The following is a 57,671-nucleotide window of genomic DNA, read 5'->3' on the forward strand; positions in this document are numbered from 1 at the left end:
GGCGTCCTGCACGTGGGCGACGACGGCATCGAACTGGGCACGGGTGGCCAGCGAGCCGACGTCCACGGAGTAGTCGAACGACTGACCGAGTCCGAGTGCCTCGGTGCCGGCGACCAGTGCGTCACGGAACTCGTCGAAGACGTCCTCGTGCACGATCACCCGCTCGACGTGGATGCACATCTGGCCGGTGTTGCCGAACGCCGCGGCGATGGTGCCTGCGGCCGCCTTCGCCACGTCGGCATCGGCCCGCACGATCAGCGGGTTCTTGCCACCGAGCTCCAGCGAGGCGGCGATCAACCGTTGGCCGGCGCGGGTGCCGACCGAGCGGCCGGTCTTCGTCGAGCCGGTGAAGCAGATGTGGTCGACCTCGTCGATCAGCGCGTCGCCGAGCACGCGCCCCGGACCGACCACGATCTGCCACAGGTCGGTGGGCAGGCCGGCCTCGGCGAACAGTCGCCGGGTCCAGAGCAGGGTCAGGGCGGTCTGCGAGTCGGCCTTGCTGACCACGCCGTTGCCAGCCAGCAGCGCCGGGATCACGTCGCCCACGGCGAGGTAGAGCGGATAGTTCCACGGCGAGATCATCCCGATCACGCCCTTGGGCACCCGCACCTCCTGCACCTTGGTCAGCCCCGGGACGGCACCGCGCACCCGGTTCGGCGCGAGGTAGCGGCGTCCGTGACGGGCATAGTGACGGGCGATGGTCGCCACCTGCAGGATCTCCTGCCAGGCGCTGAACCTGGCCTTGCCCATCTCCCACTGGATCAGGTCGAGCACCTCGGACTGACGCTCGACGAGCAGGTCGTGGAAGCGGAGCACCACGTCGGCACGACTGCTCCACGGCACGCTGTCCCAGGTGCGCTGGGCGCGCCGGGCCGCCGCGACTGCAGCCTTCACATCGGCACTGGTGCTGGCCGGGACGGTCGCGGTGAGCGACTCGTCGTATGGCGCGAACGCCTCGATGCTCTCGGTGCCCTCGGGGTCGCGCGCGATCACGTCGAACCAGGAACCCAGCAGCTCGTCGGTGACCCAGGCGGGCCGCACGGTCGTGGTGTCCGTGGTGGGTGCATCGGTGATGGTCGTGGTCATTCCGCTCACCCGCCGTAGAGGGCGTCGAGCACGTCGGAGTACTTCGTGTGCACCACGCGGCGCTTGAGCTTGAGGGTCGGGGTGAGCTCCTCGGACTCCGCGGTCCACTCGGCCGGCAGCAGCTCCCAGGTCTTGACCTGCTCGGGGCGCGAGAGCCGGGCGTTGGCGGCCTCGACGGCCTGGCCGACCATGGCGAGGATCTGCGGGTCCTGGGCCAGCTCGGCCAGCCCCTTGCCCTCGATGCCGAACTTGGCGGCGACCAGCGGAGCGATCTCCGGGTCCAGGGTCAGCACGGCCACGACGTAGGGCCGGCCCTCGCCGTAGACCAGCGCGTGCCCGACCAGCGGGCTCTCCTTGAGGTAGTTCTCGATGTTGGAGGGCGCGATGTTCTTGCCCGAGGAGGTGATGATCATTTCCTTCTTGCGATCCACCACCTTGAGGAAGCCGTCCTCGTCGAGCTCGCCGATGTCACCGGTGTGGACCCAGCCGTCGGAGTCGATGAGCTCGCGAGTGGCGTCGTCCTGGCGGTGGTAGCCGGTCATGGTCACCGGGCCGCGGGAGAGGATCTCGCCGTCCTCGGCGAGCTTGACCTCGATGCCCGCGAGCGGCCGGCCCACGGTGCCGAGGCGGAACGCGTCCGGACCGCAGGCGGTGATCGCCGACGAGGTCTCGGTCATCCCGTAGACGTCATAGATGCGCATGCCGAGACCGGCGAAGAAGCGGGCCACGTCCTCGGGCATCGGGGCAGCGGCACTGGCCGCCCACTCGACCCGGTCCAGGCCGAGCAGCGCGCGGAGCAGGCCGAGCACGGCACCGTCCATCGCCTCGAACTTCGCGGTCAGCTCGGGGGAGGGGGTGTTGCCGAACTGGAGTGCCTCGACATATTCGAGCCCGACCGCCATCGCCTGCTCGATGCCGGCGCGCTTGGCCTCGTCAGGCTCGGCGGCCAGGCGGGCGGAGACACCGGTGCGGATCTTCTCCCACACCCGCGGGACTCCGAAGAAGCGCGTGGGACGCACGTCGGCCAGCGCCCCGACCAGCAGGGACGGGTCGGAGATCAGGTGGACGTGGCCGCTCATGAACTGCGGGACGTACATGCCGAGGATGCGCTCGGCGATGTGCGCGAACGGCAGGTAGGAGATGGTGATCCCCGGCGTTTCGGTGCCGGCCGTCGTGGTCGAGCTGGCTGCCTCGTAGAGCACGTTGGCGTGACTGAGCACGACGCCCTTGGGGTTGCCGGTGGTGCCGGAGGTGTAGAGGATCGTGACCGGCTGGTTGGGGGAGATCCCCTGCCAGCGGGCGTCGACCTCGACGGCGTTGGCCGAGCGGTACGCCGCGCCCGCGCTCGCCAGTGCCGACCAGGACCCGAACAGCTCGCCCTCGGGGGTGGCCGCGTCGTGGATGACGATGACCTTCTTGATGTTGTGCGCGCCGCCGGCGAGCACGCTCTCCCAGCGAGCGAGCTGGTCGGCGCCCTCGAGCACCACCACAGCCGGGTCGGCGTGGCCCACGACGTACTCGATCTGGGTGGGAGAGAGGGTCGCATAGATCGACATCGGGGTCGCGCCGGCATGCACGGCCGCGAGGTCGGCGAGCACGTGCTCGGTCCGGCTCGAGGCCATCAGTGCCACGGTGTCGCCGGGCTCCACCCCCAGCTCGACCAGGCCAGCGGCCAGGTCGAGGGACGACTCGCGGACCTCACGCCAGGTGATCGTGCGCCACCCGGAGCCGTCCTCGCTGGTGATGCCGACCTTGTCGGAGTAGGCCGGCTGGTCGCCGAATGCCTCGGCGGTCCTCTGCAGGGCGGTGGCCAGGGTGAGGCCGGCGATCGATTCCTCGATCGCGTTGCGGGCGGTGATCACGTCGGTCATGGCGGTTGCATCTCCTGGTGTGCGACGAGTCGGGCGGGGTTGGGTGGGTCAGTAGCTCTTCGGCAGTCCGAGCATCTGGGTGCCGATGTGGGCGAGCACTAGCTGTTCCGAGACCGGGATGTTCTTGCCGATCCGGGCGTCACGGAACATCCGCTCGATCGGATATTCCTTGGAGTAGGCCATCCCGCCCAGCGTCTGGAACGCCTGGTCGGCTGCTTCCCACGCCACCTGGGCGCCGGTCAGCTTGGCGACGTTGGCCTCGTTGCCGCACGGCTTGCCCTGGTCGAAGAGCCAGGCCGCCTTGTAGGTCATCAGACGACCGAGCTCGGCCTTGGCCTTGATCTGCGCGAGCGGGAACTGGAGCCCCTGGTTCGCGCCGATCTGGCGGCCGAAGACCTCTCGCTCCTTGGCATAGGCGACGGCCACGTCGAGGGCTGCCTCGGCCGAGCCGACACCACCGGACGCGGCCAGGATGCGCTCGGGGTTGAGCACGTCCCAGAGCACCCCGAACCCGGCGTCGACCTCGCCGATGACGTTGCGCGCCGGGACCCGCACGTCGTCGAAGAAGACCTGGCTGGACTTGAGGATGTTGCTGCCCATCTTCGGGATCGGCGTGTAGGAGAGGGTCCCTGCGGCCAGGGCCTCCTTGACGTCGATCAGGAAGAGCGTGAAGCCGTTGGTGCGTGGCTTCGCGTCGGCTGCCGGGATGGTGCGGGTGACCGCAACCATCCAGTCGGCGTTCTCCACGTTGGAGATCCAGATCTTCTGGCCCTTGATCAACCAGTCGTCACCGTCGCGTCGGGCTGCCGTCGAGATCGCGATGGCGTTGGAGCCGGCGTCCGGCTCGGTCAGCGCCAGGCAGAACTGGGTGCGACCGGCGGCGAGGCCCGGCAGGATCTCCTGCTTCTGCTCCTCGGTGCCGTGACGGGTCAGCGTCATCGCACCGAAGCCCGGCGTGGTGATGTAGAAGAACGTGCCCGCGGTTCCGCCCGAGGCGCACAGCGTCTCGTTGGCCACCGCAAGCTCGAGGAGGCCCTGGCCACCGCCGCCGTACTCCTCGGGCACCGAGATGCCGAACCAGCCTCCGTCGGCGAGGTCGGTGAAGACCTCGGTGGGGAAGCGGTGTTCCTCCTCGCACTTCGACCAGTAGGCGTTGTCGTACTTCTTCGCGACGGCGGCGACGCCGTCGCGGACCGCCAGCGCGGTCTCGGGGAGCTCAAAGTCCATGGCAGTGGTCCAGGTCCTCGTCGTCGGGTCAGAGACCGAGCGAGCGACCGATGATCTCCTTCTGGATCTCGGTCGTTCCGCCGTAGATGGTGGAGATGCGGGAGTCCAGGTAGGCCTTGGCGACCGGGTATTCCATCATGTAGCCGTAGCCACCGTGGAGCTGGACGGCCTGGTTGACCAGCTTGTTCTGCAGCTCGGTCGCCCAGTACTTCGCCATCGAGGCGCCGGTGGCGTCGAGCTCGCCCTTGATGTGCCTGGAGATGCAGTCGTCCAGGAAGACGCGGGTGATCCGAGCCTCGGTGGCCATCTCGGCAACCAGGAAGCGGGTGTTCTGGAACTTGCCGATCGGCTTGCCGAACGCCTCACGGGTCTTGGCGTAGTCCAGGCAGATCTCGACCATGTAGTCACAGGCGGCAGCGGCCTGGGCGGCGATGATCAGTCGCTCCTGGGGCAGGTTCATCATCAGCGAGATGAAGCCGGAGCCCTCCTCGCCGAGCAGGTTCTCCTTGGGCACGATGACGTCGCTGAAGGAGAGCTCGGCGGTGTCCTGGGCGTGCAGGCCGATCTTGTCGAGGTTGCGACCGCGCTCGAAGCCCTCCATACCGCGCTCGACGACGAGCAGGCTGATGCCCTGGTGGCCGGCATCGGGGTTGGTGCGGGCGACGACGATGACCAGGTCGGCGTTGATGCCGTTGGAGATGAAGGTCTTGGAGCCGTTGAGGACGTAGTGGTCGCCCTTGTCGACTGCCGAGGTGCGGATGCCCTGCAGGTCGCTGCCTGCGCCCGGCTCGGTCATCGCGATGGCGGTGATCGTCTCACCGGTCACGCAACCGGGGAGCCAGCGCTTCTTCTGCTCCTCGTTGGCCAGGCTGGACAGGTAGGGAACGATGATGTCGGTGTGCACCGAGAAGCCGGGCCCGCTGGTGCCTGCGCGGGTCTGCTCCTCGGAGAGGATCACGTTGTAGCGGAAGTCGTCGACGCCCGGGCCGCCGAACTCCTCGGCGACGTCGAAGCAGAGCAGACCGGCCTCGCCGGCCTTGAGCCACAGGTCGCGCGGCACGATGCCGTCCTTCTCCCACTGGTCGTGGTGCGGGGCGACCTCCTTCTCGAAGAAGGTGCGTGCGCTCTGGCGGAAGGCTTCGTGCTCGGCGTCGAAGATCTCGCGGGTGGTGCTCATTGCTGGTGGCTCCTCAGGGTTTTCATGGGTAACAGCTCAACCGTGACAGTATCACTGTCAGTATGCAAGAGGCTGGCTCTGATTGCTCAGGGGATGGGCACGTTCTGCGCCCCGCGCTGGCCCACCTTCGGATTCGTCGAGCTGCACTTCGCGGTCGAGTCCGGGGTGCGACGGGTGGTCACGTGCGGATCCCTGCGGTCGATGCCGTAGTCACAGTTCTTCAGGACCTTCGGCACCAGGAGCACCCGGCCGGTGCCGCCACGGGTGCTGCCAGCCATCGCATCGAGCTGCCCGGGCAGCCAGAGCAGCCAGTGCCGCAGGCCTTTGACCCTGGAGGCGGACATCTTGGCGAGCGGGCCTGCGGTGGAAAGCAGGTCGGTCAGGACCGGCTCGGTCTCCTTCCACAGCTCGTGCACGTCGGCCACGACGGGCCCGGCGGTGGCGATCAGGTGGCCGACCACCGGGGTCGCCCGCTTGATCTCGGCACTGATCGCGCGGAGGTTCCGCGCGGTGGTGCGCAGCTCGCCGGCGCGCTCCTTCACGGTGCTCAGCGGCACCTTCGCCGCCTTCAGCGTGCGCACCATGTCCGGCTCGATCGTCAGCATCAGGTCGACGGCCTGCTCCATCTCGATCGTCAACGAGCGCAGGTCCGCGGCTCCGTCACCGAATGCCGCGTCGGCCTCGGTGGCGATCGTCTCGATGTCCTCGATGTCGATGCGCTTCATCAGTGACTGGGCGTCGGCGAGCACCTGCGGCATCGGCATCGGCAGCGTGGTCCGATCGCGGGCCACCGTGCTGCCGTCGTCGAGGTAGGGGCCCTTGTCGGTGTTCGGCTCGATGTTGATGTATTGCTCACCGACGGCGGACAGGTTGCGGACGTTGAACGTGCTGTCCATCGGCACCTTGATGCCTTCGTCGATCTCGATCTCGGCCACCACCCCGTCGGGGCTGAGCCGGACCTCCTTCACCTGGCCGACCTGCTGGCCGCGGTAGTTCACCGTGGACTGGCCGTGCAGCCCGCCGGCGCCCTCGAGCTCGACGGTGACCCGGTAGGGCGAGCTGAACAGCCCGCCGCCGACGACGATGTCGGTGACATAGAAGGTGCCGGACACCACGATGGCGAGGAGCAGGATCTGGGCGATGCGCACCCGCCTGCGGACTTCGGCGTACCCCATCTCAGCGCCCTCCCGTCGCGAGGCCCTGCAACGAGCTGAGCAAGTCGTCCAGGCTGGGCAGGCCGAGGTCCGGAAGGTTCAGGTCGGGCAGTCCCGGCGGATCCTCGGTGTCGGGCACGTCGGGGTCCTTCGGGGTGGTCTGTCCGGGCAGCGGGTTGAGCGCGTCCGGGTCGAGCAGGAAGGTCAGGTCGAAGTTGGAGAAGTCGCCGGGCGAGGCGGCATCGGTCTTCGAGCCGAACGCGATCAGGCCACGGAAGCTTCTGGTCAGCGTGTCCTGGCTGCGCACCAGCACGTCCAGCACGGGTCCTGCATCCTGCAGCGCCTTGACCAGGTCGGTCTTGGTGGACGTGAGCAGCTCGGCGCTGCTCTTCGCCAGCGGGCCGACGGACTTCAGCAGAGCGAGGAGCTCCTTGCGTTGACCGGAGATGGCGGTGACCGCCGGGGTGAGTACGTCGACCGCATCCACCAGGCCGGGGGTGTCCTCGGCCAGCTGTTGGCTCACGGTGTCGATCCGGTCGAGGCTGCTCTCGAAGAGCTCGGTGTGGTCGTTGAGTCCGGTGACCACGCTGTTGAGGCGCCCCATCAGCTCGCGTACGTCACCGGTGTTCTGGTCGAGGGCGATGTTGACCTCGTCGATGATGGTCTTGATGTCGGCGAAGCTGCCACCGGTGACGACCACCGAGAGGCTCGCGAGCAGGTCCGCGACGTCGGGTGACTTCGTGGTGTTGGCCAACGGGATCACCGAGCCCTCGGGGAGGTTCTCGCCCTTGCCGTCGATGAGCTCGACGAAGGCGGTGCCCATCGGCGAGGTCAGCCGGATCTCCGCCCGACCTCCAGCCCGCAGCGGTTGGTCCTCGATGATCTTCATCTTCACGTGTGCCGCGTAGTCCTCCACCCTCACCGAGGTCACCTGGCCGACGGTGGCGCCGTCCATCTTCACGGGCGAGTCGACGGGCAGGTTGAGGGCACTCTCGAAGACCGCCTCGACCTCATAGGTCGGCCCGCTGACGAGCGAGGGGAGGGGGACGTCCTGCAGGCTCAAGGAGCAGCCCCCGCCGGCCATGACCAGGCAGAGCGCCGCCGCTGTGGCGATCCGGCGGATCATGGGATGTCCCCGGGGATGACTCCGGCGATGAGATCGAACAGCGGGTCCAGTGCCCCGGTGCCGTCCTCGTTGAGCAGGAGGTCGCAGGCAGGCAGGTTGAGCTGCTTGCAGAAGTAGTTGCGGAACGACGGGGAGAGCGGACCGGTGTCGGTGTTGAACTGGACCCGCAGGCGTCCGGTGCGCTGGTCGTAGGCGCGGGTCAGGTTCTCGGCCAGGGTGGGGGCGGTGTCGAAGGCCTCGGTGAGGGAGTCCTGTCGCTTGCGGATCACCTTGGTGATCTCCAGCGACTTGGCCAGGTCCTTGCCGATGACCTTGCGGTTCTTGGACACGAACGTGTCCACGACGGAGGTGAGCGAGTCCAGGGCCCGGATCGTCGAGGTGATGCTCTTGCGCTGCTTGGCGACCACCGTGCTGGTGGTCGAGACGTCGCTCGAGAAGGCCCGGATCGTCTTGTCGCGCGCCTTGATCGCCTCGGTCAGGGTGGCCAGGTTGCTCGACACCCGGGTGAGGTCGTCGCCGTTGTTGTTGATCGTCCGCAGTGCCTTCTCGCCGGCCACCATCGCGTCGCGGGTGCGGGCGCCGTTGCCGTCCATCGTGCGGGCGGCGACCGAGAGCAGGTCGCCGACGTCCTTGCCTCCGGGAGTGGTGGAGTTCAGCGCATTGACCAGGTCGTCGATGGAGGCGACCACCTGGTCCATGTTGGCGGGACTGCGGGTGTGCGTGGCCTCGATGTGGGCCCCGCTCGCCAGTTGCGGACCGCCGGTGTAGGCCGGGCCGAGCTCGATGTAGCGGTCGGTCACCAGGGACGACTGGAGCACGGTGGCGCCCGCCTCGGCGGGGATCTCGGAGTCGGGGGCGATCTCGATGGTCACCTCCATCGTGGTGCCGCCCGGCTCGATCGACGTCACCTCACCGATCGGGACGCCGAGGTAGACCACCTCGTTGCCGACGTAGAGCCCGGTGGTGTCCTTGAAGTCGGCGGTGATGACGATCGGCTCATCGGCTGAGGTCCGCCACCAGGCGAGGGCGGCGACCAGGGTCACGAGGACGACAGCCACGGCCACTCTGGGCAGGGTCACTCTGGGCAGGGTCAGCTTGGGCAGGGTCATCTGCCGCAGGGGTCTTTTCAGGGCGGACAGCCGGTCGCGCATCAGGAACATCCCTTCGGCGTCACGGTGCAGTAGAAGTCGTCGGGCAGCACGAAGTACGGCGCGTTGACGCCGAGCCACGGCCCGTCACCGGCACCGTTGGTGTAGACCCGCATCGTCGGGCCGGCCAGGCGGATCACCTCGTCGAGGTCCTTCTTCTGCTCGGTCAACGTCGTGGTGACCGTGTCCAGGTCGACCAGCAGGGAGTCGAGGTCGGCCTGGGTCGAGACGGCCAGCTCCTTGATGCCCTTGGCCAACGTGCTGGCGTCCTTGAGCAGCGCATCGAGGACGTCCTGTCGCTCACGGACCATGGCCATCACGGTGCCGGCGTCGGTCATCAGGGTGTCCAGCTCGTCCTGCTGGTCCAGGACGGTGGAAGTGAGCTGCTGGGTGGAGGACAGCAGCCGGCCGATCTGCTGGTCGCGGTCGGTCACGATCGTGGACAGCGCGGTCATCCCGTCCAGGGCGGCCCGGACATCGCGTGGTGCGCTGGCCAGGTCGGTGCTGAGGACGTCGATCGCCTTCTCCACGGTGTCCAGGTCGAGCGCCTCGATGTTTGGCGTCGCGTCGAGCGTGAACTCCTCGATCGTGTAGGAGTCGCGCGACATCGACTTGTCGATGGTGCCGCCGTGGTCGAGCTCGCTGCCCGAGCCCGGCTCGAGCGAGAGGTAACGCTCACCGAGCAGCGAGGCGAGCTTCACCGACGTGGCGGTGTCGCGGGTCAGCCGTGCATCGCGATCCAGGGAGAAGTCGACATGGACCGTGGTGCCGCGTGCGCTGACGGAGTCCACGGTGCCGACGTCGAGCCCGGCGACCCGGACCTTGTCGCCGGCCCGCAGACCGTTGGCGTGGGCGAGCTCGGCGCTGTAGCCGACCGAACCTGTGGCGCTCCTCGCGAGCAGGATGACGCCGGCGAGCAGGACCAGCATCACCAGCGGGACGACACTGCGCCTCAGGGTCCCCGAGCCCAACCGGGTCAGGGTCGACGTACGTGCGTGGGCGCTCACTTGCATCGCTCCGAGTGCTTGGTGCTGGGCGTCGAGTCGACCTTGGGGGTGCCGACTGCCTGGAGGTAGAGGCGGCAGACATAGACGTTGAGGTGGCTGCCATAGCCCAGGGTGCGGATGTAGGTGCTGAACTGCTTCGGGGTGTGCGCCAGGGTCTTGCCCACGAGCTCGTCCTGACCGGCGAGGTAGTCGGCCAGCTGGCGCAGCGAGTGCACGTCACGGCGGATCGGGTCCGCGGTGGCCAGCAGCAGCTCGGATCCGGTGGTGGACAGGTCGCTGATGTCGTCGAGGGAAGCCGCGATCACCTCACGGTCCTCGGCCAGGCCCTTGGTCAGGGTGCCGAGCTCCTTGATCAGCCCGACGATCTCGGTGCGGTGACTGTTGGCGGTCTCGGAGACCATGGTCAGGTTGTCCAGGACCCGGCCGATCGTCTCGTCGCGTTCGGCGATGGTCGTGGTCAGCTCGGCGGTCTGTCGGGTGAGCGACTGCAGCGTTCCACCCTGTCCCTGCAGGACGGCGACGATGTTCTCGGCGAGCTCGTTGACGTCGGCCGGGCGCAGGGTCTCGAAGAGCGGCTTGAAGGCGTTGAACATCGCGGTCAGGTCGAGCGCGCCGCGGGTCTGTGCCACCGGGATGGTGTCGCCCTCGGAGAGGTCGGCAGCGTCCTCACGTGGGGCGCCGGGCTCCAGCGTGATGTAGCGCTGTCCCATCAGGTTGAGGTAGTCGATGCCGGCCAGGGTGGCCTGGGTGACCGGCTGCCGCTCGTCGATGTCGAAGGTCACCACCGCCAGGTCGCCGCGCAGCTCGGTGCCCACCACCCGGCCCACCTTCACCCCTGCCATCCGTACGTCGTCGCCGACGGCCACACCGGTCGCGTCGCGGAACTCGGCACTCAGCCGCACCGTGTTGCCCGGGGTGGTGTTGGACAGGGTGCCGGCGACCATTCCGGTCAGGACCAGGGAGACGACGGCGAAGGCGATCACGCCCAGCAGTGCGCCGCCGTGTCGTCGCAGGAGCCTCATTCGCAGTTCCTCCCCTCGAGGTCGCCATAGCGCGGGCAGTCGGCGGAGGTGTAGGGCTCGGCGAACTGGAGCCCGATCACCGCCTCCATCTGGATCGCGTTGCCCTTGATCGCGTTGGCGCCGTTCTCGAGCACGCTGGGCAGCGCACCCAGCGAGACCTCGAAGCGGCGCTCGGCGTCGCTCATCACCTCGAGCACGGCCGCGACGTTGGTCAGGATCGCCGGGAGCGACATCTTCTGTGCGTTGAGGAAGCCGTCCAGGGAACTGGTCAGTCGGGCGGTGTCGCGCAGCAGGCTGCGGGTGGTCTTCTTCTCCTTCGCGATCACCCTGGCGATGGGTAGCGAGTCGTGGACCGCGTCGACCAGCTGTGGCTCGATCTCCTCGAGGAGACCGAGATTGTCGTGGAGCAACTCGAGGTCCTCGTAGAACAGCTCCTCGTTCTCGGAGAAGGTGCCGAGCAGGTGGTTGGCGTCGTCGAAGAAGGCGGCCAGGTCGGCGCCCCGGCCGTCCAGGGCCTGGGCCAGCTGCGAGATCGCGGTGTCCATGCTGGCCGGGTCGAGGGCGACGAGCAGGCGCTGGGCCGAGGACAGGGTGTCCATCAGGCGCAGGGTCTCGACCGAGGTGTCGGCCTTGATCACAGAGTTCGCTTCGATCGGTTCGATCGACTCGAGGTCCTTCGACTCGCTGACCAGATCGACGTACTCGTTGCCGAACAGGGTGCCGGGCAGGACGCGGGCGACCACGTCGGAGGGGATCATCTCGGCGTGCTCCTCCATCAGCACGATCCGGGCGCTCGGTCGGGTGCCGGTGCGGACCTCGAGCACGCGCCCGACCCGCATCCCGCGGAACTTGACGTCCGAGTTCACCCCCAAGGAGTCGCCGGTGGTGGTCAGCTGCGCCTCGACGCGGGTGTCGCTGGTGATGATCCCGAGATAGCCGCCGCCGAGCCAGGTGATCAGGCCGAGCAGGAGGATGCCGGCGGCCGCACCGATTGCCGCGACCCGGATGCGCAGCATCCGCGGTGAGAGCCGCGTGTGCGGGAAGAGGATGGAGGACATCGCCGTCACCCGCTGATCTGGACCTGCTGGTCCGGTCCCCACAGGACCAGGGTCAGCACGATGTCGAGGAGGGTGATGGCGATGATGCTGGAGCGGATGGCCATGCCGGTCGCCCGGCCGACGCCTTCGGGACCGCCGGTCGCGGTGAATCCGTAGTAGCAGTGGATCAGGGTGACGACCAGGGTCAGCACGATCACCTTGAGTCCGGCATAGACCACGTCGATCGGTGCCACGAAGGTGGAGAAGTAGTGGTCGTAGGTGCCCGAGGACTGACCGAAGAACGTGGTCACCATGAAGTCGGTGGCGAGGTAGGTCCCGACCAGGCCGATCAGGAAGAGCGGCATCATCACGATCAGCGACGCCACAACCCGGGTGCTGATCAGATAGGGGATCGGCCGGATCGCCATCGACTCGAGGGCGTCGATCTCCTCGCTGATCCGCATGGCGCCGATGCGTGAGGTGAAGCCGCACCCGATCCTGGCTGCGAACCCGAGGGAGGCGACGATCGGTGCCAGCTCCCGGGTGTTGGCATAGCCGGAGATGAAGCCGGTCAGTGGTGCCAGCCCGATCACGTCGAGCCCGTTGTAGCCCTCGAGGCCGACCTCGGTCCCGGTCAGGGTGGAGAGCAGCAGGACCACGCCCACCACGCCGCCACCCACGACGAAGATGCCGGATCCCAGGGTCACCTCGGCCAGCACCCGGCCGACCTCGCCGCGATAGCGGGTGATGGCGAGCGGGATGCCGCGCAGGGCGCGCCAGGACAGCACCACGAGCTCGCCCATGGCGACTGCTGGGCCGAGGACCTTGTCGACGCCGCCACCGATCATCGTGCTCATCCGAGTGGTCCTCCGACGATCTGGGTGTGCACCTGGGAGATCAGGAAGTTGGCGGCGAAGAGCAGGATGAAGTTCATCACCACGGCGCTGGTCACCGAGTCGCCGACACCGGTCGGTCCGCTGCTGGTGTTGATCCCCTTCCACGCGGCGACCACGGTGCACATCACGCCGAAGATCGCGGCCTTGGCCAGCGAGAGCCACAGGTCGCCCACCGTGGCCAGGGTGGTCACCGAGGCCAGGTAGGCGCCGGGCGGAAGGTCCTGGAGCACGACGCTGACCAACAGTGTCGTCATGATCGTGAAGAACATGACCACGCCGTTAAGCAGCACGGCGACCACGACGGTGGCCAGCATCCGGGGGACCAGGAGCCGGTCGACGATCGAGATGCCCATCACCTCGAGGGCGTCGAGCTCCTCGCGGATCTTGCGTGCGCCGAGGTCCGCACAGATGGCCGAGCCGGCGACGCCGGCCAGCATCAGCGCGGTGATCATCGGGGAGGCCTGACGCACCACTGCCAAGGTGTTGCCGGCCCCGGTGAACGAGACCGCGCCCACCTCCTGGGCAAGGACGCCCACCTGCAGGGCGAGGATGATGCCGAAGGGCATCGAGACGGCCAGCGCGGGGAGGGTGCAGACCCGGATCGTGTACCAGGTCTGGACGATGAACTCCTCGAACGCGAAGTTCTTGGTGAGGATGGTCCGGACGGTGGCGGTGAGCATCTGGACGCCCAGACGGAGCAGGGAGACGAAGGCGGCGAGTGGTTTCCAGGTCTCCCGGATCCGCTTCGTGCCGCTGCCGAAGCCGTCCTTGAAGCCCTCGAGAAGGGTCTCTTCGGCCGAGTTCCGTGGCACGCGCGTGGGTGCGGCGGGAACCGGCATGACTCTCCTTCCCGACAATGACAGTAAAACTGTTACAGCGGAAGCGTCACACCAGCGCCGCTGCGCGTCAAGGGTTGGCGGCAAGTTTTGCCAAGGTGGTGTGACAGCAATACTGTTACAGTCATGAGCGAATCTGAGGCCTCGGAGCTCGATGAGCTGATGACCATCGACGAGTTGGCGATGTCGGTCGGGATGACCGTGCGCACGACCCGTTACTACGCGACACTCGGGTTGATGCCTGCTCCGATCCGCCGCGGCCGGATCGCCTACTACGACGAGTCGCACAAGTCGCGCCTCGAGATGGTGCGCGCACTCCAGGACCACGGGTTCACGCTGCAGGCGATCGAGGGCTACATGGCCACTCTGAGCCCGGACAGCTCGGTCGAGGAGCTCGTCCTGCAGCGGGCGATGCTGGTCCCGTGGAGTCCGCAGCCCCGCGAGGAGCTCAGCCGGTCGAAGCTAGAGGAACGAGCCGGACGCAAGCTGAGCGCCAAGGACATCGATCTCCTGATCGCCATGCGGTCGATCGAGAAGTCCGGTCGCTCCTTCGTGCCGCAGCCGGCCTTCCGGGTGGGCGTGGACCTGATCGACCTCGACATCCCCCCGGGCAGCATGGTGGCGGCGGGTGAGGCGATCCACGAGCACATCGGCGAGCTCGCCAAGGACCTCACCAGCATCATGCGCACGCAGGTGCTTGCCCCGTTCCGCAGCAGCCAGCACACCGCCGAGGAGGCGCGCGCCTTCGAGGCGACCGTGGCCCGACTGCGCCAGCTGACCATCGAGGCCGTCGTCACCGAGTTCCAGCGCACGGCCAACGACCTGATCGCCGGCTCCCTGCTCCGGACCCAGGTCGACTCCGGCGCCTCCTGACACAGCGCATGTGCAGTCGGTGGTCGCGAACGACCACCGACTGCACGCGTCGCCTCAGATCAGGTGCTTGTTGCCGCGGATGCGGCGACGGGCATCGCGTAGGACCGAGCGTCCGTGGGCCTGGCGCAGCCACGTCGGCAGCACCCGGTAGACGGGCACGAATGCCTTCCAGAACAGGTCATAGAGTCGCTGGTCCCGCTTCGACCAGGGCAGCGCCAGGACCTCGCGGGCCCGCGGGTCGAGGTTGCCGCGGGTGAGCAGCCCCTGCACCATCACGGCGGGCTTGAGGTGCAGCGGCATGCCGGCCGGGCTGAGCAGTCGCTTCGCATAGGCCTGCACCAGCGGGTCCTGCTCGATGCGGTTGTCGAGCACGTCCTCCCAGTAGGCTTGGTAGTCCGCCCAGGTCTGCGGATAGTCCTCCGGCTTGACCTGCAGCGCGGTGCCGAACACCTGGCTGTCGCGATAGACCTGCTCACGCGTCGCGGCGTCGAACTTGCCGAACACCCGCTCGTGGATCCAGGTGTTCTGCGCCAGGGTGACCGCGACCCACAGTTGCAGGTCCGGGTCGAAGGCGGTGTAGCGACCGGAGGACCGCACCGGCACGTGCGCCTTGTTGACCAGGCGGCTCACGACGTCGCGCTCCTCCTGGGTGCCCATCGTCATCACATAGACGTAGGACAGGGTGGTGCGCAGCCGGTCGGCCGGTCGCACCAGGGCGGTGCTGTGCTCGGCCACGCCGAGCCCGACGCCCTTCATCGCGAGCTGGTACATCACCGCGGAGCCGGCTCCCAGCATCAGCGACGCCTCGGCGATGAAGTCGCCCAGGCGCTGCGAGGGTACGCCGTACTGCTCGGCGTCCCGGTTCGCGCCAGGTGCCTGGGTGGGCTCGGCGAGCGCGGTCATCCGATGAGTTCCTTGACCTGCCGCACCAACCCAGGGGCGTCCCCGGCGGCCGGGGTGATCTGCAGGTTGGTCACGCCGGACTCGCGGAAGGCCTCGATGCGCTCCTTCACGTAGGACTGAGGACCGACCAGGTTGGCGAGCTCGAGGAGCTCGAGCGGCACGGCGGCCTCGGCTTCCTTCTTCTTGCCGTCGAGGTAGAGGTCCTGGATCTCCTTGGCCTCGGCCTCATAGCCGTATTGCACTGCGAGGTCGTTGTAGAAGTTCTTGCCGCGCGCTCCCATGCCGCCGATGTAGAGGGCGAAGAGCGGGCGGGCGAAGTCGAGCAGGCCCTTGACGTCCTCACCGATGGCGCACATGCCGCCCGCGACGACCTCGAGCGGAGCCAGGTCGGCCGACCGCTTCGCGTTGCCCGCCGCCAGGGCGTCGCCCCACACGGAGGCCGCCTTCTCGGGCGCATAGAGGAACGGCAGCCAACCGTCGGCGATCTCGGCGGCCTGCTCGACGCTCTTCTGGCCCAGGCCGGCGATGTAGATCGGCACGCTGGAACGTTCGGGGTGGGTGAGAATCTTCAGTGCCTTGCCCAAGCCGGTGACGGCGCCGTTCTCCTTGGAGAGCGGGAGCTTGATGATGCCGTCGGACTCGAGCTTCTCGCGGCGGAGTCCGGCGCGCATCAGGTCGATCACCTCGCGGGTGCGGCCCAGCGGCTTGGCGTAGGGCAGGCCGTGCCAGCCCTCGATGACCTGCGGGCCCGAGGCGCCGAGACCGATGATGGCGCGTCCGCCGGAGACGTTGTCGAGACCGGCCGCGGTCTGGATCAGGGTGCCCGGGGTGCGGGAATAGATGTTGAGGATGGCCGCACCGATCTCGATCGTCTCGGTCTTCGCAGCGAGGTAGCCCATCAGCGTGGGGGAGTCGAAGCCGTAGGCCTCGGCGATCCACACCGTGTCCAGGCCGGCTGACTCGAGCCCGACGACCTGGTCGGCTGCCTCACGCGGGTTGCCGGCATACATCAGGGGCATGGAGAGCTTCATCGATGGTCCTCACAGTTGGCGCGGTCTTCAGATGCGCCAACTGTGACACCATCACTGTCACGATCGCAAGAGGGCGTCCGTCACTGTGCACGTCGAGCAATGGCGTCCAGCAAATGTGTGCTCTTTGCATTGGGTCCCCACCACGACTCATCCGGGATGAGCCAGGTTCCGCAGGTGGTCTCCATGACGAAACGGTCGCCCCAGTCGGTCTCGGCCACGATGATGCGCCGGGACCGACTGTTCAGCGGGCAACGTCCGTCGAACTGACTGATCCCGGCATGGGCGTTCAGGTCTGCAGTGATGATGTCCATCTCCTGCCTTGTCAGGTCCGAGCGGACAATCGCTGGCCCCACGGTCACGCACAGGGTTGCGTGCGCCAGGCGGACGGGGAGCGCCGGACGGAGAAGTGTCGCCCTGGTCATGCTGCCAGCCCGTGGGCAGGCGAGCGGCTTCGACTTGGCTGGGGGCGGGGTCATGGTGCTGCGCTGCTCACGGAGAAGACCAGTGAATCGCTTCACCACGATGGTCGCAGTGCCGCGCTTCCCACGGACCACCGTCCCCACCCTCCAGCCGCCGCAGCCCGCTTCGGTGCCGTGTGCCACCCGAATGGTGCCGTCCGGCAGCAGGAAGGCCAGGTCGAAGTGCGGACCATCCATGTCGACGCAAGTCTCACGGGCCTTCCGTGCAGGAAGTGAATTGATCGCCCTGACCAAGACAAGGACGTTGGTCGTCAAGGCATCCTTCGGTCCCGCGTCCTGACGCGCGCTGGCAGGGCAGAGCCGGGCCGCCACGGCCTTCTCGGGCAGTTCTGAGGGCTCAGAGCGGGAGCTCGGGGCTGGTGCAACCAGGTCGTCGGCGCCGGGACAGGCGAACCCCGCGATCGCTGGTGAGGACATCCAGTCAGTGGGCTCGGCGTCATCGCCCCCGGGTGACCATGCGGTCCGTTGACTTCGCCATGACAGCCTCGCTCATTTGTCCTCCTCGACCGTTATGAGAGGGCGAGGTCAGCGAAAGGTTGTCACGTATGCATGGAACCCGTGAGGAGGACGAAAACGGACGCTTCTGGCGAAAACCGGGTTGCGGGCACGTCAAACGGCCTAACCTGCGCGAGACATCTTCTCGGAGGAACCCATGCCACAGATCATGAAGTCACGCCGCTCCACTCTCATCAGGACACTCTGGTCCGTGGCGCTCGCCTGCGGGCTCCTCGCGGTTCCCCTCACCGCCATCACCGGAACCGCTCAGGCAGAGCCGACGCAGAACACCGCCTCCAGATATGACGGCGAGGGCAACTTCGCCGCGCTGCCCTCGACACCGAGTTCCACGTGGGCACGCGGATCCAAGAGCGGGTCCTTCGCCTGGTCCTATGCGATGCGGGTCCCGGCGGCGAGCAGTCGTCTGCAGCCCAAGGTCGCGATCGACTATGACTCGAGCGTGGTCGACAGACGGACCCCGATCACAAATCTGCAGTCGTCGTCGGTGGGCGAGGGGTTCTCGCTCAAGGAGAGCTATGTCCAGCGCGGCTACATGACCTGCGCGGACGACGGCCAACGCGGCAAGCGTGACCTGTGCTGGAAGAACGACAACGCCACCCTCGTCGTCGACGGTGTGGCCAGGCGCCTGGTCAAGCTCTCGACGAACTCCTGGCGGCTTAGCCCGAACGACGGGAGTCGGTTCGTCCGGTTGACAGGTGGTCCCGCGGGCAACAAGGACAACGACAAGGAGTATTGGCGCCTTACCCGGCCAAACGGGGTCCGCTACTACTTCGGCTACTCCGTGATCCCGGGCAAGCGCGGCGAGACCAAGTCGGTGTGGTGGGTGCCCGTGGCCGGTGACGACTCCGGGGACAAGTGCCACCGGTCGACGTTCGCCTCCTCGTTCTGCAACCAGGGTTGGCGGTGGAACCTCGACTACGTGGTCGACGCCAAGGGCAACACGATCAGCTATTACTACACCCCCGAGCTCAACCGCTATGCGAAGAACGGGTCCAAGGGCGGAGGCGTGCACTACGTCCGGGGAGGCCACCTCTCCCGGATCGACTATGGCACGAGGGCCAGTCAACGCACGTCGGCCAGGCACCGGGTCACCTTCACCACCGCGAACCGCTGCCTGCACTCCTCGTGCCCCTACACCAGGACGAGGTGGCGAGACACGCCGTACGAGTTCCTCTGTGCCTCCACCCGGTGCGGCAACAGGACCGCGCCGACTTTCTTCACCCGAAAGCGGCTCTCCATGGTCAAGACGATGAACCTCGTCTCAGGGTCCTACCGGACCGCGGACCGATGGATCCTGAAGCACAAGATGTACAACAGCTCTGGCGGGGGCTCAAGCACGTATCCGTGGATGATGTGGCCGGAGACGATCACGCACACCCCCTATGTCGCGGGCTCCTCGCGGACGCCGCAGGTGACCCTGCGGCCGGCGTACTACCCCCACCACTCGGAGACGTCCAATGACGGAGTCTCGTCCAGTCCCAGGATCCTGATCAGCAGCATCAAGTCGGACGGCAGGAGCACCTTGATCGGCTTCAGCACCGACTCCTGTCGCTATCCGCGTCCCGTCCCGTCGAAGAACACCAAGCGGTGCTATCCGGTGAGATGGAAGGACTCCTACGGAGCGATCACCACCTATTGGGTGCACAGGTGGACGCTGTCCCACGTGACCAGCGAGGACGCCCGGCGGGTCCAGACCACCACCTACTACTCCTACCGCGGCGGCAGGCTCTGGAGCCGCGACGCCAACCCGTTGCTCCGCTCCGACTACCGCACCTGGTCGATCTGGCGTGGCTACACCTCGGTGCGCACCAGGGAGGCTGCGGGGAACTGATGCTCCGGGGCGTGATCCACCGGTCAGGATCGGACCCGGCCCATCAGTCGCTGGGCGCTCCATGGCGGTCGTTCCCACCGTTCCACGACTCCCACAGCGCGGCATAGGAGCCGCCCGCGGCGACGAGTTCGTCGTGCGAGCCGAACTCCGAGATCGTCCCGTCCTCCACGACCGCGACACGGTCGGCGTCGTGCGCGGAGAAGAGCCGGTGCGCGATGGCGATGACGGTCCGGCCGTGCAGGACCGCGGCCAGGGACCGTTCGAGGTGCCGCGCGGCTCGCGGGTCGATCAGCGAGGTCGCCTCGTCGAGGACCAGGGTGTGCGGGTCGGCCAGGACCAGTCGGGCCAGCGCCACCTGCTGGGCCTGCGCGGCGGACAGTGCCCGGCCACCAGAGCCGACCTTCTCCTGCAACCCCTCGGGGAAGGCGCGCACCCAGCTGTCGGCATCCACCGCGGCGAGGGAGGCCCACACCTCCTCATCGGTCGCGACGTGCGCGGCGGCCAGCGCAATGTTTTCCCGGACGGTGCCGGCGAAGACGTGGTGTTCCTGGGTCACCAGCGCGACATGGCCGCGCAGGTCGTCCAGGGGCAGCTCGGTCAGCCCGACCCCACCGACGGTCACCGACCCGGCGCGCGGGGGATGAATGCCCGCCAGCAGCCGGCCCAACGTCGACTTGCCAGCGCCGGACGGACCCACCATCGCGATCCGCTCCCCGACACCCACGGACAGGTCGATCCCGTGGAGTACGTCGCGCCCCTCCACGTAGGAGAAGTGCACGTCACGGGCGTCGAGCTTCTCGCCCAGCGGTTGGGCTCCGGTCGCGACCCGGTCGTCGGGCACCTGGGCGACACCGAGCAGCCGGGCCAGGGAGGCGCCGCCGACCTGGAGCTCGTCGAGGATCGAGACGATCCGGTCCACGGGGTCGATCAGCATCTGCACATAGAGCGTCGCCGCGGTCACCTCGCCCAGGCTCACCGAGCCCTGCGTGTAGAGCCAGCCACCGAAGAGCAGCGTGGCCACCGTCGGCAGCAGGTAGGAGAGCTCCATGCTCGGGAAGAAGACGGTCCGCAACCGCAGCGTGTAGCGCTCCGCCGCATAGGACCCCGCACAGTCGGCGTCGAGCGCGGCCACGCGCTCGTGCCCGATGCCGAGCGCCTCGATGGTGCGGGCGCCCTCGGTGCTCTCGGTGAGAGTCTCGCTGATCTGGGAGTACGACGCGTTCTCGCGCAGGTAGCCCTCCTTGGCGCGGGCGAGGTACCACCGCAGTCCGATCACCAGGGGCGGCACGCCCAGCAGGCAGGGGAGTGCCACCCACCAGCCGACCGACAGCGCAGCGACGAAGGTGAGAATGGCGGTGATCACGGCGATGGTCCACTCCGGCAGCGCCCAGCGCACAGACCAGCCGAGCTGGTCGACATCGCGGGAGGTGCGGGTGAGCAGGTCCCCGGAGCCGGCCGACTCCACGACGCCCACCGGGAGCGCGAGCGTGTTCTCGACGAAGTCCTCGCGGAGCTCCGCGAGCACCTCCTCGCCCAGGGACTGGGAGATGAACCGCGCATAGCGGGTGAGGATCGCCTGGACCAGCAGGAACCCGGCCAGCAGCGCGATGGTGCGGTCCACCGTCGCGACGGTGGTGCCCTTCTCCACGGCCTCCACCAGCTGCCCGATGAGTCGGGGCGCCGCCAGCCCTGCCAGCGCGGCAAGGGCATGCAGACCGAGCGCCAGCCAGAGCATCCGTGGGTGGTTGCGGGCGATCTGCAGGGCATAGGCACGGACCTCACGCGAGCCGGCAACCGGCAGGGACTGCTTCATCGCACTGCCTCCGGCTCGTGGTCGGTCGCCTCGAAGTCGGCCTCGCGGATCACGACGCGTCGATAGGCCGGACAGTCGTCGAGCAGCTCTCGGTGAGTGCCGCTCGCGACGATCCGCCCGTCCTCGAGGAACGCGACCACGTCGACCGCGTCGAGCATCAGCGGGCTCGTGGTCGAGACGACGGTGGTGCGGCCACGACGGTGCTCCCTGAGGCGGGAGGCGATCCGGGACTCGGTGTGTGCGTCGACTGCGCTCGTCGGCTCGACGAGCACGAGGATCTCGGGATCGATGAGGAGCGCGCGGGCCAGGACGAGCCGCTGCCGCTGGCCACCGGAGAAGGACCGTCCGCGCTCGGCCACCTCGCCGTCCAGCCCGCCCTCGAGCGCATCGAGGACGTCCTCGGCGCTGGCGGTGTGCAGGGCACGCGCGACCTGCTCCTCGCCGCGACCCGCCACGTCCAGCTGCGCGCCGAGGTGCCCGGAGAAGAGCGTGCTTGCGGTGTCGGAGACGACAATCCGCTTCCGGACGACGTCAGGGTCGAGACGCGTCAGCGGAGTGCCGCCCAGCGCGACGTCGTCGTCCGGATCGGGCGCCTGGAGGCCCAGCCGGTCGGCCAGCAGCACCGCGTCGTCGGGCTGGTCGGAGACGATCGCGGTCACCAGTCCGGGCTTGACCCGGAGCCCGGTGCGCACGTCGTACAGCTCGGAGCCGGGAGGTGGCGGCGGGGCCGGGTCGGCCACCGCGACCACGTCGGGGTCGAGCGCGAGGACGGTGATCACGCGGCGGGCGGAGACCCGACCGCGGATCAGCTTGTTGGCATACTCGGTGGCCGTGCGCAGCGGGATCATCAGGAACGCGGCATAGCCGTAGAAGGCGACCAGTTCACCGGCGGTGATCTCCCCGCGGACGGCGAACCTGGCGCCCAGCCAGACCACGATCACCACGAAGACCCCGGGCAGCAGGACCTGGAGTGCGTCGAGGACGGACTGCAGCTTCGCGACGCGTACGCCGGCGCGACGGGTGCGCTGGGATTCGCGACGATAGCGATCCAGGAAGACCGCCTCGCCGCCGACGCCACGCAGCACACGGAGACCGCCGACGATGTCGCTGGCGGTGTTGGAGAGGTCGCCCATCAGGTGCCGCTGTTTCGCGCTGCGGTCCTGGAGCGGCCTGAGCAGCGGCCCGATCAGGAGCATCAGCGCCGGGACGCCGATCAGCACGATGAGACCGAGCGTGACGCTGGTCTGGAGCAGGATGATCGAGACCAGGAAGAACGAGACGATGGCGCCCGCGAAGCGCGCGCTGACGTCCATGACCTGGCCGAGGTTGGAGATGTCGCTGTTGCCGATCGCGACGACCTCGCCGGTGGAGACCTTGCGGGGGAGAGCGCCGCCGAGCCGGGAGACCTGTCGGCCGACCAGCTGGACGGTTCGATAGGCGGCCGCCAGCCAGTTGGTCACGGCGAACCGGTGCCGCATGATCCCCGACGCCGCCTGGACGAGGCCGATCGCGAACATCACCGCGGCCCAGAAGAACAGCTGGTCCCTGTCCCGTGCGGCGATTCCCTCGTCGATGGCCCGGCCGATGACCGCCGGCATGACGGCCTGCGAGCCCATCCAGATGATGCCGAAGACCATCCCCATCGCCAGGGTCTGCCACTGGCCCTTCGCCAGCCACCACAGGTAGCGGCCGGGGGACCGGTGGTCCGCGACGCCCGGGTCGTCGTAGGGAAGCTTGCGCACCAGCCCACGCTACGTTTTCGTGGGTTGGGTCCGCCAATCAGTTTCGCTCAGGTGGCGAGGCCCTCGATCACCTCTGCGCCCGGACCTACCTGTCTAAGCCGTCGAAGGACTCGCCCGGACAGGGCTACGGTGGGCGAAATGGGCCATCAAGCATTGAGGAACGGAGAATGAAAACGGAGCCACTCAGGGCGCTCTCATCCTAGAGAATTCTTGGCGCCGAGATAATCGACTTCGATCCAAATGCAATGTTCTCGTCACGAGGAGCGTCTCCAAGTTGTGAAGAGTGATCCCGGCGCCACGTTCAGGGACTTCGTTGTCGATGCGAGCCCTGGCCTGCTGCGGTATGCCCACTCCTTGACAGCGGACAGTCATGACGCTTTGGACCTGGTTCAGGAGGTGTTGATCAAGATGGAGCGACGCTGGGGGACGATTGATAATCCGGTCGCATATGCATGTCGCGCTATGGTCCGGACGAACATCAGCCTGTGGCGTCGTCGCCGTCACGAGGTGATCGGGAGTCCTGACCCTGAGCCCAGCCACGACTCACCCGCCGATGCCCTGGGTCTGCGCGACGAGCTCGTCCGTGGCCTTCGACGGCTCAGCGAGAAGCAGCGGGTGGTTCTCGTCCTGCGATACATCTATGACCAGAGCGTGCAAGAGATCGCCGAGCAGACCGGCATGAACCCCGGCACAGTGGCAAGCCACCTGTCTCGCGCTCGACGGGCGATGCGCTCACACCTGGACCATCCGGCCACGGTGAATGTGAAGGCGGGTCGATGAACACCGGGACAGAAGACCGAGAGCTTCGGTCGGCGCTGAACGAGCTCGACTGGTCCATGGACGCGCCCGCCGACCTGCTTGCTGCGGTCGAGCACGGCGCGCAGCGCCGCCGTGCTCGTCGGCGAGCAGGCTGGAGCGCAGCCGCTCTGACGGCTCTGATCGCGGCCGCGGCGCCGCTGGCCCTCTCGATGGCGGAAGATGGCCATGAGCCAGGCCCGGCCGGGGGCAGCACGGCCACTCCCGCCCCTGACCCAACGAAGCCGACAGCCTTCGAGGAGGGCGAGCGTGACCCGGCCGATGAGGCACGCGTCCGCGTCCAGGGCAAGGTCGGGCCCTATTGCGAACGGACACGCAGCGAAATCTGTGCGGGAGTCGAACGTGGCCCCGGTGGCAAGGGATTCATCGTCTACCGGGTCGACACCGGGGCAGGCACCGACGACTTCGACGCGCACATAAGGGAGCTGGCCGGGTCCGTCCCCATCGAGTTCCGGACAGCGAAGCACTCACGCGCCGAGCTCACTGCTGCGATGGCCAAGGTGTCAGCCGATGCGGAGCAACTCCGACGGGCAGGTGAGGTCAACATCGCGGTCCTCACCGTGTCGAACCGGGGCGCGGGACTGTTCGTTGTCCAGAGGAACCCGGACACCGAGTCCGTCGACGCTCTGCTCTCGGAGAGATATTCAGTGCCCTTCACCGTCGAACATCGCGACGCGCCATCGGTGACGCTGGCGCCGCAGTGGGGGGTGGGATCGCGCTAATCCCACCCCCCACACTATTAGTGGGTTATCGTGTTTACGTTGAAATGGCCTGCAACGGCGGTGTGACGAAAAAAGGTGATCTGTCTGTTGCAGACTGCGCCGCCGCCTCTCACGTTACTAGTGACGAGTTCGTTGATTGAAGGGTCTGCCGGTCCAATGACCATCCCAGCGGCGTGGCTAGACGCGGTGCCTGAAGGGTCGATAATCGGCCCCCCTGAATCACCAGAGCATCCTGCGTATTCACCTGGGGCGGCTGTAACGACGAGCCGCGGACCGTCGCCAGCCTGACCTGATGGTCCTGAAAAGTTTGTTGATGTGACTCGAAGACTGCAGTGCGTTCCTGAAAACGCTCCGGAAACGCACAGATAGTCATTGACAATGGGATATGTTGATCCGATCACTGCTCTGCTTGAAGTTGTATACCAGTTACCATGAAAGACGCGTCCATAGCCTGTGAGAACGGAATAGTTCGTGGGACGTATAAGTTGGGCATCCCATTCACTGTTGCGCACTGTAAGCGTGCCGATAAGGTCGCCGGATCCGTCCCTCACGTTACCGCCAACCGCTCCTCCACAATGGTTGGCGGTCATTAGCCGTACCTCGTCAGTGGCAGTTTTCACCGCGAAACCTAGCGTGCAATTGCTGCCGCGCATGCCTCCGGCGTACCAAGGCGGACTGTCGTTGCCTCGACTGAAGTTCTTGACGCTGGCGTGGTCGCCGAGTGTCACTTCCTTGATTGAGAGAACCGGGACGAGCGCGGCGTGCTGCAGTTGTGCGCGCCGGTCTGAGGTCGACTTACTCGCGTCCGGCGCCACCACGGTGACATTCAGACCTGATCCGTCTGCTCTTCCTTCTACTGCGGTGAGGGCGTGATCGTCCGCGGCGGGTGATCGCTGGAGTCGAGTGGCCGCCTCGTAGAGTTCAGTTTCTGAGTGTGCCGCAGACTCGATACCAACACTTGAATCCCCCCGGCGAGTCCGGAGACTCCGTTCCTTGGGAAGGTTGGAGTCATGTCAGGGAGTACGTCGAAGAGGTACCCGGCCGAGCTGCGTGAGCGGGCGGTCCGGATGGTCAGCGAGATCCGGCCCGACCACGAGTCGGACTGGGCCGCAATGACGCAGGTCGCGACGCTGCTGGGTGTCGGGACGCCAGAGACGATCCGGAAATGGTGCCGCCAAGCTGAGATCGATGGCGGCAAGCGGCCCGGTGTCAGCACCGAGGAGTCGGCTGAGTTGAAGCGGTTGAAGCGGGAGAACGCCGAGCTGAAGCGCGCCAACGCGATCCTCAAGAGCGCATCGATTTTCTTCGCGGCCGAACTCGACCGGCCACAGCGTTGATCGTGACCTACATCGATTCGGTCGCGGGCCACCGCGACGAGGGCGGTCTGCGATGGGGTGTCGAGTCGATCTGCGCCCAGCTCACTGAGCTGGGCGCCAAGATCGCCCCCGCGACCTACTACGAGCACCGCGGCCGTAAGCCGACTGCCCGAGAGGTCAGCGATGCGGACCTGAAGCCGAAGGTCGCCACCATTCACGCTGCAAACTACGGCGTCTACGGCGCGAGGAAGGTGTGGCTGACGCTGAACCGGGAACGCCCGTCCGATGCGCTGCCGATCGCGCGCTGCACAGTGGAGCGGCTGATGCGCGAGATGGGTCTGCAAGGTGCAGTGCGGGGCAAGGTCAAGCGGACCACGATCAGCGACCCGAAGACCCCGAAACCGCTGGACCTGGTGGACCGGAACTTCCGGCCCCTGGCACCCGGCCGGCTCTGGGTTGCGGACTTCACCTACTGCTCGACATGGTCGGGCTGGTGTTACACCGCGTTCGTCATCGACGCCTACGCCCGGCGAATCCTGGGCTGGTCGGTGTCGACCACGATGACCAGCCAGTTCGTCGTCGACGCGGTCGACCAAGCGATCTGGACCCGCGGCCGTGAAGGTCGCGATCTGACGGGTCTGATCGCCCACCACGACCACGGGGTCCAGTACCTGTCCGTGGCCTACTCCGAGAAGCTCGACACCGCTGGGATCAAGCCCTCGACAGGTGCCGTGGGGTCGTCCTATGACAACGCCCTGGCCGAATCGACCATCGGGCTCTACAAGACCGAACTGGCCAAGAAGCAGCGGCCGTGGAAGGGGCTCGACGACCTCGAGATCGCCACCGCTGAATGGGTCGACTGGTACAACCGCCGCCGACCCCACGAGTACTGCGACGACCTCACACCCGTCGAGGCAGAAGCCGCTCACTACGCTCACCACCGGACCCCAGCAAACGCTGGAGTCTCAAACTAGAAAGTCTCCGGACACGCCGGGGGGATTCAATCGCAGTGTCCCTAATTAGCCGGACAGGCAGTTGTTGCCCCACTCCAAGTTGCGATCCGTTCCGCTTCGTCCTCATGTGCCGCCGTCACGGGCCGTGGCTCCGCGTGCTGGTGGTGTGGGACCCTGCGCGCTGCGTCACACGCGTTCTTTGGTCGGCGCGAATCCGAATCGGACAGTAGGGTCCGGGGCCATCGATCAATCCACGACCAGGTGGTAGGTGGTGTCGGTTGCGAGCCGGCGCGGTGCAGTTGCGCGCGTGCTGATTGGCAGCACGACATGATCCGCTCAGCCGGCCAGGCCCTCGATCACCTCTGCACCCGGGAGCTCTGCCAGCAGCCGGCCGGGCAGGAACAGCTTGGAACGGCGTACGCCGCTGCCGATGATCGCTTCGTCCACCTCGACGGCCCGCGGGTCGACCAGGATCCGCCACTCGGCAGGGAGTCCGATCGGGGTGATCCCGCCGTACTCCATGGAGGTCTCCTCGACCGCGCGGTCCATCGGGTGGAAGGAGCACTTGCGCACGTCGAGCAGCTTCTTCACCACCGTGTTCACGTCGGCCCGGGTGTCGGCGCGGACCAGGCACGCGGCGATGCGCTCCACGCCGGACCGCTTGCCGCTGATGACCACGCAGTTCACCGACTGCTCCATCGCGGTGCCATAGGCCTCCGACATCACCGCGGTATCGGCCAGCTCGGGGTCGATCTCCATGACGCGTACGTCGCCGGCGTGCGGCCACGCCTTGAGCGCGGCGGCGACCGGGTCAGCGAGTAGGTCGAGGCGGTCAAGGACCGGGATCAAGTCGAGATCGGGCATACGCCCATCGTGCCAGCCGGGCAGGTGTGCGTATCTACGGCAGTTCGCCACTCCCGGATGCCGATCACCGCTCAGCTGGCCGCTCGAGTCGGCGAACTGCCGTAGTTGGTGACCCGCAGGGCGGCAGGGGGAACAGACAATCGCCGTTCACCATTCACCTGAGCGTCACCGCAGCGTCGGACGCACCTGCCTGACTGGCCTCGTGACCGAACTTGCCGTGTCGCCTCGCACCCGCACCCGGGTCCACCCCAGCCTGGTGGTGACTCCCCAGGTCGTGGCCCACCGCGGTGCGAGTGGCTATCGCCCCGAGCACACCCTGGAGGCCTATCGGCTCGCGATCAGGATGGGCGCGGACGCGATCGAGCTCGACCTGGTGCCGACCAGCGACGGCCTGCTCGTCGCCCGGCACGAGTCGGAGATCTCGGCGACCACCGACATCGAGGCACACCGCGAGTTCGCGATGCGGCGCACGAGCAGGATGGTCGACGGCATCGAGCGCAACGGCTGGTTCGTCGAGGACTTCACCCTGGCGGAGATCAAGAGTCTCACCGCCCGCGAGCGATTGGCGACGATCCGGCCGGACAGTGCGGCGTACGACGGAGCGTGCGGCATCCCGTCGCTCAACGAGGTGCTGGCGATGGTCCGCGCCGAGTCGGTGCGTGGCAACCGCTCGATCGGGGTGCTGCTCGAGCTCAAGCACGCGGCCTACTTCGACTCGATCGGCCTGCCGCTCGACCGGCTCCTGCTTGCCGACCTGCGTCGGCACGAGGTCGACCACCCGCGCTCCCGGGTCTCGGTGATGAGCTTCGAGCCGACCATCCTGCGTCGCCTGGCCTCCCAGACCCGGGTCGAGCTGATCCAGCTGCTCGAGGCCGCCGACCAGCAGCCCTCCGACTTCGTGGCGGCACGGGACCAGCGCACCTATGGCGACCTCTGCACCCCCGAGGGCCTGGCCTGGATCGATGAGTATGCCGATGGCATCGGCGCGCACAAGTCCCTGGTGCTTCCCCGGGACCCCAGCGGCTCGATCGGCGCTGCGTCGAACCTCGTCCGCGACGCCCACCGGCTCTGGCTCACCGTCCACGTCTGGACGCTGCGCGCCGAGAACCGTTTCCTGCCACGCAACCTGCGCACCTCCGCGGGGGCCGGCGCGCCGGGTGACCTGGCGGCCGAAGCGAGAGCGTTCCTCGATGCCGGGGTCGACGGCCTGATCACCGACCACCCCGATCTGGTCCTCGAGGTGCGCGACGAGCGCCACGCGTCATCCGACGTTCACCGGTTGGCGTAGCCCCGGCAACCTGGAGCCACAACGCTGAACGCATGACATCTCTCGGGAAGACTCTCGCCACCGCACGACCCACTCTCGTCCTGGCTGCATCGGCCCTCGCGGCCTCGCTCCTGCTGGTCCCCGCAGGCACCGCCACCGCCGATCCCGGTGCCGTGTCCTCCAGCTCCGCCAAGGCCGGCAAGACAGCTGGCAAGGCGCATGGCAAGGACGCTGGCACGCCGCAGATCATCGCCCACCGTGGCGCCTCCGGCTATCGCCCCGAGCACACCCTCGCCGCCTATCAACTGGCGATCCGACACGGCGCCGACTACGTCGAGCCCGACCTCGTCTCCACCAAGGACGGGGTGCTCGTCGCCCGTCACGAGAACGAGATCAGCGGCACCACCGACGTGGCCGACCACCCCGAGTTCGCTGACCGCAAGGCCACCAAGACGATCGACGGCCGAGCGACCACCGGCTGGTTCACCGAGGACTTCACCCTCGACGAGCTCAAGACGCTGCGCGCCAAGGAGCGCCTGCCCCAGGTGCGTGTGGACAACACCCGCTACGACGGCCGCTACGAGATCCCGACCTTCGAGGAGGTCCTCGAGCTGGTGAAGCGGGAGTCGAAGCGGACCGGCCGCACGATCGGTGTCTACCCGGAGACCAAGCACCCGACCTACTTCGACTCCATCGACCTCTCGCTCGAGGAGCCACTGGTCCAGGAGCTGCGTGAGCACCGACTGGACAAGAAGAAGTCGAAGGTGATCATCCAGTCCTTCGAGACCGAGAACCTGCGCGACCTCGACTCGATGACCCGGGTGCCGCTGGCCCAGCTGATGGACGCCTCGGGGGCGCCGTACGACCTGGTCGCTGCGGGTGATGACCGGACGTATGCCGACCTGGCCACCGCCGAGGGTCTCCGCGAGATCGCCGACTATGCCGACGGCGTCGGCGCGCACAAGAACCTCGTGCTGCCCCGCGACGCGGCCGGAGCCACCGGTGAGCCGTCGGCCTTCGTCGAGGACGCCCACGTAGCCGACCTCATCGTGCACGTGTGGACGATCCGCGACGAGAACCAGTTCATGGCCACCAACTTCCGCATCGGTGAGGACCCGAACGCCAAGGGTGACTCGATCAGCGAGTCCAAGGCATTCCTCGAGGCCGGCGTCGACGGCCTCTTCTCCGACCACCTCGACACCGCGCTCATCGCCCGCGAGGAGTGGCTGACCGAGCAGGGTGCGCGTCGATGAGGACCCTTGCCGCCCCGGCGCGATCGGGGCAGGGTGCTGCAATGACAACTACTCTCGGGCAGCATCAAAGAACCATGCTGGGCAGGACTGCGGTCCTGGTCATCCTCACCTTCCTGGCCACCCTGGTCCCCGGACTTGCAGGACAGGCCAACGCGGACACGCCGATCACGGTGTCGCAGGCGATCGGCAACCAGAGCGGCTCGGCCACCGTGCGCGGCTACGTCGTCGGTCAGCCGACGGCAACCGACACGGTGATCACCTCCGCCTATCCCAACGACTATGCGATTGCGATCGCGGACAACGCCTCACAGACCAGCACCTCGCAGATGCTCTACGTGCAGGTGCCCAGTGAGTTCCGCTCCCAGTGGGGATTGCGCTCGAACCCGTCGCTCAAGGGCAAGCAGATCGACGTGACGGGCGCGCTCACGGCGTACTTCTCCCATCCTGGGTTGAAGTCTGCGAGTGCGTTCGCGTTCTCCGGGACCACGCCTGACCCAGAGCCAGACCCGGAACCGGAGCCAGGCGATGGTGAGCACGACGACTACTACGCCTCGGCGTTGGGCAAGACCGGCGAGGACCTGCGCGACGAGCTGCACACGATCATCTCGTCGCAGACGAAGCTCAGCTACAGCGCTGTGTGGGAGGCGTTGAAGCTCACCGACCAGGACCCGAACAACACCAGCAACGTCCTCCTGCTCTATTCGGGACGCTCGCAGTCGAAGTCCACCAACGGCGGGGACCCGAACGACTGGAACCGCGAGCACGTCTGGGCCAAGTCGCACGGAGACTTCGGCACCGCGACCGGTCCCGGCACCGACATCCACCACCTGCGGCCCACGGACGTGTCGGTGAACTCGACCCGTGGGAACAAGGACTTCGACAACGGCGGCGGCACGGTGAGCGAGTGCTCGGGATGCTCCACCGACTCGGACTCCTTCGAGCCGCCGGACGCGGTCAAGGGTGATGTCGCGCGGATGATCCTCTACATGGCGATCCGCTATGAGGGCGGCGACGGCTGGGCTGACCTCGAGCCGAACGACCTGGTCAACAACGGCTCGAACCCCTACATGGGCAGGATCTCGGTGCTCCTGGAGTGGAACGCCCAGGACCCGCCGAGCACGTTCGAGAAGCGTCGCAACGACGTGATCTTCGAGCAGTTCCAGCACAACCGGAACCCGTTCATCGACCACCCCGAGTGGGCAGGAGCGATCTGGAACTGAAGCACGCAGACGTCCTGCGAACCGGAGCCGTGAGCTCCGATTCGCAGGACGTCGTGGGCTTGGCCTCAGATGTTGTGTCTCAGGCGTTGGGCAGCAGGACCCAGGCGGCGATGTAGGCGACGGCGACGGTGCCGAAGCTGAACAGTGCGCCGATCACGGTGAGGACGCGGACCAGGTTGGTGTCGAGGTGGAAGTAGTTCGCCACCCCGGCGCAGACCCCGCCGATCATCTGGGTGTCGCGGCTGCGGATCATTCGCCGCTGGGCGTGGTGTGGGCGGGTCGAGCTCATCGGTTCTCCTCGTGGTTCGGGTCGTCGGTCTCGATCGTCCGGGTGGGCTCGGTGCCCCAATCGGTGCTTGATTCGGTGCTTGATTCGGTGTTCCAGTCCGAGTTGTCGGCGGCAGCCGGGGGCATGAAGCCCGGCGCTTCGCCGACGTCGTACGCCGGCTTGTGGCGCAGGCTGCTCCACGCCGAGACCCCGAGGCCCACGGCACCGGCGACCACCCAGGGGACGGGCATCAGCCAGCGGATGTCGTGGTTCTCGACCAGGTCGCTGCTGATCACGGCCCAGATGGCGACCAGTCCGGCGAACGCCAGGCCCATCACCAGGTGGCCGGTGTTGACCGGGTGACGGCCGGAGTGGTCGTCGTGGATGGGAGTGCTCATCGGGTGCTCACCTCGATCTCGCCGAAGCCGAGCTCGGCGTCAATGGTCAATGTGGGGGCTCCGGTGGGGCCGCGGTGGACCCTGTCGAAGGTGATGTCCCAGCCCTCGCGGTGCATGCCGAACAGCCTGATGCCGCCGCCCGCGTCGACTCGGGACTCGACCGCGACGGTGAGCTCGTCCGGGACGATCACCTCGACCCGACCGAGGTCGACGTCGATGTCGATGGTGCGGCCATCGAGCTCGGCCAGGTCCGTGACCTGGGTGAGGTCGAGCTCGAGCTCGCCGGCGTCGAAGGCATAGCTGTCCTGGACCGCGGAGGCGGTCTCGGGACGCTCGATCATCCGGGTGCCGTCCCAGCGGTCGACCACGGTGCCGAGCGTCAGCGCGACAGCAGCGACCAACCCGAGGAAGATCAGCCCGCCGGCCCGTCCGTAGAACGCACCCACGATCAGCATCAGCGCGATCACGCCGAGGGCCAGGGCGGGGTATGCCGACCCGAGGACGTCCGCGCCGGCCATGTCGACGATGCCCAGGCTGCCCAGCGCCAGGGCGGTCAGCGCGAGGGTGAACCAGAACAGGATCGGTCCGCGCTTGCGCGGGTTGCGCGGGGGCCGGGGACCCCAGCTGGGCGGCCCGGCGAAGGCGTGGGGCGTGCGCAAGGGGGGTGTGGTGGCACCGGCGGGGGCGGGCGGTGCGGTGTGTGCGGCAGGTTCACGACCCCACATGTGGCTTCCCGGCCAGTGCGACGCGGTTGAGTCGTGCGCTCGGTGGTCTCGGCGCGACAGGATCAGCCAGGCGACCACGCCGACGATCAGCAGCGGCCAGGGGAACCAGCCGGGTCCCCAGGCGTCACCGACCAGGGCGAGAGCGGCGAGGATCCCGACCCCGAACAACGCCACGGTCCGCGACCGGGTGTCGAGGCGGAAGGTGACCTGCTCGTCGTCGTCGGGAACGATCAGCCAGCAGGCGATGTAGAGGATCACGCCGGCTCCACCGAAGAAGGTGAGGACGACGAATGCGACGCGGAGGATGACCGGGTCGACGTCGAGATGGCGGCCGAGACCTCCGGCAACTCCGGCGACGTGCTTGTCGGTGGTGCTGCGCCGCAGCCGGGCCAGGTCACGCATCTGCTCGCCGTCCACGCGGGGACCTGCGTCGGGGGAAGGAGGCGCCTGTGTGCCAGTCGAGGCGCCAGTCGAGGCGCCGGTCGAGGCGCCGGTCGAGCTGCTCGATCCCCGGGGGTCCGGCTGCTCCGGACCAGCGTGGCCGGAAGGGAAGTTCTCTGTCATGGCTCAACCTTCGTCCCTCGCGTGAGCAGAAACCATCGGGAAAGACCCTGATTCGTCACCCTGGGTGCGGCTCAGGGGTCAGGGTCGGCTCAGGGGTCGGGTCAGGGACGATCCTCATGGTTGAGTCGCGCTGGCTGTGTGACGATTGGTGTCACGATGACAAGCACTGCACCCACGCTCGCACCCCACGAAACCCGACGGGCGACCCGCGACACCGCCGGCACCTACTTGGGCGGCGTCGCGTCGGGCCTGGCGCGCCATCTCGGCCTGCCGGTGCTGTGGGTGCGGATCGGCTTCATGATCGGCGCCGCCCTGGGTGGAGCCGGGATCGCGTTCTATGCGGGCCTGTGGATGGTGCTCCCCACGGACGAGCGGTTCAGTGACGAGGCGCCGGGGCTCGCGTCGGCGACCCGCACCGGCAAGCGGCCGCAGGAAGCGCGCAAGCTCGGCGACATCGGTCCCACCATCGCGTTGGGCGCACTCGGCATCGGGATCGTGCTGATGTTCGAGACCGCGTTCGGCAGGGGCGCCCTGTTCTGGCCGCTGGTGATCGGCATCGTCGGTGTAGCCCTGATCTGGCGCCAGGCAGATGAGGCGCAGCGCGAGCGGTGGATCGACTCCTCGGAGCGAATCAACCCACTCCGTGCGCTCTTCGGTGCCGGGGGCTGGGCGTCATACGCGCGAGTCTTCGCCGGCGGTGCGCTCATCTTCGTGGCACTCGGGACGTTCGCGCTCACCAGCGGGGGAGTCGGGGTGGCGCGCGAGATCGTGATCGCGGGGCTGCTCGGCGTGATCGGGATCGCGATCACCCTCGGCCCGTGGATCTTCCGGCTCGCCTCCGACCTGGTCGACGAGCGCGCCGAGAGGGTGCGCAGCCAGGAGCGTGCCGACGTCGCGGCGCACCTGCACGACTCCGTGCTCCAGACACTTGCCCTGATCCAGAAGAACTCCCACGACCCCGCCGTCGTCTCGCGGTTGGCCCGCTCCCAGGAGCGCGACCTGCGCGCCTGGTTGTTCACCACGCCGACCGACTCCGGTGAGTCGATCGCCGCCGCGCTGCGTGAGCTGAGCGCCGAGATCGAGGACGCCTGGGGGGTCGACGTCGAGACCGTCACCGTGGGCGACACCCCGGTCCCCGAGACCGTCGCGCCCATCGTGCACGCCACCCGCGAGGCGCTCACCAACGCAGCCAAGCACGCCGGTGCGCCGAAGATCGACGTGTACGCCGAGGTGTCACCCTCGGCGGTCGAGATCTTCGTCAAGGACCGCGGCGTGGGCTTCGACCCTGCTGCCATGCCCGAGGACCGACACGGTGTCCGTGGCAGCATCGTGGCTCGGATGGAGCGCCACGGCGGACACGCCGAGATCAGGAGCACGGCGGGAGTCGGCACCGAAGTGGTGTTGAAGATGCCGTTGCAGGAGGAGAGATCGTGACCCGAGTCGTCATCGTGGATGACCACGCCATGTTCCGTGCCGGGGTGCGCGCCGAGCTCCAGGGCGCGGCCGCCCCGGGCGCGCTGGACATCGTCGCGGAGGCCGAGGACGTGCCCACGGCCGTAGCCGCGATCCGGGAGCACCGGCCGGACGTGGTGCTGCTCGACGTGCACCTGCCCGGCGGCGGCGGCATCGAGGTGATGCGCCAGCTCGGTGGGGTCGACGCGCGGTTCCTGGCGCTCAGCGTCAGTGACGCCGCCGAGGACGTGATCGGCACCATCCGCGGCGGGGCGCGGGGCTATGTCACCAAGACGATCACCGGCACCGAGCTCGTCGACGCGATCAGGCGAGTGGCCGAGGGCGACGCCGTCTTCTCACCCCGACTCGCCGGCTTCGTGCTCGACGCCTTCGCCGGCTCGATCGAGGTCGCCGCGGTCGACGAGGATCTCGACCGGCTCACCGAGCGGGAGCGGGAAGTGATGCGGCTGATCGCCCGTGGCTATGCCTACAAGGAGGTCGCCAAGGAGCTCTTCATCTCCGTCAAGACGGTGGAGACCCACATGAGCTCGGTGCTCCGAAAGCTCCAGCTCTCCTCGCGCCACGAGCTCACCCGCTGGGCGTCGGACCGCCGCCTCCTGTGAGCTGACCCCGCGCGTTTCAGTGACCGTCGCCACCGGCGAGGTGATTGACAACAGTCCCGGCGCAGGGTGCGATGGACCGGCCACGAACGGTAGTTCCACCTGCACGCTCACTGACTCGGGAAGCGAGGCCAAGCATCATGGCCGATGGAAAAGCAGGCACGGTCGAGGGGCTCGACCCCCAGGACGAGAGCGAGCTGAAGCGTTCGATCACCGGGAGGCTGCTCTACTTCTACGTCCTCGGCGACGTGCTGGGGTCAGGGATCTACGTCCTGATCGGCGCAGTCGCGATCGCCGTCGGCGGAGCCTTCTGGATCGCGTTCGCAGTCGGAGTCACCGTCGCCACCATCACCGGTCTGGCCTATGCCGAGCTGGTGACGAAATATCCCCAGGCGGCCGGCGCCGCGCTCTATGTGAACAAGGCCTTCAAGAACCGGCCGCTCAGCTTCCTGATCACGGTGTGCATGCTCTCGGCGAGCTTCGCCGCGGCGGGATCGCTCTCGCTCGGGTTCGCGAAATATTTCAACGAGGTCTGGGACCTGCCCCCGGCGCTGCTGATCACCCTGCTGTTCGTGGTGGCGCTGACGGTCGTGAACTTCATCGGCATCACCGAGTCGGTCGTCGCCAACATGGTGATGACGTTCGTCGAGCTCGGCGGTCTGCTGATCATCCTGGTGATCGGGGTGTGGACGATCGTGGAGGGCAACGCCGACTTCGGGGTGCTCACCCAGTTCGAGACCCAGGACAGCGCGATCCTCGGCGTCATCTCGGGAGTCGCGTTGGCCTTCTTCGCGATGACCGGCTTCGAGAACGCTGCCAACGTGGCGGAGGAGACGGTCAACCCGGCCAAGGACTTCCCCCGGGCCCTGATCGGCGGCATGATCACCGCGGGCATCCTCTATGTCGCAGTCGCGATGACCGCCGCGCTGGTGCTGCCGATGACGGTGCTGCAGGACGAGGGCAAGGTCGCACTGATCGAGGTCGTGAAGTCCGGCGTACTGCCCGTCGACGTCGGGTTCCTCGGCATCATGTTCGCCATCATTGCGATGGTGGCGATCACGAACACCACCCTGGTCGCAGTGGTCACCGAGTCCCGCATCCTCTACGGGATGGCCCGCGAGGACGTCGTACCGGGTGTCTTCGCCAAGGTGCACGAGAGCCGGCGCAGCCCGTGGGTGGCGCTGATCTTCGCCGCCGTGGTCATCTCCGGCCTGCTGCTCTCGCCCGCAGACCTGGAGAAGCTGGCCAGCGTCACCGTCGTGTTCACCCTGTTCATCTATGCGCTCGTCATCGTGGCCTGCCTGAAGCTGCGCGGCCAGGACGAGACGGGGGAGACCTTCCGTGCGAACACCGCGCTCCTCGTGCTCGGAGTGCTCGGCAACGCGGTCCTTCTGGTCTACGTTGTCTATGACGACCCGTCATCGTTGATCTATTGCGCGGCCCTGTTGGGTGTCGGACTCGTGCTCTTCCTCGCAGAGATGTTCTGGGGACGACGCGACCGGTCCCGCGGAGCCGAGCGTGGCGACCCGGACCCGTCCAACACCTTGGGAGAGTGAGTCATGCACGTAGTCATCGCAACCGATGGATCTCGGCAGTCCCTGACCGCAGCCAAGAAGTTCAAGTCGTTCGCAGATCCGGAGAAGGTCACCGAGATCTCGATCGTCGCGGTGATCCGGCCGCTCGCTGCGATCGCCTTCGCCAACGACCTGTCCTCCTCCAAGCAGGCGGAGAGCATGGTGGAGAGCACCTCCTCGAGGCGGGCTGCCTCGGACGCGCTCGACGCCCTGGCCGCGGTCTTCGACGGCTGGCACGGCAAGGTGCACAAGCGGATCCGCAGCGGATCACCGGCCAACGAGATCATCAAGGCCGCGAAGACCTACGGCGCGGAGCTGGTCGTGATCGCGGCCGGCAGCCGTGGCCTCAGCGACACGGTGCTGATGGGCAGCACCGCACAGCGGGTCCAGCACTACGCGCCCTGCCCGGTGCTGGTGGTGCGTCCGACCAAGAAGCCGTCGCGGATCAAGGAGGCGACCAAGAAGGCGGTGCCCAAGAAGGCGGCGCCATCGAAGTCGACCGCCAAGAAGACCACTGCGACGAAGGCTTCGGCAGCGAAGCCGGCCGCCACCAGGACCGCCACCAAGAAGGCCCCCGCCAAGAAGGCAGCGGCCTCGAAGACTGACGCTGCGAAGTGACGGGGTGGTGAGCGGGTTCTACGACACAACGTCGTAGGATCCGGTCATGGACACCCTCCGCCTCGTTCTTCTCTTCCTCCACCTCCTCGGCTTCGCCGCCCTGTTCGGTGGGCTGCTCGCCCAGCTGGGCGTGGTCGACAAGGTCGTCAACTCGGCGATGCGTGATGGAGCCGGTACGGCGTTCCTCGCCGGCCTCGCGCTGGTCGGCGTGCTCGAGGCGGGCGACGGCGACGTGAACCACGCCAAGATCGGCGCCAAGCTGCTCGTCGGCCTGGTGATCCTTGGTCTGGTGATGGCCAACCTCCGCAAGCCGAAGATCTCCAACGGTCTCTACTACGGCCTGATCGCACTCGCCGTCCTCAACGTCGGCCTTGCGGTCTTCTGGTCGTCGGCCCACGTCTGAGCCGTCTCCCTGGTAGCCCTTGGCGGTGCCGGTTCTGCTGCTGCTCGGACCCCGCTGGGTGAGGGCTGTCCCCGGCGCGACGTAGGGTTGCGCACAGCATGAGCACCTCATTTCCGATCCCCGGCCTCGAGTCCGTCGAGCCACGGCGGACCCCCACCAGTGAAGCCCTCCTGGAGGGTCTCAACGAACCGCAGCGTGCTGCTGTCGTGCACGCCGGGCGCCCCTTGCTCGTGGTCGCGGGCGCCGGGTCCGGCAAGACCCGGGTGCTGACCCGGCGGATCGCCTGGCTGATCAAGGAACGCAAGGCGCACCCCGGCTCCATCCTGGCGATCACCTTCACCAACAAGGCCGCCGCCGAGATGAAGGAGCGGGTCGAGGACCTGGTCGGCAAGCGCGCGCGGATCATGTGGGTCTCCACCTTCCACTCCGCCTGCGTGCGGATCCTCCGCAAGGAGATCACCGCCTTCAACGCCGAGGGCGCGAGCTTCAAGTCCAGCTTCTCGATCTATGACGCGGCCGACTCCAAGCGGCTGATGACCCTGGTCTGCCAGGACCTCGACCTGGACCCGAAGAAATATCAGCCCCGCGCAGTCCTCAACTGGGTCTCCAACCAGAAGAACGAGCTCAAGGACCCCGACGACGCGGCCAAGGCGGTGTCCGAGTCACAGGGCGGCAACAGCTTCGAGCAGAAGTACGCCGCCGCCTACGCGCTCTACCAGCGCCGCCTGCGGGCCGCGAACGCCCTCGACTTCGACGACATCATCATGATGACGGTCCAGCTCTTCGCGACGTTCCCGGACATCCGCGAGGTCTACCGCCGACGCTTCCGGCACGTGCTCGTCGACGAATACCAGGACACCAACCACGCGCAGTACGCGCTGATCCACCAGCTCTGCGCCCACTCGATGGAGGTGGACCCCGCCGACGATCCCGCTGCCACCAGCAGCGGGGAGCGGGTCGAGCCGGCCGAGCTGATGGTGGTCGGCGACGCCGACCAGTCGATCTATGCCTTCCGTGGCGCCAACATCCGCAACATCCTCGACTTCGAGCAGGACTTCCCGGACGCGACCTCGATCCTCCTCGAGCAGAACTACCGCTCCACCCAGACCATCCTCAACGCAGCCAACGCGGTGATCGGCAACAACCAGGGACGCAAGGCGAAGCGGCTGTGGAGTGACTCCGGTGAGGGCGCGAGCATCGTCGGCTATGTCGCCGACGACGAGCGGGACGAGGCGCGGTTCGTCTCGGAGGAGATCGACAAGCTCACCGACGAGGGCGACGTACGGCCCGGTGATGTGGCGGTCTTCTATCGGACCAACGCCCAGTCGCGGGTCTTCGAGGAGGTGTTCATCCGCACCGGCCAGCCCTACAAGGTGGTCGGAGGCGTGCGCTTCTATGAGCGTCGTGAGGTGCGCGACGCGCTGGCCTACCTGCGGCTGCTGGCCAACCCGGCGGACGAGATCTCACTGCGCCGGGTCCTCAACACCCCCAAGCGGGGCATCGGTGACCGGGCCGAGGCGATGGTCTCCGCCTTCGCCGAGCGCGAGGGGATCATCTTCTTCGAGGCGCTGCGCAGGGCTTCGGAGGCCACCGGCATCGCGACGCGCTCCCTCAACGCGATCAACGGCTTCGTGGCGATGATCGAGGAGCTCCAGTCGATGGTCGACGCCGGCGAGCGTCCCGACGTCGTGCTGGAGTCGGTGCTGGCGCGCTCGGGCTACCTCACCTCCCTGGAGGAGTCGGAGGACCCGCAGGACGAGACCCGCGTGGAGAACCTCGCCGAGCTGGTCGCCGTCGCTCGTGAGTTCTCCGACGATCCCGTCGCCGGCCCCTCGGCGGACCCTGCCGACGTCGAGGCCGGGACCGTGACCCCCAATCTCTCCGACTTCCTCGAGCGGGTCGCCCTGGTGGCCGACGCCGACCAGATCCCCGACGAGCCGGACGCGCAGGAGCAGGGAGTCGTCACGTTGATGACCCTGCACACCGCGAAGGGCCTCGAGTTCCCGGTCGTATTCCTGACCGGGATGGAGGACGGGGTCTTTCCGCACATGCGTTCCTTGGGGGACCGGCCCGAGCTCGAGGAGGAGCGTCGCCTGGCCTATGTCGGCGTGACCCGCGCCCGCGAGCGGCTCTTCCTCTCCCGCGCGGTGATGCGCTCGGCCTGGGGCGCTCCCTCGCACAACCCCGCGTCCCGCTTCCTCGACGAGATCCCGCCGACCCTGGTCGACTGGCGCCGTACAGCCGGCGCGCAGACCTCGTGGGGTCGCACCGACCACGCGAGCAGGTCCGGCATCGACTTCGGTGCGCCGACGGCAGCCGGACGCCGCAACTTCGGCAGCCAGGCCGCGCGCCTCGACGCCGCCAAGAAGGCGAAACCGGCGCGGGTGATCCCCAGCCTCGACCCGGGCGACCGGGTCACCCACGACACCTTCGGACTGGGCACCGTGGTCTCGGTCGAGGGAGCCGGTGACAAGTCGGTCGCCTCGATCGACTTCGGCTCCGACGGGGTCAAGCGCCTGTTGCTGCGCTATGCGCCCGTGGAGAGGCTCTAGGCGACGGGCCGTTCAGCCACTGAGGGCTGGACGCTGTCGGGTCACTGCTGACCGAGCGCCCTCGGGGTCACTGAGGGCGGATCCGCAGACGGCGGACTCCGTCAGGGAGTGACGCCGTGGGCGATGAGCGCCTGGTAGGGGTCGACCGGGTCGCCGGCGCCGGGACGCACCTCGAGGTGCATGTGCGGGCCGGTGCTGTTCCCGGTGCTGCCGACGGTGCCGATGACCTCGCCGGGACGGACCTTGTCACCGACGGAGACCGAGTAGGACGACAGGTGGCAGTACCACAGCTCCTCGCCCTCCTCGGTGGTGATGATGATCTGGTTGCCGTAGGCGCCGGCATATTCGGCCGAGGTCACGGTGCCACCGGTGACCGACATGACCGGCGTGCCGTTCGGGGCGGCGAAGTCGAGGCCGGTGTGGCTGCGCGCCCACAGGCCGCTGGACTGTCCGAAGCGGGCGGTCAGGCGGTAGCCGGCCAGCGGAAGGGTCCAGCCCTTGGTCTCCAGCACGGCGGCGTGCTTCTCGGCGGACTTCGCGAGCTTGATCAGCTCTGCGTTGCGCTCCTTGGCGACGGCCTCGGCCGCTTCCTGGAGCCGCTCCGTCGAGGCGTCCTGCAGGGCGTCGCGGCGCGAGTCACGCGAGACGGCCTGCTTGCGCTGGACCTTGGCGGAAGTGGAGGCGACGACGCTCTCGCCGCTCAGGGCGTTGGCAGCGCTGGTCAGCTGCAGGTTGGGGGAGACAGCGGTGGCGACACCGTTGTGGCTCAGCGTGACGGCGCCGGTTGCCGACATGGTCAGCGCGGCGAGGCCGAGCAGGACGGGTGCGGAGGGGAGTCCGCGGAAGAGGGGCCCACGCGAACCGGCGTGCTTGACCGCCCTGCGCTTGCCTGCAGAGGAGGAGTCGGGGGTGGTTCCGACCGGAGTTCCCGGGGTCGCGGACTTCGCTCCACGACGGGGAGCTCGGTGGTTACCCATACAGAAATCCTGAACCTCGGGGACAAACAGCCTCAGACAATAGTCGATGCGACCCGTGTGCGGTCAAACTCCGACCCGGTCCATTGTGGACAACTGTGTGGCATCGCGCAGCGTTATCGCTGAATCTTCTCGATCGGTGCGGGTCAGTTCACATTCCGTTCACACGTCCAGATCAGGACCCGCGGTAGTGACCCTGCGCCATACAGGTCTAGTGTGCCCAATGGAATCCCCGGACTGTAACGAACAGAAAAAGGACTGGGTGGATGTCAGACCTGATGGAGTACCAGGCGAAGGAACTCTTCGCCAAGCACGGCGTGGCCACGACCCTTGGTGTTGTGGTCCAGACCGCCGAAGAAGCCAGGACCGCTGCTGAGCAGCTGGGTGGCGTGACCGTCGTCAAGGCCCAGGTGAAGGCCGGAGGGCGCGGCAAGGCCGGCGGAGTGAAGCTGGCCAAGACCGCGGACGAGGCGTTCGAACACGCCTCGAACATCCTCGGCATGGAGATCAAGGGCCTCACCGTCAACCGCGTGCTGGTCACGCCGGCGACCCCGCCGGTGGAGGAGTACTACTTCTCCTTCCTGCTCGACCGCTCCAACCGCTCGCACCTGTGCATCGCATCGGTCGAGGGTGGCGTGGAGATCGAGGAGGTCGCCAAGACCAACCCCGACGCCGTCAAGAAGATCCCCGTGGACGCGCTCGAGGGCGTGACCCCGGAGAAGGCCGCCGCGATCGTCGACGAGGCTAAGTTCCCCGCCGAGCTGCGTGACCAGGCCATCAAGATGGTCCAGGACCTGTGGAAGGTGTACGTCGAAGAGGACGCCACCCTGGTCGAGGTCAACCCGCTGGCTCGCCTCGAGGGCGACAAGCTGGAGGCCCTCGACGGCAAGGTGTCGCTCGACGACAACGCCTCCGAGGTGCGTCACCCCGACCACGAGCAGTTCGAGATCCGCGAGGAGGCCGACCCGCTCGAGGCGAAGGCCAAGGGTCTCGGCCTCAACTACGTCAAGCTCGACGGCCAGGTCGGCATCATCGGCAACGGCGCGGGCCTCGTGATGAGCACCCTCGACGTGGTCGCCTACGCCGGTGAGGGACATGGCGGCGTCAAGCCCGCCAACTTCCTCGACATTGGTGGCGGCGCCAACGCCCAGGTGATGGCGAACGGTCTCGACGTGATCCTCAACGACGAGCAGGTCAAGAGCGTCTTCGTGAACGTCTTCGGCGGCATCACCGCCTGTGACGAGGTCGCCAACGGCATCAAGGGTGCTCTCGAGCTCCTCGGTGATAAGGCCACCAAGCCGCTCGTGGTTCGTCTCGACGGCAACAACGTCGAGAAGGGTCGCGCGATCCTGGACGAGCTGGCTCACCCGCTCGTGACCCTGGTCGACACCATGGACGGCGCGGCCGACAAGGCCGCCGAGCTGGCGAACGCCTGAGAAACTGGAGAACGCAGAAGCTATGACGATCTATCTCAACAAGGACTCCAAGGTCATCGTCCAGGGCATCACCGGTGGCATGGGCTCCAAGCACACCGACCTGATGCTCCAGTCCGGCGCCAACATCGTCGGCGGTGTCAACGCTCGCAAGGCAGGCACCACCGTCGAGCTGAACGGCGAGACCCTTCCGGTCTACGGCACCGTCGAAGAGGCGATGAAGGAGACCGGCGCAGACGTGTCGGTCCTCTTCGTGCCGCCGGCCTTCACCAAGGCCGCCTGCATCGAGGCCATCGACGCCGAGATGCCCCTCATCGTGGTCATCACCGAGGGCGTCCCGGTCCAGGACAGCGCCGAGGTCTTCGCCTACCTCGACGGCAAGAAGACTCGGATGATCGGCCCCAACTGCCCCGGCATCATCTCGCCGGAGGAGTCGCTGGCCGGTATCACGCCGCACACGATCGCGGGCAAGGGTCCGATCGGCCTGGTCTCGAAGTCGGGCACGCTGACCTACCAGATGATGTACGAGCTGCGTGACCACGGCTTCACCACCGCCATCGGCATTGGTGGGGACCCGATCATCGGCACCACGCACATTGACGCCCTCGAGGCCTTCGAGAACGACCCGGAGACCAAGGCGATCGTGATGATCGGCGAGATCGGCGGAGACGCCGAGGAGCGGGCAGCTGCCTACATCAAGGACCACGTGACCAAGCCGGTCGTCGGCTACGTCGCGGGCTTCACCGCCCCGGAGGGCAAGACCATGGGCCACGCCGGCGCCATCGTCTCCGGCTCCTCGGGCACCGCGCAGGCAAAGAAGGAGGCCCTCGAGGCCGCTGGGGTCAAGGTCGGCAAGACGCCGTCCGAGACCGCTGACCTGATGCGTGAGGTCCTGAAGACCCTCTGATCAACTGATCAGCACGAAGGCCCCCACCGGTTCGGTGGGGGCCTTCGTCGTTCGATCGTGGGGCGCGGACACGCCGCGGCGGTGCCGCTGCAGAGGGGCCCGGTTCAACGGCACGTGCAGACGCGCCGCTGCGCCGCGGTGCGCCCCGGAGCGCCCCGGTCAGTCCTTCGTGAGGTTGGTCAGGCGTGCCGACGCGCGCAGGGTCAGCTCACGGAAGTCCTCGTCGGAGATCTCGTGGTTCCCGTCGCGGACGAAGCCGAGCTGTACGACGCGGTTGTCGCGACGGACCAAGGCCATCTCGAAGTGCACCGAACGTGTCTCGGAGACCTCGATGGAGACCCGCCAGATGCGATAGCTGCTCGTCTCGTCAGACCCGCGGTCGAGCTCGGTGACGGTCGCGGCGGCGTCCTTGTCCTCGCAGGCGGCCATCCGCTCCTCGAGGGAACGGTTGAATGCCTTGGCGGGGGCGGGGGTGGCGAACTCGCCCAAGGTCTCGGTCAGGCCGAAGCTGCTGGAGAGCCGCGCCTCGGGGACAACGTAGCTGCGGGTGAGGGAGCGCTTCACGGCCTTGGTGTTGAAGTCGGCCTTGTCGCAGGAGGTGGCCGCAGCGTTGGACTTGGCTGACACCGGGGTGGTCGCCACCCACGGCTTGTCGACGCCGGAGACCGGAGGCAGGTCGATGACCTCTAGCAGGCCACGCGAGCCCTCCGGAGACGGTGGGGGCATGCGTCGAGCGACCGGCTTCGCCCCCGGGCAGTTGCCGGCGGCCGGGTGGTTGCAGACCGACGTCACGGCCTCGACGGTGAGCTTGACGAACGGCTTGACGCTCTCCCGCTCGCGCGAGGCCACCCGGCGGGCGACGGTCGTGACCAGGTTGCCGCTGCGCACCACGCTGACCGTCCAGGTCTGGGCAGGCTTCTTCCAGGTGTTCAGCATGACCATGGTGCCCTGGTCGGCCATGTCGTTGAGCGCATAGGCGGAGATCAGCTGGGCGCGCTCCTCCTCGCACGCGGTGAACCACTGCACGGTCGCGGCGTACGCCTTCTTGGCCGCGTCCTCGCTGGCGGAGAGCTCGACGCGCTGCACGACTCCGGACTTGGGAGATCCCGACACCGGGAACGTGCGGACCAGGGTGGCCAGGCCCGACCTGTCCGCGAAGCGGCTCCGTTGGCAGGCGGTGTTCAACCCGTCCCCGCTCGTGTTGTCCGAGGTGCTCGGTGCACCGACCCGGTGCCCGGAGCCGAACACCCCATCGACCTGCCGGGACGTCAGCATCGCTTCGACGTTGAGGTGCCTCTCCGACTCCTCGACCTGCTGCTCCTTCTCCGCCTCGGTCTCGGACGCGCCTGCGCCGTGGGCGCTGACACTGCCGAGCTCCGGGGTCGCGCCGCCGGTGCTGTGCACGATCGCGCCGGCCCCGAGCAGTGCGCCGACACAGGCAGCGATGCCGAGCGTGGTGTAGGCACGTCGACGGGTCGTGCCGCGCCGACGGATGATCGTGGCACGCGGGAAGCGGGTGTCCTCGATGTGCGAGCCGAGGCCCTCGAGATGGATCCGGACACTCGTGCTGGGGACGTCGCGGTGGATGGCGAACTGGGCGGTGGCCTGCTGCAGCTCGTTGGCCGCAGCCACATCGGTGAGCCCGAGCTCGCGGCCCATCTGGTCCATGCTGGCCGAGCTCAGGTGGGTCAGCAGCAGTGCCTTGCGCTGGGTGAGGCTGAGGCGTGACAGCGCGTCGAGCGTCGCCTTCGAGTCCTCGTCCAGGCTCTTGTCGCGATGCCAGATCCGGGCGGTGTGCCGACGCTGGGCCAGGCTCCAGGCATGCGGTCGGATCCAGGACCCCGGATCCTCGAGCTTCGAGACCTTGCGCCATTGGTGCCATGCGCCGACGAAGGCGTCACGGACCGCACCCCGGGCCGCAGGGAGGTCGCCGGTGAGCGCAAAGGTCTGCAGCAACAGGCGGTCGCGGACCGACGCGTAGAGATCGTCGAATTCAGTGGGATCGTGCATGGCCCGTCAACCGTACGGGGTGCCCGGACGATGCGGAAACCGGTCCCGCGGCGTGTGCAACCATCCAGCGATGCCGCCCAGGGCGAAGATGGGCGGGAGATGACTGCAACCCTTTCGGCTCCCCGGGCTCCCGGCAGCCCGACCCGGCCCCGTCCGCTGGCCCTGCTCGCCACGGGCGCAGGCGCCTGTGCGGCCGGGGTGACCCTTGTCGCCTGCCTCGTGATCGCGGTGATCGGCTGGTTCCTCGCGGACGGCGGCGTCCACGGCGCGCCCCGTGAGGCACTCCGCACCGGCGGCATGGCCTGGCTGATGGCCCACGGGTCCGGAGTGACGATCCGGGGCGCCGCGGTCACCGCCGTACCCCTCGGGCTCACCGCGCTGTGCGCCCTCAGCACGTGGAAGTTCGGACTGCGCCTCGGGGAACAGGTTGCTGGGCACGGCCCCGATGCCGACGCCCTCTCCGATGGCGAGCGGGACTGGACGGTCCCGGTGGCCACCAGCCTCTTCGCTGCGGTGTACGTCGTGATCGGCGTGCTCGTCTCGGTGCTCAGCGGCACCCAGGAGACCTTGCCCAGCACCGGGGCCGTGGTGCTGTGGTCGCTCGCGCTGGCGGCACTGATCGGCGGGGGCGGGATCGCCATCGGGTCCGGCCGTGCCGCGATCTGGCTCTCCCTGGCACCCGCGAGCGTGCGCGCGACGGCGTTGACCGCGTGGTCGGTGATGCGCTGGTTCCTCGGTGTCTCGCTGCTCTTCTTCGTTGGCTCCCTGCTGCTCGACCTCGGCGCCGCGATGAGCGTGATGTCGCAGCTGCACCTCGACCTCGGCGACGGGGTCATCTTCTGCTTGGTGATGCTGGTGCTGGTGCCCAACGCGATGGTCTTCTCCGCCTCGTTCCTGCTCGGCCCGGGATTCACCGTGGGCACGGGCACCCTGGTCTCCCCGGCGACCGTGGCCATCGGGCCGGTGCCGATGTTCCCGATGCTGGCCGCCCTGCCCGAGAACGGCCCGACGCCCGGGTGGATGCCGGCGCTGCTCGTGGTGCCGGTCCTCACCGCGGCCGTGGCGGTGTTCGCCTTCCAGCGTCAGGACCCGGTCCTCGGCTGGGACGAGGGAGCCCTGCGCGGGGTGGTCGGCGGAGTCCTGGCCGGCCTGGGCCTGGGGGTCCTAGCGGCACTCGCCGGCGGTGCGGTCGGCCCGGGCCGGATGGCCGAGGTCGGGCCACTCGCCGGAGAGGTCGTCTTCCACGCCATGGTCTCGCTCGGGATCGGCGGCCTGATCGGTGGGCTCGTCGCCACCTGGTGGCACCGGCGTACGGCGGGCGACCCCACCGACTGACGGGTGGCCCCCGCTGACCGTTGGCTGGGATGACCGCGAGACCGTGCCGGACGTGACCGGGGCAACGGAAAATGGGATGAGCCGCGTCGGTGTTCCAGCGTAGTGTCGAACGGTTATGACACAGGCACTTGCAGAGACCAGCCAGGACCAGCCCCCGCCCCTCTCCACAGGGGCAGAGGTGGACCCCTCGCGCACCGTCGACTGGCGGCGGCTGCGCTCGCCGCTGGCCGTGATGGCGCTGGTCTGCTCGGCGATTGCCGCGCTGGGCACCACTGCCGGGACGGTGATCGCCGGTCAGCTCGCCGAGGACCCCACTCGCAACCTGGTGCTGATCCTGGCCGCCTGCGTCATCGGCGCCTCCCTGATCGACACCTTCGGCAAGGTGGTCTGGGTCGGGCTGTCGGACCGCGTCGAGGGCCGACTGCGCGAGGACCTGCTCGACGCCGCGTTGGGTCAGCCCCTGGCCACCCTGGGTGAGCAGGCAGTCGGCGAGATCCTCGACCGCGTCGACGACGACACCCACGAGGTCGGCAACCTGTCGCGCTGGCAGATCTGGATGATGTCGCGGACCGTGTTCGGCGTGCTGCCGATGTGGATCGTGGCCGGCGTGACCTGGTGGCCCGCCTGGCTGCTCTTCCCGGCCCTGGCCGCACTGACCTGGTTCGTGGTCCGCCCGATGCTCGGCGAGATCTCGCGTCGCAAGGTGATCGAGGAGATGGCCTGGACGGACCATGCCGCAGCGCTCGAGGAAGGGGTGGCGGGTCGCGACGACCTGCGCACCAGCCTCGGCCAGGCGCACGTCGTGGCCCGCGTCGCCGCCGTCTCCGCCCGCGTCCACGCCCGTTTCCACGAGGTCGTCCAGGTGGAGAGCCGCTTGGCGCGGCGAGCCGGAGTCCTGCTGCACGCGCTGCTCGTCGCTGTCGCGGTGAGCGGCGTGGCGCTGGCCGTCGGGGGCGGGCTCAGCGTTGCCAGGCTGGTCACCCTCTTCCTGGTCACCTCCACGTTCGTGGGACAGGTCGCCATGTTGGCCAACCACCTTCCCGACCTCCAGGCCGGGCTGGGTGCAGTGATCCGACTGCGCCAGATGCTCGCGATGCCACCGGAGCAGAAGGGCGGGCAGCCAGTTCCCACCGGGACGGTGCCTGATCTCGATCTGCGTGGACTCGACTTCAGCTACACGGAGGGCAGCTTCGCCCTGCGCGACGTCACGCTGCACGTCCCAGGCGGGGCGACCATCGCCCTGGTCGGGCGCACCGGGTCCGGGAAGTCGACCCTCGCCTCGCTGATCTCGCGAGCCGTGGAACCCCCTCGCCAGAGCGTGTTCCTGGGCGGGGTCGATGTGCGCGACCTCGACCTGCAAGAGCTGCGTGCCGCGGTGGGGGTGGTCACCCAGCGCACCGAGATCCTCGCCGGGACCGTCCTGGACAACATCACCCTGTTCGGCGACATCGAGCGCACCGTGGTCGAGCAAGCCGTCCGCGAGCTCGGCCTGACCGGCTGGGTGGCCGGCCTCCCGCAAGGCCTCGACACGCCCCTGGGGCCGGGCGGCACCTCGCTGTCCGCGGGGGAGGAGCAGCTGGTCGCATTCGCCCGACTGCTCGTGCGTGACGTGCGAGTGGTCGTCCTCGACGAGGCGACCGCGCGGATGGACCCGCTCACCGAGATGCGCGTGGTCGCCGCCGCGGACAGGTTGCTGACCGGCCGCACCGGGATCCTGATCGCGCACCGGCTCTCCACGATCGAGCGGGCACCGCTCGTGGCCGTGCTCGATCACGGCACGGTGGTGCAGCAGGGCTCTCGTTCCCGCCTCGCCGAGGAGCCCGGACCGTTCCGGGACCTGCTCCTGGCCAGCCGCGCGCACCATGGCTTCGAGGAGGAGCTGGAGGACCAGCCCGAGCCGGAGACCGAGGAGCACTCGACTCCTGACCACGCCGTGGGCGGCGCAGTCGGGGGCACCCGGCGTACCGGACTCCCGCCGTCGTTGCCCGAGGTGGGCACCGGCCCGTCGCTGGCACGGGGCATCACCAGCGCACTGCTGGTGCGCCCCGCCTGGGGCATCGCCGGTGCGGCGCTGTTCCTGTTCGCCTCGCTGCTGGGCGCCCAGGGCGCCGTCACCGGTCTGGTCTGGGGTCGCATCGTCGAGGAGCTGCAAGCCGGCGAGACGCCCAGCTGGCTGGTGCTGGCACTGGCGGCGTCCCTGCTGGCCGCCCCGTTGATGCTGGCCGACGCCTTCTGGCGCTACCCGCGCTGGTGGATCGAGGTCATGCTGCGCACCCGAATGAGCATCCTGTTCGGGCAGACCGCGCAACGTCGCCTGCCCCGCACCCCCGCCGGTGAGGTGGTGGCCCGCTCGATGGATGCGGACCGCTACGCCCGCTACGCCGACCGCTGGGTCGACTTCTTCAACGGCATGGTCATCGCCGCGGTCACCGCGCTGCTGGCCGGCACCTGGCTGGCCGGGTTGATCCTGCTCGCGGTGCTGGTCGCCTCGGCGTTGGCCTCGGCATTCGGGCGCCCGATCGCCGGTCGCTCCGCCGCAGCCGCGTCGACCGCGCGCGCCAGCTTCGGCCGGGCCCTGGTCTCCTCGCTCGAATCGGTGCGCACGGTGAAGCTGGCCGCGGCCACTCCCGACGTACGCCGTCATCTGCGCGAGGTCGACTCCGGGCGCGTGGACGCAGCGGTGCGCGAGCACCGTGTCCAGGCCTTCCTCGACGGTGTGCCGATGCTGATGGTGCAGTGCGGCGTGGTGGCGGCGTGGGCGTTCTACTTCGCCGATGTCTGGGGCCTGGCCATCGCCCTGCTCGTCGCCAACGCCGTCTCCGGCTTCGACTGGTTCGGCCGGGTCGCGGGGATGGTGGTCACCGAGGCACCGGGCACGCGGGCCTGGCAGCAGGAGGCCAGCCGGTTCGCCGGCGGGGTCGACCTGATGCACCTGCCCGAGGGAGTCGACCTGGTCACCGGCGACGCCCCGGCCCCGGCGCCGGTGCAACGCGTCGGGCTCCGGGCGCTGGAGCTGCGCGACTTCTCGGCCGTCCACGACGACGGCACGATCGGTGTGTTCGGGGTCAACCTGGAGATCCAGCGCGGTGAGCTGGTGCTGCTGGTCGGACAGGTCGGTTCGGGCAAGTCGAGCCTGCTCTCGGCGCTGACCGGGCTCATCGGTCACCGCGGTGAAGTCCTCTGGAACGGCGAGCCGGTCACCGACCCCGAGACCTTCATGCGCCCGGGCAACGTGAGCCACGTGGCCCAGGTGCCCCGGGTTCTCTCCGGGACGTTCGCCGACAACGTCCGTCTCGGTCACGAACGGGCCTTCGACGAACCGGTGCGCGACGCCCGGCTGGAAGCCGACGTCAGCGACGCGGGTGGCCCCGGCGCCCTGGTCGGGCACCGCGGCGTACGCCTGTCCGGTGGACAGGTGCAGCGCCTCGCCCTGGCACGAGCGCTGGCGACCGAGGCCGAGCTGGTGCTCGCCGACGACGTGTCCAGTGCCCTGGACGCCAGCACCGAGATCGAGCTGTGGAGCGCGCTGCGAGCGCGCCAGGCGACGGTGATCGGCGCGAGCGCGAAGCGGGCTGCGCTGGCCCGCGCGGACCGGGTCGTGGTTCTGGTCGACGGGGAAGTGGCGGGCGTGGGCCCCTGGTCCGAGCTGGCACCCCGGTGGGGGCACCTGGCTGGCTGACACCGATGCGGGGGACCGGCACGGGGGCCGATAAACTCCCGTGCGTGGTCACCCCCTCCCGCACCAAGCGTCTCGTGGTGCTCGTCTCCGGCGCAGGCACCAACCTGCAGGCGCTGATGGACGCGTGCCAGGACCCGGCGTACGGCGCGAGTGTGGTTGCGGTGGGCGCCGATCGTGAGGGCGTCGAGGGCCTGGCCCGCGCCGAGCGTGCCGGCATCCCCACCTTCGTGCGCTCGGTGAAGCAGTTCACCTCCCGTGGCAAGTGGGACCGCTCGCTCGCCGAGACGGTGTCTCGCTTCGACCCCGACGTGGTCGTGCTGGCCGGCTTCATGAAGCTGGTCGGCGAGGACTTCCTCGAGGCCCACGGTGGTCGGGTCGTCAACACCCACCCTGCACTGTGCCCGGCGTTCCCCGGCACGTCCGGTCCGGCCGACGCACTCGCCTACGGCGTGAAGGTCACCGGCGCCACCCTCTTCGTGGTCGACGGCGGAGTCGACACCGGGCCGATCATCGCCCAGGCAGTCGTCCCGGTCGAGGACGACGACGACGTGGCCAGCCTGCACGAACGAATCAAGGTCGCCGAGCGCACCATGCTCGTCGACAACGTGGGCCGGATGGCCCGCGAAGGAATCATCATCACCAACAGGAAGGTCCGGTTCGGATCATGAGTGCCGCCCCCGTGGACAGGATCGAGATCAAGCGGGCCCTGGTGTCCGTCTATGACAAGTCGGGACTGGAGGAACTGGTCCGGGGCCTGCACGCCGCGGGCGTCACCCTGGTCTCCACCGGCGGTTCGGCCCGGCTGATCTCCGACCTGGGCCTGCCCGTGGTCAAGGTCGAGGACCTGACCGGCTTCCCGGAGTGCCTCGACGGCCGGGTCAAGACCCTGCACCCCAAGGTGCACGCTGGCATCCTCGCCGACCGTCGCCTGGACTCCCACGTGCAGCAGCTGGCCGAGCTGGAGGTGGAGCCTTTCGACCTGGTCGTCTCCAACCTGTACCCGTTCACCCAGACCGTCCTCTCCGGGGCCACCCCGGACGAGTGCGTCGAGCAGATCGACATCGGCGGCCCGTCAATGGTCCGCGCCGCGGCCAAGAACCACCCCTCGGTCGCGATCGTGACCTCCCCGGACGCCTACGGCGAGGTCCTCGAGGCCGTCGCCGCCGGTGGCTTCACCCTCGAGCAGCGCAAGAAGCTGGCTGCCGAGGCATTCGTGCACACCGCCACCTATGACGTCGCTGTTGCCTCCTGGATGGGCAGCGTGCTGACCGACACCTCCGACGGCTCCGGCTTCGCCCCCTGGATGGCGGCGACCTGGACCAAGTCCGACGTACTGCGCTACGGCGAGAACCCGCACCAGAAGGCGGCCGTCTACCGGATCGGCCGTCAGCCCGAGGGCGGGGTCGCCCAGGGTGTGCAACTGCACGGCAAGGAGATGTCCTACAACAACTTCATCGACGCCGACGCGGCCTACCGGGCGGCCTACGACCACGGCGAGAACCCCACCGTGGCGATCATCAAGCACGCCAACCCGTGCGGCATCGCGGTCGGCAACCCCGACGACAACATCGCGGCGGTGCACGCCAAGGCGCACGCCTGCGACCCGGTCTCGGCCTATGGCGGCATCATCGCCACCAACCGACCGGTCACCGCCGAGATGGCCGAGACGGTCAAGGACATCTTCACCGAGGTCATCGTGGCGCCCGGCTTCGACGGTGCCGCGCTCGACATCCTCACCGCCAAGAAGAACCTGCGCCTGCTGGTTGCCAACCCGCCCCTGCCCGGTGGGGTGGAGTTCCGCCCGATCTCCGGCGGGCTCCTGGTGCAGGAACGCGACGGGATCGACGCGGCGGGTGAGATCACCAACAAGGACGGCAGCACCTCGACCACTGGTGACGACGCGTCGCGGTGGCGCCTGGTTGCCGGCGCACCTGCCGACGAGGCCACCGTGGCCGACCTGCAGTTCGCCTGGCGTGCGATCCGCGCGGTGAAGTCCAACGCGATCCTGCTCGCCAACGACGGCGCCTCCGTCGGTGTCGGCATGGGCCAGGTCAACCGCGTCGACTCCTGCGGACTGGCCGTCTCCCGTGCCGGGGACCGCGCTGCCGGCTCGGTCGCTGCCTCGGACGCCTTCTTCCCGTTCGCCGACGGCCTCGAGGTGCTCCTCAACGCCGGCGTGCGCGCGGTGGTCGCCCCCGGCGGCTCGATCCGCGACGAGGAGGTCATCGCCGCGGCCGAGAAGGCCGGCGTGACGATGTACTTCACCGGAACCCGCCACTTCGCCCACTGATCCGCGGCCGTCCTGCACCGGTCGCGCCGGTCGTTGCCGATGCGGGACGTTTCACTCCATGGCCTGCGTTGCGGCCGCTCGCCGCCACGACGCACGACGTCCCCAGATGACAGGATGACCACGTGACTGCACAGAAGCTCGACGGATCCGCGACCGCTGCTGCCATCAAGGAGGAGCTGCGCAGTCGCGTGGCTGCTCTCAAGGAGCAGGGGATCACCCCGGGGCTGGGCACGATCCTGGTCGGCGACGACCCTGGCAGCCGGTGGTATGTCAACGGCAAGCACAAGGATTGTGCAGAGGTCGGGATCGAGTCCATCCGGACCGACCTGCCCGAGGTCGCCTCGCAGGAGGAGATCGAGGACGCCGTCCGCTCCCTCAACGAGGACCCTGCCTGCACCGGCTACATCGTCCAGCTGCCGCTCCCGCGTGGGCGTGATGAGAACCGCGTGCTCGGTCTGATCGACCCGGCCAAGGACGCCGACGGCCTGCACCCGACCAACCTCGGCTGGCTGGTGCTCGGCAACGAGGCGCCGCTGCCGTGCACGCCGTACGGCATCGTCGAGCTGCTGCGCCGTCACGACGTCGCGATCGCCGGGGCCGAAGTGGTCGTGATCGGTCGCGGTGTCACTGTTGGTCGCCCCCTGGGCCTGCTGCTCACCCGCCGCTCCGAGAACGCCACGGTCACCCTGTGCCACACCGGCACCGTCGACCTGGCCGCTCACGTGAAGGGCGCCGACATCGTCGTGGCCGCTGCGGGCGTGCCGGGCATCATCACCGGCGACATGGTCAAGCCCGGTGCCGCCGTGCTCGACGTCGGGGTCTCCCGCGTCGACGGCAAGATCGCCGGGGACGTGGCCGCAGACGTCTGGGACGTGGCGGGCTGGGTCTCCCCGAACCCGGGCGGAGTGGGTCCGATGACCCGCGCGATGCTGCTGGCCAACGTGGTCTCGATCGCCGAGAGCCAGTCGGCCTGACGTGTCCGGATCAGAGGAGCCCGACTCCCGCTCCGAGAACAAGGTCGACCTGCGCAAGGCCACCGAGGTCACCAAGCCCCGCACCCTGGGCGGCCTGGTCTATCTGGGAGTCCTTGCCGGCGCGTTGACCGGCGTGGTCGTGGCCGCACTCGGGCCGTGGCGCGTCGGGGTGAGCGTCCTGGCGGTGTCGATGCTGCTGGGCGCGGGCGCCCGTCTGATGATCCCCGAGGCGAACACCGGGATGCTCAAGGTGCGCAACCGCTACGTCGATGCCGCGATCCTGGTCGCGATGGGCGTCGCGATCATCGTGCTGGCGACCACGATCCCCGACCAGATCCGCTGATCACGCCGATCGCCCCGTCGATCGCCCGTCATTTGTTCGTCATTCGTCCGAACGCAACGCTGGCGCCCCACACGCGGGCATGACCGAAATGCGAGAACGGCCGCCATCCCCTCGGGGACGGCGGCCGTTCGCGGTGGATCAGATCAGACCGAGCTCGGTGACCGCGGTGCGCTCTTCGGCGAGCTCAGCGGTGGAGGCGTCGATCCGGGCGCGCGAGAACTCGTCGATCTCGAGGCCCTGGACGATCTCCCAGTTGCCGTCCTTGGTGGTGACGGGGAAGGAGGAGATCAGGCCCTCGGGAACGCCGTACGAGCCGTCGGAGCGAACGGCCATCGAGACCCAGTCGCCCTCGGCCGAGCCGTTCAGCCAGTCGCGGGCCGCATCGCAGGTCGCCGAGGCGGCCGACGCGGCCGAGGAGGCACCGCGTGCGTCGATGATGGCCGCGCCGCGCTTGGCGACGGTCGGGATGAAGTCGTTCTCGATCCAGGCCTGGTCACCCACGACCTCGGCCGCGTTCTTGCCGCCGATCTCGGCGTGGAAGACGTCGGGGTACTGGGTGGCCGAGTGGTTGCCCCAGATCGTCATCTTCTTGATGTCGTTGACGCTGGCACCGGTCTTCGCGGCGAGCTGCGAGATCGCCCGGTTGTGGTCCAGGCGGGTCAGCGCCGAGAACCGCTCGTCGGGGATGTCGGGGGCGTTGGTCATCGCGATCAGGGCGTTGGTGTTGGCCGGGTTGCCGGTGACACCGATGCGTACGTCGTCCGCGGCGGCGGCGTTGAGTGCCTTGCCCTGGGCGGTGAAGATGGCGCCGTTGGCCGAGAGCAGGTCACCGCGCTCCATCCCCGGACCACGGGGGCGGGCGCCGACGAGCAGGGCGAGGTTGACGCCGTCGAAGATCTTCTCGGCGTCGTCGCCGATCTCGACCGCGGTCAGGTTCGGGAACGCGCAGTCGTCGAGCTCCATCACGACGCCCTCGAGCGCCTTCAGGGCAGGGGTGATCTCGAGCAGTCGCAGCTCGATGGGCCGGTCGCCCAGGGCGCCACTGGCCAAACGGAAGAGCAGGCTGTAGCCGATCTGGCCGGCGGCGCCGGTGACGGCAACCTTGAGCGGTGTGCTCACGGGGGTCTCCTTCGAGGAAGCGGATGATCGACTCCGACGCTAGCAGCGGCAGCGGCCGGCGGGCAGTCCGGGTTCCGTGGATGGGATGCTGTAGCCCATGCCTGCGAATCGGACCCGCGTCCCGGCCCTTGCGCTTGCGGCGGTCCTCGCCGGTGCGGTCCTGACCGGCTGTGGCTCGGCCCCGGAGCGGATCGATCCGTCCGGGGTGGACGGGCTCGTCATCCCTGCACCCGAGATCGACACCCACGACTTCGACGATCCTCGGGCCAACGACTGGTTCCCGCTCGAGCCCGGGTCGGTCTCGCTGTTCCGGCACGAGGGGGAGACCCTGGCCACCGAGACCGAGCTGAGTGTTCTCGACGACGACCTGGTGATCGCGGGCGTGGCGACCACGCCGATCAGGACGGTGGTCCGCTCGGCCGACGAGGTGCTGACCGAGACCACGTCCTGGTATGCCGCTGACGACCGGGGGAACGTCTGGCTCTTCGGCCAGGAGGTGACCGCGCTGGTGGACGGCCGGCCCAAGGTCCAGTCCTCGTGGAAGGCCGGTGTGGGCCGCGCCGAGGCAGGTCTGGTGATGCCGGCCGTGCCACGAGTCGGTGACGGGTTCGCTGCCGGGTCCGACAAGGGGAGACCCGTGGGGCGGATCGAGGTGCTGGATCTGGTTGGCTCGGTCCGGGTGCCTGCCGGTGACTTCGAGGACGTGGTCACGGTGAGCGTTGCCCAACAGGTCCTGCCGGGGATCACCGAGACCCGCTCCTATGCCCGCGACGTCGGGCTGGTGCGGGCTGAGCAGTCCGGGAACGCGTTCGGCGAGATGGAACTGGCCGAACGCCGGGGATGATCCCCGGCATCCGGCCAGTGCCCAGGGTGTGGTGCCCCGGGTGTCGTTCTTGAGCGCGGTGCCTCAGTCGTTCGGGCGGATCTGGGTGCGCGAGCCGTCGTCGGGACCCTCGGGGGTGTCCCACTGCTGCTGTCCCTGTTCCTGGCCCTGGCCCGGCGTGCCCCACTGCTGCTGACCCGGGTCGGGTGCCGGGGCTGCGCCCCACTGCTGCGGGGCGTTCGGCTGGGCGTTCGGGTCGTAGCCGCCCTGCTGGGGCTGGCCGCCCCACTGCTGCTGCGCCGGGTCGGGTGCGGGGGCTGCGCCCCACTGCTGGGGTGCGTTCGGGTCGTAACCACCCTGCTGGGGCTGACCGCCCCACTGCTGCTGGCCGCCCCACTGCTGGGCGTTCGGGTCGAACCCGCCCTGCTGGCCGGGGTGGCCGTTGGGGTCCCAGCCGGCGGCGAAGCCGGTCGCCTGCGGGTTGCCGCCACCGAAGTTGAGCCCGGAGCCGGGAACTCGGTCGCCGTCCGAACCGAAGATGAGCGCGTAGGTCAGACCGGCGATCGCAGCGCCGACGAGCGGAGCGACGATGAAGAGCCACAGCTGGATGATCGCGTCGGAGCCGGCGAAGAGGGCGGGGCCGATCGAACGGGCCGGGTTGACCGACGTGCCGGTCAACGGGATCAGCACGAGGTGGATCCCGGTCAGGGCCAGACCGATGGCTGCAGGGGCGGCTGCGGCACTGGGGTTGCGCTTGTCGGTCGCGGCGAGGATGGCATAGAGGAAGAGCGCGGTCGCGATGATCTCCACGATCAGCGCCGACCAGAGCGCCAGGCCGGAGCCGTCGTCACCGAAGCTGTTCTGCCCCATCGAGCCTTCGGCGTCCCAGCCGTCGAAGCCCTTGTAGATCAGGAAGAGGACGGCGGCGGCGACGATGGCCGAGACCACCTGGACGGCGGCATAGATCCCCGCCTGGACCCAGGCGATTCGGCCAGCCAGTGCGGCACCCACGGAGACCGCCGGGTTGAAGTGCCCACCGGAGATGTGACCCACGGCGTAGGCCATCACCAGGACCGAGATGCCGAAGGCGAGGGCGACGCCGGTGACGCCGACCTTGTCGATGGACATCGCAGCGCCGACGCCGAAGAAGACGAGGACGAAGGTGCCCAGCGCCTCGGCACCGAGCTTCTGGGCAAGAGTCGGTGGTGCGGTGGTCGGGTGTGCGGCTTCTGTGTCGGTCATCCGAGAACCCCTCAATGCAGGCGTGAACCCCTGGCGTTCAGGGGACGCACCGCACTCTAGACGACGCAGGGTGCTCGACTCTGGACCCGCGAGGACCCGGGTGCGAGGCTGGGCCTGGAACAGGCGTCAGGTATCTTGACGTCAAGACAGATGAGAACCCGACAGCAGGGAGATGCCGCACC

At 68.3% G+C, this 57,671-nt stretch carries 48 protein-coding genes (1 of these 48 cut by a window edge); 23 read left to right on the plus strand and 25 right to left on the minus strand.

All coding sequences use genetic code 11. The features are described from left to right. The 12 genes from BJ980_RS15540 to BJ980_RS15595 form a co-directional block, all read right to left on the minus strand. Window positions 1–1,086: the 5' portion of a succinic semialdehyde dehydrogenase gene (locus BJ980_RS15540; protein WP_179503125.1), read on the minus strand. The gene continues 516 nt to the left of window position 1, outside the view; the window shows 1,086 of its 1,602 coding nt (coding positions 1–1,086); it begins with the start codon at window positions 1,084–1,086; the stop codon falls past the left edge of the window. A 5-nt stretch (window positions 1,087–1,091) separates the two neighbouring features. After that, on the minus strand, window positions 1,092–2,957 hold the full coding sequence (locus BJ980_RS15545; protein WP_179503126.1) for an AMP-dependent synthetase/ligase: 1,866 nt from the start codon (window positions 2,955–2,957) through the stop codon (window positions 1,092–1,094). Window positions 2,958–3,005: 48 nt separating this feature from the next. Continuing rightward, complete coding sequence (locus BJ980_RS15550; RefSeq protein WP_179503127.1) at window positions 3,006–4,184, minus strand: acyl-CoA dehydrogenase family protein; 1,179 nt, start codon at window positions 4,182–4,184, stop codon at window positions 3,006–3,008. Window positions 4,185–4,212: 28 nt separating this feature from the next. Then, complete coding sequence (locus BJ980_RS15555) at window positions 4,213–5,361, minus strand: acyl-CoA dehydrogenase family protein (RefSeq protein ID WP_179503128.1); 1,149 nt, start codon at window positions 5,359–5,361, stop codon at window positions 4,213–4,215. An 86-nt stretch (window positions 5,362–5,447) separates the two neighbouring features. Beyond that, on the minus strand, window positions 5,448–6,536 hold the full coding sequence (locus BJ980_RS15560) for an MlaD family protein (RefSeq protein WP_179503129.1): 1,089 nt from the start codon (window positions 6,534–6,536) through the stop codon (window positions 5,448–5,450). Window position 6,537: 1 nt separating this feature from the next. Further along, window positions 6,538–7,641: an MCE family protein gene (locus tag BJ980_RS15565; RefSeq protein WP_179503130.1), complete on the minus strand. Its 1,104-nt coding sequence runs from the start codon at window positions 7,639–7,641 to the stop codon at window positions 6,538–6,540. Further along, the gene (locus BJ980_RS15570; protein ID WP_179503131.1) at window positions 7,638–8,792 is read right to left on the minus strand and encodes an MCE family protein; all 1,155 of its coding nucleotides are present in this window, start codon (window positions 8,790–8,792) and stop codon (window positions 7,638–7,640) included. The genes BJ980_RS15565 and BJ980_RS15570 overlap by 4 nt, the downstream gene beginning before the upstream one ends. Continuing rightward, on the minus strand, window positions 8,792–9,796 hold the full coding sequence (locus tag BJ980_RS15575; RefSeq protein ID WP_179503132.1) for an MCE family protein: 1,005 nt from the start codon (window positions 9,794–9,796) through the stop codon (window positions 8,792–8,794). The genes BJ980_RS15570 and BJ980_RS15575 overlap by 1 nt, the downstream gene beginning before the upstream one ends. After that, window positions 9,793–10,818, minus strand: a complete 1,026-nt coding sequence (locus BJ980_RS15580; RefSeq protein WP_179503133.1) for an MCE family protein — start codon at window positions 10,816–10,818, stop codon at window positions 9,793–9,795. Before BJ980_RS15580 ends, BJ980_RS15575 begins: the two co-directional genes overlap by 4 nt. Further along, window positions 10,815–11,876, minus strand: a complete 1,062-nt coding sequence (locus BJ980_RS15585; RefSeq protein ID WP_179503134.1) for an MCE family protein — start codon at window positions 11,874–11,876, stop codon at window positions 10,815–10,817. Before BJ980_RS15585 ends, BJ980_RS15580 begins: the two co-directional genes overlap by 4 nt. Window positions 11,877–11,881: 5 nt before the next feature. Next, complete coding sequence (locus BJ980_RS15590) at window positions 11,882–12,712, minus strand: MlaE family ABC transporter permease (protein ID WP_246279988.1); 831 nt, start codon at window positions 12,710–12,712, stop codon at window positions 11,882–11,884. Next, window positions 12,709–13,590, minus strand: a complete 882-nt coding sequence (locus BJ980_RS15595) for an MlaE family ABC transporter permease (protein ID WP_179503135.1) — start codon at window positions 13,588–13,590, stop codon at window positions 12,709–12,711. The genes BJ980_RS15590 and BJ980_RS15595 overlap by 4 nt, the downstream gene beginning before the upstream one ends. A 123-nt stretch (window positions 13,591–13,713) precedes the next feature. On the opposite strand from BJ980_RS15595, the gene BJ980_RS15600 reads away from it, so the two are divergent. After that, a complete protein-coding gene (locus tag BJ980_RS15600) occupies window positions 13,714–14,460 on the plus strand; it encodes a MerR family transcriptional regulator (protein ID WP_179503136.1) in 747 nt (248 codons plus the stop codon). A 54-nt stretch (window positions 14,461–14,514) separates the two neighbouring features. On the opposite strand, the gene BJ980_RS15605 is transcribed toward BJ980_RS15600, so the two are convergent. From BJ980_RS15605 to BJ980_RS15615, 3 genes are all read right to left on the minus strand, one after another. Further along, window positions 14,515–15,363 carry an oxygenase MpaB family protein gene (locus tag BJ980_RS15605; RefSeq protein ID WP_218855540.1) on the minus strand — a complete coding sequence of 283 codons (849 nt, stop codon included), beginning with the start codon at window positions 15,361–15,363 and terminating at the stop codon, window positions 14,515–14,517. After that, window positions 15,360–16,394 (minus strand): LLM class F420-dependent oxidoreductase, encoded by a 1,035-nt coding sequence (locus tag BJ980_RS15610; protein WP_179503137.1) that lies wholly within the window; start codon window positions 16,392–16,394, stop codon window positions 15,360–15,362. Before BJ980_RS15610 ends, BJ980_RS15605 begins: the two co-directional genes overlap by 4 nt. Window positions 16,395–16,474: 80 nt before the next feature. Then, window positions 16,475–17,128: a hypothetical protein gene (locus BJ980_RS15615; protein WP_179503138.1), complete on the minus strand. Its 654-nt coding sequence runs from the start codon at window positions 17,126–17,128 to the stop codon at window positions 16,475–16,477. A gap of 397 nt (window positions 17,129–17,525) precedes the next feature. Between BJ980_RS15615 and BJ980_RS15620 the strand changes: the two genes are divergently transcribed. Continuing rightward, window positions 17,526–19,220 (plus strand): hypothetical protein, encoded by a 1,695-nt coding sequence (locus tag BJ980_RS15620; protein WP_179503139.1) that lies wholly within the window; start codon window positions 17,526–17,528, stop codon window positions 19,218–19,220. 43 nt (window positions 19,221–19,263) lie between these two features. On the opposite strand, the gene BJ980_RS15625 is transcribed toward BJ980_RS15620, so the two are convergent. Together BJ980_RS15625 and BJ980_RS15630 are read right to left on the minus strand one after the other, a co-directional pair. Then, the gene (locus BJ980_RS15625) at window positions 19,264–21,033 is read right to left on the minus strand and encodes an ABC transporter ATP-binding protein (RefSeq protein WP_179503140.1); all 1,770 of its coding nucleotides are present in this window, start codon (window positions 21,031–21,033) and stop codon (window positions 19,264–19,266) included. Next, window positions 21,030–22,775, minus strand: coding sequence for an ABC transporter transmembrane domain-containing protein (locus tag BJ980_RS15630; protein ID WP_179503141.1), 1,746 nt, complete (start codon window positions 22,773–22,775; stop codon window positions 21,030–21,032). The genes BJ980_RS15625 and BJ980_RS15630 overlap by 4 nt, the downstream gene beginning before the upstream one ends. Before the next feature lie 240 nt (window positions 22,776–23,015). On the opposite strand from BJ980_RS15630, the gene BJ980_RS15635 reads away from it, so the two are divergent. The 3 genes from BJ980_RS15635 (at window position 23,016) to BJ980_RS15645 (ending at window position 26,603) form a co-directional block, all read left to right on the plus strand. After that, on the plus strand, window positions 23,016–23,555 hold the full coding sequence (locus tag BJ980_RS15635; RefSeq protein ID WP_246279989.1) for a SigE family RNA polymerase sigma factor: 540 nt from the start codon (window positions 23,016–23,018) through the stop codon (window positions 23,553–23,555). Next, window positions 23,552–24,313: a hypothetical protein gene (locus BJ980_RS15640; protein WP_179503143.1), complete on the plus strand. Its 762-nt coding sequence runs from the start codon at window positions 23,552–23,554 to the stop codon at window positions 24,311–24,313. The genes BJ980_RS15635 and BJ980_RS15640 overlap by 4 nt, the downstream gene beginning before the upstream one ends. 1,010 nt (window positions 24,314–25,323) lie before the next feature. Then, window positions 25,324–26,603, plus strand: a protein-coding gene (locus tag BJ980_RS15645) for an IS3 family transposase (RefSeq protein WP_218855541.1) whose coding sequence is annotated in 2 segments (ribosomal slippage) — window positions 25,324–25,612 and window positions 25,612–26,603 — 1,281 coding nt in all. Because the reading frame shifts where the segments join, the coding sequence is not laid out codon by codon here. 315 nt (window positions 26,604–26,918) lie between these two features. Here BJ980_RS15645 and BJ980_RS15650 read toward each other — a convergent pair. Continuing rightward, window positions 26,919–27,446, minus strand: a complete 528-nt coding sequence (locus tag BJ980_RS15650; RefSeq protein ID WP_179503144.1) for a YbaK/EbsC family protein — start codon at window positions 27,444–27,446, stop codon at window positions 26,919–26,921. Between the two features lie 202 nt (window positions 27,447–27,648). Between BJ980_RS15650 and BJ980_RS15655 the strand changes: the two genes are divergently transcribed. The 3 genes from BJ980_RS15655 (at window position 27,649) to BJ980_RS15665 (ending at window position 31,186) form a co-directional block, all read left to right on the plus strand. Next, window positions 27,649–28,734: a glycerophosphodiester phosphodiesterase family protein gene (locus tag BJ980_RS15655; protein WP_179503145.1), complete on the plus strand. Its 1,086-nt coding sequence runs from the start codon at window positions 27,649–27,651 to the stop codon at window positions 28,732–28,734. Between the two features lie 32 nt (window positions 28,735–28,766). Next, window positions 28,767–29,966: a glycerophosphodiester phosphodiesterase gene (locus tag BJ980_RS15660; RefSeq protein ID WP_179503146.1), complete on the plus strand. Its 1,200-nt coding sequence runs from the start codon at window positions 28,767–28,769 to the stop codon at window positions 29,964–29,966. Window positions 29,967–30,040: 74 nt separating this feature from the next. After that, window positions 30,041–31,186: an endonuclease gene (locus BJ980_RS15665; RefSeq protein WP_179503147.1), complete on the plus strand. Its 1,146-nt coding sequence runs from the start codon at window positions 30,041–30,043 to the stop codon at window positions 31,184–31,186. Window positions 31,187–31,265: 79 nt separating this feature from the next. Here the strand turns inward: BJ980_RS15665 and BJ980_RS15670 are convergent, their stop codons facing one another. Genes BJ980_RS15670 through BJ980_RS15680 form a run of 3 tightly spaced genes read right to left on the minus strand, consistent with a single transcriptional unit; the run spans window position 31,266 to window position 33,141 of the window. Then, window positions 31,266–31,475, minus strand: coding sequence for a PspC domain-containing protein (locus tag BJ980_RS15670; RefSeq protein ID WP_179503148.1), 210 nt, complete (start codon window positions 31,473–31,475; stop codon window positions 31,266–31,268). Further along, complete coding sequence (locus BJ980_RS15675; protein WP_179503149.1) at window positions 31,472–31,852, minus strand: hypothetical protein; 381 nt, start codon at window positions 31,850–31,852, stop codon at window positions 31,472–31,474. Before BJ980_RS15675 ends, BJ980_RS15670 begins: the two co-directional genes overlap by 4 nt. Then, window positions 31,849–33,141 carry a PspC domain-containing protein gene (locus BJ980_RS15680; RefSeq protein ID WP_179503150.1) on the minus strand — a complete coding sequence of 431 codons (1,293 nt, stop codon included), beginning with the start codon at window positions 33,139–33,141 and terminating at the stop codon, window positions 31,849–31,851. The genes BJ980_RS15675 and BJ980_RS15680 overlap by 4 nt, the downstream gene beginning before the upstream one ends. Window positions 33,142–33,297: 156 nt before the next feature. On the opposite strand from BJ980_RS15680, the gene BJ980_RS15685 reads away from it, so the two are divergent. The 6 genes from BJ980_RS15685 to pcrA all read left to right on the plus strand — a co-directional run bounded on the left by BJ980_RS15685 (window position 33,298) and on the right by pcrA (window position 40,360). Further along, complete coding sequence (locus BJ980_RS15685) at window positions 33,298–34,575, plus strand: ATP-binding protein (RefSeq protein ID WP_179503151.1); 1,278 nt, start codon at window positions 33,298–33,300, stop codon at window positions 34,573–34,575. After that, window positions 34,572–35,216 (plus strand): LuxR C-terminal-related transcriptional regulator, encoded by a 645-nt coding sequence (locus BJ980_RS15690; protein WP_425490334.1) that lies wholly within the window; start codon window positions 34,572–34,574, stop codon window positions 35,214–35,216. Before BJ980_RS15685 ends, BJ980_RS15690 begins: the two co-directional genes overlap by 4 nt. A 137-nt stretch (window positions 35,217–35,353) precedes the next feature. Next, on the plus strand, window positions 35,354–36,769 hold the full coding sequence (locus tag BJ980_RS15695; protein ID WP_179503152.1) for an APC family permease: 1,416 nt from the start codon (window positions 35,354–35,356) through the stop codon (window positions 36,767–36,769). A gap of 3 nt (window positions 36,770–36,772) precedes the next feature. Further along, a complete protein-coding gene (locus BJ980_RS15700; RefSeq protein WP_218855542.1) occupies window positions 36,773–37,405 on the plus strand; it encodes a universal stress protein in 633 nt (210 codons plus the stop codon). A gap of 46 nt (window positions 37,406–37,451) precedes the next feature. After that, window positions 37,452–37,808 (plus strand): hypothetical protein, encoded by a 357-nt coding sequence (locus tag BJ980_RS15705; protein ID WP_179503153.1) that lies wholly within the window; start codon window positions 37,452–37,454, stop codon window positions 37,806–37,808. 98 nt (window positions 37,809–37,906) lie between these two features. Next, complete coding sequence (pcrA, locus tag BJ980_RS15710) at window positions 37,907–40,360, plus strand: DNA helicase PcrA (RefSeq protein WP_179503154.1); 2,454 nt, start codon at window positions 37,907–37,909, stop codon at window positions 40,358–40,360. A gap of 101 nt (window positions 40,361–40,461) precedes the next feature. Here pcrA and BJ980_RS15715 read toward each other — a convergent pair whose 3' ends face one another. Continuing rightward, window positions 40,462–41,337, minus strand: a complete 876-nt coding sequence (locus BJ980_RS15715; RefSeq protein ID WP_179503155.1) for a M23 family metallopeptidase — start codon at window positions 41,335–41,337, stop codon at window positions 40,462–40,464. 263 nt (window positions 41,338–41,600) lie between these two features. On the opposite strand from BJ980_RS15715, the gene sucC reads away from it, so the two are divergent. After that, window positions 41,601–42,770 (plus strand): ADP-forming succinate--CoA ligase subunit beta, encoded by a 1,170-nt coding sequence (gene sucC, locus BJ980_RS15720; RefSeq protein WP_179503156.1) that lies wholly within the window; start codon window positions 41,601–41,603, stop codon window positions 42,768–42,770. 22 nt (window positions 42,771–42,792) lie between these two features. Continuing rightward, window positions 42,793–43,674: a succinate--CoA ligase subunit alpha gene (sucD, locus tag BJ980_RS15725; protein WP_179503157.1), complete on the plus strand. Its 882-nt coding sequence runs from the start codon at window positions 42,793–42,795 to the stop codon at window positions 43,672–43,674. 159 nt (window positions 43,675–43,833) lie between these two features. Here the strand turns inward: sucD and BJ980_RS15730 are convergent, their stop codons facing one another. Next, the gene (locus tag BJ980_RS15730) at window positions 43,834–45,684 is read right to left on the minus strand and encodes a SigE family RNA polymerase sigma factor (RefSeq protein WP_179503158.1); all 1,851 of its coding nucleotides are present in this window, start codon (window positions 45,682–45,684) and stop codon (window positions 43,834–43,836) included. 99 nt (window positions 45,685–45,783) lie between these two features. Between BJ980_RS15730 and BJ980_RS15735 the strand changes: the two genes are divergently transcribed. From BJ980_RS15735 to BJ980_RS19080, 6 genes are all read left to right on the plus strand, one after another. Continuing rightward, window positions 45,784–47,019, plus strand: coding sequence for a cell division protein PerM (locus tag BJ980_RS15735; RefSeq protein ID WP_179503159.1), 1,236 nt, complete (start codon window positions 45,784–45,786; stop codon window positions 47,017–47,019). Between the two features lie 115 nt (window positions 47,020–47,134). Further along, on the plus strand, window positions 47,135–50,698 hold the full coding sequence (locus BJ980_RS15740; RefSeq protein ID WP_179503160.1) for an ATP-binding cassette domain-containing protein: 3,564 nt from the start codon (window positions 47,135–47,137) through the stop codon (window positions 50,696–50,698). Window positions 50,699–50,703: 5 nt separating this feature from the next. Continuing rightward, window positions 50,704–51,366, plus strand: a complete 663-nt coding sequence (gene purN / locus BJ980_RS15745; protein WP_179503161.1) for a phosphoribosylglycinamide formyltransferase — start codon at window positions 50,704–50,706, stop codon at window positions 51,364–51,366. Further along, entirely contained in the window at window positions 51,363–52,988 is a 1,626-nt protein-coding gene (purH, locus tag BJ980_RS15750; protein ID WP_179503162.1) for a bifunctional phosphoribosylaminoimidazolecarboxamide formyltransferase/IMP cyclohydrolase, read from the plus strand. Before purN ends, purH begins: the two co-directional genes overlap by 4 nt. Window positions 52,989–53,110: 122 nt before the next feature. Continuing rightward, a complete protein-coding gene (locus BJ980_RS15755; RefSeq protein WP_179503163.1) occupies window positions 53,111–53,962 on the plus strand; it encodes a bifunctional methylenetetrahydrofolate dehydrogenase/methenyltetrahydrofolate cyclohydrolase in 852 nt (283 codons plus the stop codon). 1 nt (window position 53,963) lies between these two features. Then, complete coding sequence (locus tag BJ980_RS19080; protein WP_179503164.1) at window positions 53,964–54,305, plus strand: DUF3017 domain-containing protein; 342 nt, start codon at window positions 53,964–53,966, stop codon at window positions 54,303–54,305. 138 nt (window positions 54,306–54,443) lie between these two features. Here BJ980_RS19080 and BJ980_RS15765 read toward each other — a convergent pair whose 3' ends face one another. Further along, window positions 54,444–55,424: a malate dehydrogenase gene (locus BJ980_RS15765; protein ID WP_179503165.1), complete on the minus strand. Its 981-nt coding sequence runs from the start codon at window positions 55,422–55,424 to the stop codon at window positions 54,444–54,446. Between the two features lie 97 nt (window positions 55,425–55,521). On the opposite strand from BJ980_RS15765, the gene BJ980_RS15770 reads away from it, so the two are divergent. Further along, window positions 55,522–56,268: a hypothetical protein gene (locus BJ980_RS15770; RefSeq protein WP_179503166.1), complete on the plus strand. Its 747-nt coding sequence runs from the start codon at window positions 55,522–55,524 to the stop codon at window positions 56,266–56,268. Between the two features lie 63 nt (window positions 56,269–56,331). Here the strand turns inward: BJ980_RS15770 and BJ980_RS15775 are convergent, their stop codons facing one another. Next, entirely contained in the window at window positions 56,332–57,489 is a 1,158-nt protein-coding gene (locus BJ980_RS15775) for an MIP family channel protein (protein WP_179503167.1), read from the minus strand. Window positions 57,490–57,671 lie beyond the last annotated feature (182 nt).

Source organism: Nocardioides daedukensis (assembly GCF_013408415.1).
GTDB classification, from domain to species: Bacteria; Actinomycetota; Actinomycetes; order Propionibacteriales; family Nocardioidaceae; genus Nocardioides; species Nocardioides daedukensis.

Bases quoted from the DNA above. Each gene is read 5' to 3' on its own strand.
- BJ980_RS15545 (WP_179503126.1), bottom strand. From the start codon at position 2,957: ATGACCGACGTGATCACCGCCCGCAACGCGATCGAGGAATCGATCGCC.
- BJ980_RS15550 (WP_179503127.1), bottom strand. From the start codon at position 4,184: ATGGACTTTGAGCTCCCCGAGACCGCGCTGGCGGTCCGCGACGGCGTC.
- BJ980_RS15555 (WP_179503128.1), bottom strand. From the start codon at position 5,361: ATGAGCACCACCCGCGAGATCTTCGACGCCGAGCACGAAGCCTTCCGC.
- BJ980_RS15560 (WP_179503129.1), bottom strand. From the start codon at position 6,536: ATGGGGTACGCCGAAGTCCGCAGGCGGGTGCGCATCGCCCAGATCCTG.
- BJ980_RS15565 (WP_179503130.1), bottom strand. From the start codon at position 7,641: ATGATCCGCCGGATCGCCACAGCGGCGGCGCTCTGCCTGGTCATGGCC.
- BJ980_RS15570 (WP_179503131.1), bottom strand. From the start codon at position 8,792: ATGCGCGACCGGCTGTCCGCCCTGAAAAGACCCCTGCGGCAGATGACC.
- BJ980_RS15580 (WP_179503133.1), bottom strand. From the start codon at position 10,818: ATGAGGCTCCTGCGACGACACGGCGGCGCACTGCTGGGCGTGATCGCC.
- BJ980_RS15585 (WP_179503134.1), bottom strand. From the start codon at position 11,876: ATGTCCTCCATCCTCTTCCCGCACACGCGGCTCTCACCGCGGATGCTG.
- BJ980_RS15590 (WP_246279988.1), bottom strand. From the start codon at position 12,712: ATGAGCACGATGATCGGTGGCGGCGTCGACAAGGTCCTCGGCCCAGCA.
- BJ980_RS15595 (WP_179503135.1), bottom strand. From the start codon at position 13,590: ATGCCGGTTCCCGCCGCACCCACGCGCGTGCCACGGAACTCGGCCGAA.
- BJ980_RS15600 (WP_179503136.1), top strand. From the start codon at position 13,714: ATGAGCGAATCTGAGGCCTCGGAGCTCGATGAGCTGATGACCATCGAC.
- BJ980_RS15605 (WP_218855540.1), bottom strand. From the start codon at position 15,363: ATGACCGCGCTCGCCGAGCCCACCCAGGCACCTGGCGCGAACCGGGAC.
- BJ980_RS15610 (WP_179503137.1), bottom strand. From the start codon at position 16,394: ATGAAGCTCTCCATGCCCCTGATGTATGCCGGCAACCCGCGTGAGGCA.
- BJ980_RS15620 (WP_179503139.1), top strand. From the start codon at position 17,526: ATGCCACAGATCATGAAGTCACGCCGCTCCACTCTCATCAGGACACTC.
- BJ980_RS15625 (WP_179503140.1), bottom strand. From the start codon at position 21,033: ATGAAGCAGTCCCTGCCGGTTGCCGGCTCGCGTGAGGTCCGTGCCTAT.
- BJ980_RS15635 (WP_246279989.1), top strand. From the start codon at position 23,016: ATGCAATGTTCTCGTCACGAGGAGCGTCTCCAAGTTGTGAAGAGTGAT.
- BJ980_RS15640 (WP_179503143.1), top strand. From the start codon at position 23,552: ATGAACACCGGGACAGAAGACCGAGAGCTTCGGTCGGCGCTGAACGAG.
- BJ980_RS15650 (WP_179503144.1), bottom strand. From the start codon at position 27,446: ATGCCCGATCTCGACTTGATCCCGGTCCTTGACCGCCTCGACCTACTC.
- BJ980_RS15660 (WP_179503146.1), top strand. From the start codon at position 28,767: ATGACATCTCTCGGGAAGACTCTCGCCACCGCACGACCCACTCTCGTC.
- BJ980_RS15665 (WP_179503147.1), top strand. From the start codon at position 30,041: ATGCTGGGCAGGACTGCGGTCCTGGTCATCCTCACCTTCCTGGCCACC.
- BJ980_RS15670 (WP_179503148.1), bottom strand. From the start codon at position 31,475: ATGAGCTCGACCCGCCCACACCACGCCCAGCGGCGAATGATCCGCAGC.
- BJ980_RS15675 (WP_179503149.1), bottom strand. From the start codon at position 31,852: ATGAGCACTCCCATCCACGACGACCACTCCGGCCGTCACCCGGTCAAC.
- BJ980_RS15680 (WP_179503150.1), bottom strand. From the start codon at position 33,141: ATGACAGAGAACTTCCCTTCCGGCCACGCTGGTCCGGAGCAGCCGGAC.
- BJ980_RS15685 (WP_179503151.1), top strand. From the start codon at position 33,298: ATGACAAGCACTGCACCCACGCTCGCACCCCACGAAACCCGACGGGCG.
- BJ980_RS15695 (WP_179503152.1), top strand. From the start codon at position 35,354: ATGGCCGATGGAAAAGCAGGCACGGTCGAGGGGCTCGACCCCCAGGAC.
- BJ980_RS15700 (WP_218855542.1), top strand. From the start codon at position 36,773: ATGCACGTAGTCATCGCAACCGATGGATCTCGGCAGTCCCTGACCGCA.
- BJ980_RS15705 (WP_179503153.1), top strand. From the start codon at position 37,452: ATGGACACCCTCCGCCTCGTTCTTCTCTTCCTCCACCTCCTCGGCTTC.
- pcrA (WP_179503154.1), top strand. From the start codon at position 37,907: ATGAGCACCTCATTTCCGATCCCCGGCCTCGAGTCCGTCGAGCCACGG.
- BJ980_RS15715 (WP_179503155.1), bottom strand. From the start codon at position 41,337: ATGGGTAACCACCGAGCTCCCCGTCGTGGAGCGAAGTCCGCGACCCCG.
- sucC (WP_179503156.1), top strand. From the start codon at position 41,601: ATGTCAGACCTGATGGAGTACCAGGCGAAGGAACTCTTCGCCAAGCAC.
- sucD (WP_179503157.1), top strand. From the start codon at position 42,793: ATGACGATCTATCTCAACAAGGACTCCAAGGTCATCGTCCAGGGCATC.
- BJ980_RS15730 (WP_179503158.1), bottom strand. From the start codon at position 45,684: ATGCACGATCCCACTGAATTCGACGATCTCTACGCGTCGGTCCGCGAC.
- BJ980_RS15735 (WP_179503159.1), top strand. From the start codon at position 45,784: ATGACTGCAACCCTTTCGGCTCCCCGGGCTCCCGGCAGCCCGACCCGG.
- BJ980_RS15740 (WP_179503160.1), top strand. From the start codon at position 47,135: ATGACACAGGCACTTGCAGAGACCAGCCAGGACCAGCCCCCGCCCCTC.
- purN (WP_179503161.1), top strand. From the start codon at position 50,704: ATGCGGGGGACCGGCACGGGGGCCGATAAACTCCCGTGCGTGGTCACC.
- purH (WP_179503162.1), top strand. From the start codon at position 51,363: ATGAGTGCCGCCCCCGTGGACAGGATCGAGATCAAGCGGGCCCTGGTG.
- BJ980_RS15770 (WP_179503166.1), top strand. From the start codon at position 55,522: ATGCCTGCGAATCGGACCCGCGTCCCGGCCCTTGCGCTTGCGGCGGTC.
- BJ980_RS15775 (WP_179503167.1), bottom strand. From the start codon at position 57,489: ATGACCGACACAGAAGCCGCACACCCGACCACCGCACCACCGACTCTT.